The sequence below is a fragment of the Methylorubrum sp. SL192 genome (assembly GCF_026672325.1).
Classification (GTDB): Bacteria; Pseudomonadota; Alphaproteobacteria; order Rhizobiales; family Beijerinckiaceae; genus Methylobacterium; species Methylobacterium extorquens.
The window spans coordinates 1,861,855-1,919,525 of the sequence record NZ_JAPPQV010000003.1 but is presented as its reverse complement, the minus strand read 5'-3'; the positions used below and the strand labels follow the sequence as shown (position 1 = coordinate 1,919,525).

The following is a 57,671-nucleotide window of genomic DNA, read 5'->3' as shown; positions in this document are numbered from 1 at the left end:
AGCAGACGGGATTGCGTCTCCGCATCCTCCACCGCAGCCCGGCTGCCGGCCACGGCTTGCCCGTAGCCGTCAAGGAACGCTGCATCGATCATGCCGCGCCACGCGATCGCTGCATTGCGCGCCCGTTCCTCGCTGTCGCCGAAGCGGGCCGTGATCTCACGCACCACCGTTTCAGCGCCGTAGGCGAAGGAGCGGAGCATGCCCGCCACGTCGCGCATCGGCGTCGATTTGGCCCGGCGCTGCTCCACCGGACGCGAGGGCTCGCCCTCGAAATCGACGATGATGAGATCGCCCTCGGAGGCGAGCACCTGCCCGAGATGGTAATCGCCGTGGATGCGGGTCTTCGTGGCACCCCGCAGCGGGCCGGAGGCCAGATCGGTGATGAGCGCCTCGACCTCGCTACGGCGGGACGCGAGCGCCTCGCTAGCCGAGCCCGGCGACCAAGCAGTGATCGCGTCGAGCCCCTTGAACGCACGCGCGGCCTGATGGCGGGCATCATCCGCAAGCGAAGCGAGATCCGCCTCATCGAAGGGCTCGACCGCGAAGGCCGGATCGTCGGTGTCGATGGCGAAGGCCCGGTGCAGTTCGGCCGTGCGCTGGCCGAGCAGCTCCGCCCAGCGCAGATGCGCATTGAAGGCATCCTCCGGCGCCGGCGCCTCGCTCTCGGGTGCGAGCACCACGGTCTCGAAGTCGCGCCGCAGGCCTTCCAGCATCAGCGTCCAGGCGTCGCCCTGGTTGAGGACGAACTTCTGGAGCAGCGCCAGGGCGGTGCGGGTGCCGTCCGCAGCCACGTGCTCCACCACGCCGAGCAAAGCCGGCGTGTTGGCAAAATGGGCCTGCTCGGTGAGGAACCGGCCGATCTCGATCTCGGGATGCGTGCCGGGCTGGAGGCGGCGCAGCAGCTTGAGCATCATCCGCGCGCCGATGGCGATCGAGGTGTTGCTCTGCTCGGCCGAGAGGCGGCGCACGTCGGCGGCCTCGAACGGCACCTCCGGATCGTAGGCCGAGGTCGTCGAGAAGACCAGGCTCCCGCGCTCGGACGGGATCGTGACGCCGTCGCGCATCGCCTCGATCAGGGCCACGGCGAACGGCGCGGCGGCGGCTGCCTCGTAGAGCAGGCCGGTCCGGGGCCCGCGGCGCACACGGGCGACCGCATGGTCCAGCAGGGTCTCGTCCTCGCGGCCCTCCTCGACGGCCAGCGGCACGAAGTAGTCCTGGCGCTCGCCGTTGGCGAGGGTCACCGCCACCCGCGGCAGCAGGAACTTGCCTTCGCCGGAGCCGTCCTTGACGATGGCGCTGTCATCGACCTGCACCGACTTGATGCGCGTGCCCTTGGCGCCGAACCAGCGGCGCGAGGCGATGAAGGGCGGCGCCACCGTGCGCTCGAACGCGGTGCGCTCGCGGCCCTTGATCAGGGTCTCGATGCCGCCGGTGAGCACAAGGGTGAACAGTTCCGGGCTCTGCGGCTGCGGGCCGATCTCGCCGGTATTCGCGACCGAGAGGGCGAACCAGTAGAAACCGTAGGCCGGCAGGGTCAGCAAGTAGGGCAGTTCGCCGATTGCCGGGAAAGCCGTGCCGCCGGTCAGCTCGATCGGGATCGCGCCACGCAGGTCCGACAGGTCGAGCTGCACCGCCTGCGGGGCCCGCGAAAGGTTGGCGACGCAGAGGATGCGCTCGTTCTCATGCTCGCGAATCCAGGCGAGCACCTTGCGGTTCGCCGGATACAGGAACTGGATCGCGCCGCGCCCCAGCGCGACCGAGTTGTTGCGGATCGCGATCATGCGCCGCGTCCAGTTCAGCAGCGAGGTCTGCGCCTGGATCTGCGCCTCGACGTTGATCGCGTCGTAGCCGTAGATCGGGTCCTGGATCGAGGGCAGGAACAGCTTCTGCGGGGTGGCCCGCGAGAAGCCGCCGTTGCGGTCCGGCGACCACTGCATCGGCGTGCGCACACCGTCGCGGTCGCCGAGATAGATGTTGTCGCCCATGCCGATCTCGTCGCCGTAGTAGAGCACCGGCGTGCCGGGCATCGACAGGACGAGGGACTTCATCAGCTCGATCTTGCGCCGGTCGTTCTCCAGCAGCGGCGCGAGGCGGCGGCGGATGCCGAGATTGATGCGGGCGCGCCGCTCGGCGGCGTAGAACGACCAGAGGTAGTCGCGCTCTTCCGCCGTCACCATTTCGAGCGTCAGCTCGTCGTGATTCCGCAGGAAGATCGCCCACTGGCAGCCCTCGGGAATCTCGGGCGTCTGGCGCATGATGTCGGTGATCGGGTGCCGGTCCTCCCGGGCGATCGCCATGTACATCCGCGGCATCAGCGGGAAGTGGAAGGCCATGTGGCATTCGTCCCCGTCGCCGAAATACTGCGCCGTCTCCTCCGGCCACTGGTTGGCCTCGGCCAGCAGCATCCGGTCGGGATACTCGGCATCGAGCGCCGCACGGATCGCCTTGATGACGTCGTGGGTCTCGGAAAGGTTTTCGCAATTCGTGCCGTCGCGCTCGATCAGGTAGGGGATCGCGTCGAGCCGCAGCCCATCGACGCCCATGTCGAGCCAGTAGCGCATGACCTCGATCACGGCCTCCAGCACGGCCGGGTTGTCGAAGTTCAGGTCGGGCTGGTGGCTGTAGAAGCGGTGCCAGAAGTACTGCTTGGCGACCGGGTCCCAGGTCCAGTTCGACACCTCGGTGTCCAGGAAGATGATGCGCGTATCGGAATACTTCTCGTCGGTATCCGACCACACATAGAAATCGCGCTCAGGGCTTCCGGCAGGCGCCTCGCGGGCGCGCTGGAACCAGGGGTGCTGATCGCTGGTGTGGTTGATGACCAGCTCGGTGATGACGCGCAGCCCCCGCTCGTGGGCAGCAGCCACGAAGCGGCGGAAATCTTCCATCGTCCCGTAGGACGGGTTCACATCGCGGTAGTCGGCGATGTCGTAGCCGTCGTCGCGCAGCGGCGAGGGATAGAACGGCATCAGCCAGATCGCCGTGACCCCGAGGTCGCGGACATAATCGAGCTTCTGCGTCAGCCCCTCGAAATCGCCGATCCCGTCATTCGACGAGTCGAAGAACGACTTGACGTGGATCTGGTAGATGATGGCGTCACGGTACCACTGCGGATCGCTGCGATCGATCATCCCGTCGCTGCCTCACGTCACTTTCGAGAGCGGAACCGGGCCGTGTGGCACCGGGCTGCGAGCCTCCTCGGCCCGCTTCTTGGCGAGAACACGACGGTGACGCCGTATTCCGCCGGATCTAGAGCGCGCCGCACCGAAAGTGGAGGCCGGTTCGGTGTGGGGCGCGGGTCGTCAGGCGCGCCGAGGCCGAATCCGCCAGACGATTGCCGAGCGGTCGGCCGGATCGAGGGCGATTCGGTGGTTCTTGCCGTAGAGCTCGAACTTGTAGCCCAGCAGCAGATCCTCGACCTCGACCGCTGCATCGTCGGGCAGGCCGAGCAGATGCAGCGGCACCTCGTAGGTGCATTCCTGGCGGTTCTTCGGGTCGAGGTTGACCATCACGAACACGCAGTTGTCACGCTCCGGCGTCACCTTCGCGTAGGCGATGATGTTGTCGTTCCAGGCACCCGTGAAGTGGATGTTCCGGAAGTCCCACAGCGCCGGATTGTCCCGGCGCGCCTGATTGAGCTTGATGATGTGGTCGCGGATATTGCCGGGGCGATGATAGTCCCACGCCTTCAGCTCGTATTTTTCGGAGTCGAGATACTCTTCCTTACCCGGATAGGGCGCGGCCTCGCATAGTTCGAAGCCGTTATAGATGCCGTAGATAGAGGACAGCGTCGCAGCGAGAGTCGCACGCACGATGAAGCCCGGCCGCCCGCTTGTTTGCAAGTAGTAGGGATTGATATCCGGCGTATTCGCAAAAAAATTCGGACGGTAGTACTCGCCCATCTCGCCAGCCAGTTCCAGCGCGTACTCGGTCAGCTCCTGCTTCGTGTTGCGCCACGTGAAGTAGGTGTAGCTCTGCTGGTAGCCGGCCTTGGCGAGCTTCTTCATCATCTTCGGCCGTGTGAAGGCCTCGGCGAGGAAGATCGCGTCGGGATACTGCGTGTTCACCTCGCCCAGCATCCACTCCCAGAACGGGATCGGCTTGGTGTGCGGGTTGTCGACCCGGAAGATGCGCGCACCTTGGGCGCACCAGCCGAGGACGATGTCGCGCAGCTCGATCCAGAGCGAGGGCAGCGCCCCGCCGTAGAAGTGGACGTTCGAGATGTCCTCGTACTTCTTGGGCGGATTCTCGGCGAATTTGAGCGTGCCGTCGGGCCGCCACTCGAACCACTCTGGATGCTGCTTGATCCAGGGGTGGTCGGGCGAGCACTGGATCGCGAAGTCGATCGCGACCTCCATGCCGTGGGCGTGGCTCGCGGCAACGAGCTGGCGGAAATCCTCCAGCGTGCCGAGTTCGGGATGCACGGCCTCGTGCCCGCCCTCCTCGGAACCCACCGCGTAGACCGAGCCGACATCGCCCGGCTGCGCCTTCAGCGTGTTGTTCTTGCCCTTACGGTTCGTCTTCCCGATCGGATGGATCGGCGTGAAGTAGAGCACGTCGAAGCCGAGTTCGCGGATCTCGGGCAGGCGCCGGATCACGTCCGCGAAGGTGCCATGGCGGTTCGGATCGCCCGATTGCGAGCGCGGGAAGATCTCGTACCAAGCCGAGAACCGGGCTGCGAGCCGGTCGGCGATGACCGGGATGTTCACGGGATAGCGCGAGAGATTCACCCGCTCGGCGTTGCGCCGGACCAGCGACATGGTCTCCGGTGCCAGGATCTTCTCCAGGATCACCGGCGAGCCTTCCGGCTCGGCGGCGAGCGAGCGGATCAGCCCGTCGAGCCGCTGCTTGTCGGCCCCGCTCGCCAGATCCTCGGCGATCTGGATCAGCTCGACGCCCTCGATCGTCTCCAGCCGCACATCCACGCCGGCATCGCGCTTCTTCAGGGTGTCGCGCACCCAGGACGAGAAGCCGTCGCGCCACGCCTCGATCGTGAACTCGTAGCGGGCGTTGCGCTCGAGCGGGAAGTGACCGGCCCAGCGGTCGTTGTCCACGAACACCATCGGGTCGCGCCGCCACGTCTCCTCGCCGACGACGCGAGAGAGAATCGCCGCGTTGATGATCTCGTGACCGTCGGAAAAGATGTCGGCCTCGACGCGCACCTGCTCGCCGACGACGCGCTTCACCGGCGAGCGGCCGCCATCGATCTCCGGCGTCACCGCCTCGATGACGACGCGGCCCTTGCCCTGCGGCACGGTCGCGGGCGGCGGTGCGGCGACCTTCGCGCGCTCGGCCACGAGGATGCGCAACTCGCCCGGCAGCAGATCAATGCTGGCACCCGGATGGAAGGCGATCGGCTCGGCGTCGGGCGTGCGGTCGTCGAACGGGCCGAGTTGGCCGCCGGTGCGCTCGATGAGGCGGCCGGCATCGACCGGGACCGGAACGTCGCCGGGATTGAACAGGAGGAGCGTCGCCGAATGCGCCGAGGCCGGGTGGCCGGTATCGGTGCGGAACAGGGCGGTGAAAGGCGCATCGGGCGCCGAGAGCCGCATCTGCGCACCCTCGACATTGGCAGCCGGAATCGAAGCCTTCAGCGCGTTGATCGCCGTCACGTAACCGGAGATGTCGATCCCCGTATCGTGCTCGCGGGAACCCGGCGTGGTCTCGACGACGTGCAGCGCGCGGCGATACCCCCACTCGTAGCCGATCGGCATCAGCACGCCGGCCGAGAAGAAGGCGGAGAGGGCGTAGCGGGTCTTCAGCCGCTGGGCGACCGCCTCCGCCCCGCCGGGGATGTCGGCGGCGAGTCGGCTCATGTCGTGGTTCTCGGGGAAGGCGATGGAGGGCGCGACCACCCGCAGCCGCTCGTACTGCTCCAGAGCCCAGGGCGCCTTGAGGTTCCACCACGCGAAGGAATTGAACAGGTAGTCGAAGCCGGCGCCAGCCGTCGCCTGCGCCTCCTCGAAAGTGCAGCCCAGCGTCTCGGCAGCGAACAGCGTGTCGGCCTCGCGCTGCTTGGCGGCCTGGATCAGCGCGCGCCAGACATCCGGCGGCACCTTGTAGGCCGCGTCGCAGCGGAAGCCGCGCACGCCGAGCCGTTGCAGCCGGGCAATGTAGCCGTCGAAGATGCGGATCAGCTCACCCCGAGCATGCTCGGAATGGTAGTCGAGTTCGATCAGGTCGCCCCAGACCGTGCGCTTCGACGGATCGTCGGGATCGATCGCCGCCGGGCTCACCGGCTTACCCTCGGCGTCGCGCACGAACAGGTCCGGCCGGTCGTGGAACAGGCGGGCGTTGTCGGCGGTGTGATTGATGACGAGGTCGCTCATCACCGACACGCCGTGCGACTCGGCGGCCCGGCAGAACCGCGTGATCTGCTCGTCGTCCGACGTGCCGTCACCGTCGCGAAACCGCTCGTCGAGCGCGTCGAGATCGGCCACCGCATAGAGGCTGCGCGAGCCGCCGGTCTGGTGGAAGGGGTTGAGATAGACCCAATTGAAGCCGAGCTCGGCGATGCGTGGCAGTTCCGCTGCCCAAGCCGAGACCGTCCCGACGAGGAGCGGGAACAGGTTGTAGATGCGGGGCCCCTCCGCGCGGGGTGCGAAAGCGGCCGGAAGGGCCACCGTCTCCGAGCCGGTCCGGGTCGCGGGCGTCATCGCGGTGTTCGGTGCGTTCATGGATCGCCTCCGTCTTGTCGCTTCTCGCCAAGCGCGTTCTGATGGATCGAGGCCGTGGTCCGGCATTGACGAAACGCCGACCGACCAAGCTTGCTCACCGCCCGAGGGACGGTGAGCCGATGTTTCGTGCGGCCGCCTCAGGCAGCCCGCCGCAACACCAGATAGGGCAGTTTCGCGAAGTGCCGACCGAGGTCGAGCCCGTCGCCCTCCGCCGAGATCTCGCCGCCTCCGACCACGTCCACCCAACGGCTGCCGGCAGGCACCGGCAGGACGGTTCCGGCGAAGGCTTGGCTGGACCAACCTGATTCGGGCGTCATCCGTGCGACGAGCCTCGGCACGGCGACCAACAGATCGTCCTCACCCGAAGTGACGGCCGAGCGGGTAAACGCGATGACGTGATCCGCACGCGCGCCTTCGGCCGGGAGCGGACGATAATCCGCGTCGGCGTAGAAAGCCGGGCGCGCCGCCCGGTCGGCGAGCAACCGCGCCAACGTCGCCTGCTTCACGCGCCCGTCCTGCCAGGAACCGATCAACGCGTCCGGCGTGCCGCCGGCCTCCAGCGCCCGGGCCCGTTCCGCGTAATCGACAGGCCGACGGTTGTCGGGATCGACGAACGAGAAGTCCCAGAACTCGGTGCCCTGATACGTGTCCGGAATGCCGGGAAGGGTGCATTTGAGCACCGTGCGCCCGAGTCCCGCGATCATGCCAAGGAACGCGAGACGACGCACCAGCGGCCGGAGTCGCTCCAGGCAATCCGAGCCGGGCACGACCAGGGCCGCAAAGAGCGCGTGGACGGCGCTCTCGTAACCCTCGTCCACATTGACCCAGCTCGACCGGCGCTTGCTCTCGCGCAGAGCCTTCTCGGCATAGGCGTCGAGGCGCTTGCGGAAGTCTTCGATCGCGCCTGGGTCGTCACCGTCCAGAAGCTCGAGCGGCCACGCGCCGAGAATCGCCTGCAGGAACATCCACTGGTCGTTCGGGTCCGGTGCCGGCTCGCCTTCGACCTGCTTGATCAGCGGCTCGGAGGCGCGGCGCCACGTGTCCCAGGCGCGGGCCCATTCTTCCGGAAGCTCGGAAAGGGCGAGTTGGCGCGTGCGGGCATCCTCGCCGCGCTTGGTGTCGTGGGTGGCCGTGGTGATCATGGCGTTCGGCCAGTCGCGGGCGCGCGCCGCCTGAAGCGCGTGGAAGTGCTCCGCGTCGAGGCCGTACTCGCCGGGATCGCCGCCGACCTCGTTGAGGCCGAGCAGTTCGACGAAGCGATAGAACAACGTGTCTTCCAGGCTCTTGGCCATCACCGGGCCGGTGAGCTGCTGGAACCGGCGGCGGAAGCGCAGGACCACCTGCTGGTCCGGGTGACCAGCAGAGCCGAGATCGGTCCGGCCGAGCAGAGCATCGGCGGCGAAGTCGTGCACCGAACGATCCGGTAGCGCGCTCCAGCGCTTGGCTCTGCGCACGGCGCCCTCGATCAGGCGCACATCCTCGGCCTCGATTTCGGTCTCGTCGAGATCACCGGGCAGGTAGGAGCGATAGACGGGGAAGCGCGCCACGATCTCGATCAGCGCCCGACGGATCGCGTTGGTAGAGAAATCGCGGGTACGCCGGTCGGAATCGGCGATCTGCTTGAGGTCGCCGGTCATCACCTCGAGTTCCGAGGCGAAGCTGATCTCAAGAATCTCCGCCTTGGCCGCGCGGAATTGGAAGCCGTAGGGCGTGTCCATATCGGTGGCCCACCGATAGAACTTCTCGATGCGCGGCTTTAGGGCGCGATCGACCAGGATGCCGTCGAGCTGGTTCAGCACGTCGTAGCCGGTGGTGCCGGCAACGGGCCAGTCGCGCAGCTTCTCGCCCGGCTCCAGGATCTTCTCGACGACGATGTAGAAGCCGGGGCCGACCGCGGCCTGGAGCGCACGGGCGTAGCCCAGCGGATCGGCCAGCCCGTCGATGTGGTCGATGCGCAAGCCGTCGATCCGACCCTCGCCGATAAGGCGGAACAGCAGGTCGTGCGAGCGGACGAACACGTCCGACAGCTCGACGCGCAGGCCAGCCAGCGAGTTCACGTCGAAGAAGCGGCGGTAGTTGATGTCGCTCGACGCGATCCGCCAATGGGCGAGCCGGTAGGATTGCTGTTCGAGCAGCCGGTGCAGCGGCCCGAAGCTGTCGGGATAGTCGCGGTTGCCGTTGAGGAGATGCAGCGCCCGGTAGATCGAGGCGGCGATCTGCGGCGAGGCCCGCACGGTGCCCGCAAGCTGACGCTTCAGTTCTTCGGCGGCCTCCGGCATGGCGCGGCGGCGCTCGAGATTGGTCTCTTCACCCATGGCCCGCAGGCGCTCGGTGATCGCGAGGACCTCCGCCGACATGTCGTCGCCGATCTCGCCGAGCGCCGCGAGCGCCCGGTTGAGGATCGTCGGATATTGCAGCGGGCAGATCGGGAATTGATGCTCGTAGTGCCAGACGCTGAAGGCGCCGGCCGCCTCGTCGAATTTCAGCTCCAGCGTGCCCTTCTCAAGAGCCTCGCCGTAACGCTCGCCGAGGAAGGGGATGACGAGCTTGCCGTTGGCGCCGAGCCGCTCCCAATCGATGTCGAAGGCATTGGCCGCAGGCGAGAGTCCGCCCCATTCGAGCACCGAGAGCCACCACGGATTGTCGGCGCCACCCACACCCATGTGGTTGGGCACGATGTCGAGAAGCAGCTTCAGGCCATGGGCGTGGAGCGCGTCGGTGAAGCTGCGGAAACCCTCTTCGCCGCCGATCTCCGGATTGATCTGGGAGTGATCGACGATGTCGTAGCCGTGGGTCGAGCCCGGCCGTGCCCGCTGGAGCGGCGACGCGTAGACGTGGCTGATGCCGAGCTTCTGCAGATAAGGGACCGTCTTCTCCGCATCCGCGAAGGTGAAGCCTTCGTGGAACTGGAGGCGGTAGGTCGCCCGCGGCGGGGCCGAGGCGAGGCGTGCGGCGCCCGAGCGCGGACCGCGTTCTTCCGCCGACAGCGCGGCGGCGAGCTTGGCGAGCGGCCCGCCGGGGGCGGCGATGGCTTCGAGGTTGCGGTCGAGCTTGCGCCGCCAGTTCGGATAGCCCTCGGTCGAACCGGGCACGTTGGCCTGCGACAGCTCGCCGACGACGTCTTCGTACTGCACGGCGGTCAGGATCGATGGCGCGCGGGCGAGATAGCGGGCCGCTGCCTCGAGCGGTGCGTGTTCCGGCGGCTCGGAGCTCAACAGGAGCTGCTGGGCCGCCAGCGCCTCCGACAGGCGCCAACGCTCGGCGACGCGCTCGGTGCGTTCGGCCTCGGCGCGCTCGGCGTCGTAGAGGCCCAAAGATTGCCGGGTGTCGGTATCGACGCCGCGCCACCAGCCGACAAAGGTCGGCAGGTCATGGGTGGTGATCGCGGTCAGCGCATCCTTCGGATAGGCCTCGGGCGCCTTGAAGGCACCGCCCTGCTCCCGCTCGAAGGCCAGGATGCGGTAGCTGAGGATGCCGGACTGCATCAGCGCATCGGAGAAGCCCTCCGGTGCGGTGCCGAGATCCTCGGCGATGACGAGGCACTTGGCGCGGTGGCTCTCGAGCCGCAGCACGGCGAGCATCGGCTCGAATGGCATCGCGACATACGCACCCTCGCGGGCCGACCGCCCGAGCGGGATCAGGAACAGGCGCGCGAGCTGAAACGCGTGGTCGATGCGGATCGCGCCGGCATGGCGCATGTTCGCTCTCACCAGCGCCCGGAAGGCTTTCAGGCCGTCGCGCTCCATCTCCAGCGGATCGAAGGCCGGCAGGCCCCAATCCTGGCCCTTGGGGGCGAGCAGATCCGGCGGCGCGCCGATGGAGACGCCGTTGGCGAAGCGCTCGGGATGCGACCAGATCTCCGAGCCGCCCCGGTCCGCGCCGACTGCGAGATCGCGATAGAGGCCGAGCCGCATACCGGCGGCCAGCGCCATCTCGGAGGAGGCCTTGAGCTGGGTATCAGCGAGGTATTGCAGGAAGATGTGATAGCGGATGCGGTCCGCATGCGCCTCAGAGAAGGCCCGCACGGCGTCGGTACCGGCGCAGCGATACTCTTCCGGCCAATCGCCGAGCCAATGCGCGCCCTTGGTCCGGAAATGTTCGGAGAGCGCGTCGAAGGTAGCGTGTGACGTGAGGTTCTCGCCGCCTTCCTCGCGGAACGCCGCGAAGCCGGCATCCTTGCCGGCTCGAGCGTCGGAATCCTCCCAATAGGCTTCGAGGATGGGCGAGAGCACCTCCCAGACGCCGGCATGATCGACGAGGGAAATGTCGCGCAGCGTCTCGATGCGGGCGCGGTGGCTTTCCAAGATCTCGGCGGCGCGGCTCCCGGCGAAGCCCGGCAGCGCGCCCGGTTCGATGTAGAGGGTTTCGAGGAAGAGGCGCGAGGACGGCGAATAGGGGGAGATCTTCGCCCGGTCGGTGGGGAACAGGGCGTGGGCCGGGCTGAGCCCGAGGAACGAGGCGCCGCGCAAAGCCGCATCACGGGCGGCACGGCCGGCATCCGCGTAGGTGCCGATGCCGAGGTTGCTCGGCGAGCGCAGGCCGTAGAGCTGGGCCGCGAGACCCCAATCGCGGGCGCCGTCCTCGGCATAGGCACGCGGGCGCCAGCAGCGCTGCGGTGCGGCGACGATCCAGGCCTGAGCCCGGCTGTCGCCCACCGTCACGGTGAGTCGGTGATAGCCCGGCGTCAGCGGCGGCAGGTCGAACCCGGTGCCGTCTTCCGACGCGGTCAGGGTGGCCCGTCCCTCACGGGAGCGCTCGTGCTCATCCACCAGCCGCCACGCGACGGCGCCGGAGGTCACGCCCATCCGCACCGGCACGCGCACGCCGCGCCGTGCCTCGGCCGCCAGAAGCGGCGGGATCACGTTGGCGCGCACCGCCTCGACGGCGGCGAGGCTGCGGCGGATCGCATCGTCGTCCGCCGCAGCGAATCCGAGGGCTTCGAGCATGCCGCGGCGCACATCGAGCGGCGTATCGACCCGCTTCCCGAAAGCATCGGTGAAGCCGTCGGCGATGCCGACGAGGTCGGCGAGGCGTTCGAGATCACTCACGTTCGAGGCACTCACGTCAGAGAGATTCACTTGGTGCCACCGATCAGGAAGACGCCCGTCCAGGACGGCAGCTCCATCGCCTGTCGGACAGCTCCGCTCGACCAGATCACCTGGCCGCCATCGGCACTCGCCGAGAATTCCGCGTCACCGACATTCGCGATGAAGCGCAGCCAGCCGTCGGCGTAACGCCAGGTACAATCCACGACACCCGGCGCCGGGATCTTGGTGTCGGCCCCGAGGTAGCGGCTCTTGGTAAGGGGCACCACGCTCTGCCGGCGGATCTGGAGGATGTTGCGCGTATCGGCCCAGATGGCGCGATGCGGCTCGGTCTCGGCCTCGTCCCAATTGATCTTCGAATCCTCGAAGGTTCGCGCCTCCGTCGGATCGGGGATCACCGAGGTATCGTCGGCGAAGGCGGCAAAGCTCTTGAACTCGCGGCGGCGCCCCTCACGCACCGCCTTGTTCAATTCCTCGTCGGGCGCGAAATCCACGAAGAACAGGAAGGGCGCGGAGGCCGACCATTCCTCGCCCATCCAAAGCATCGGAATCTGCGGTGCGAGCAGCAGTCCGGCGCGGGCGAGCGCCAGCTTCTTGGGGTCGGCGAGATGGCTGAGGCGTTCGCCGAGCGCGCGGTTGCCGACCTGATCGTGGTTCTGGAGGAAGGTGACAAAGGCCGAGGGCGGCAGATGCGCCGAGGGCTCACCGCGCGGATGGTTGTCGAGGGTCGGGAAGGGCTCGCCCTGGTAGGCGAAACCCTCTGCAAGGCAGCGGGCCAGGTGCTCCACCGGCTTGTCGGCGAAGCTTTCGTAGTAGCCGGCATCCTCGCCGGTCAGAAGAACGTGCCAGCAATGGTGCAGGTCGTCCGCCCATTGCGCCGTGTGAAGCACAGGCGAAGCTCTGTCGTCGCGCTCCAGCCAGCGGGCCTGATTGGCCTCGTTTTCCAGGATCAGATGGACGTGCCGATCCGGTAAGGTCTTGCGGATCGTCTCGCCAAGTTCCGTCAGGAAATGCTTCTCGGAGTCGTCGAGGATCGCGTGCACCGCGTCGAAGCGGATGCCGTCGAAGTGGTACTCCTTCAGCCAGTAGAGCGCGTTCTCGATGAAGTAGTCGCGCACGACCGGGCCCGACTCCTTGCCGTCGAAATTGATTCCGGCGCCCCACGGCGTCTGGTGACGCTCGGTAAAGAAGGTCTTGGCGTAGGCGTGCAGGTAGTTTCCGGCCGGACCGAAGTGATTGTAGACACAATCGATCAGCATCATCAGGCCCTTGGAATGGGCGGTGTCGATCAGGCGCTTGAGGTCGTCCGGGCGGCCATAGGCCGAGTCCGGGGCGTAGGGCAGCACGCCGTCATAGCCCCAGTTGCGCGTTCCCTTGAAGTCGGCGAGCGGCAACAACTCGATCGCCGTGACGCCGAGATCGACCAGATCGTCGAGGCGCTTCTCCAGCCCGGCATAGGTCCCCTCGGGCGTCGCCGTGCCGACATGCACCTCGTAGACGATCGCCTCTTCCCAGGGCCGTCCCGTCCATTCCTGGTCGGACCACGCATAGGCGCCGGGGTCGATCACCTCGGAGGGTGCAGAAACGTCCTCTGGCTGGAAACGGGAGGCCGGGTCCGGCACCACGAGGTCGCCATCGATGCGGAAGCCGTAGCGCGCACCGGCCTTCACCCCCGGCAACGTCGTGCGGCGCCAGCCCTCGCCGACATCGGGGATCGGATGGTCCGTCCCGTCGACAACGAGGGTCACGTCCTTGGCGGTCGGTGCCCAGAGGGCGAACCGCACACCGTCCTCGGCAAACTCGCTGCCGAATCGCATCGTATGGGCACGCCGCATCAGGCCACCGGTCTCCGCTGGGAAAAGGAATCGATCGTCGTTCTGGCTGGCGGGCGTTTCCTGTGTCTCACAAGGCGCCCAGCCAACGCTTGTTCCCCCTCGTCGCAGTTATGGCGGGTTCGAGCGGCGACAACCGCCCGGTGTGACGGATTTGCTGCAGCGCACGCTCTTTGTTTTCCAACGCACAAAGGGCCCCCCGCCTGCCGGCGGGGGGCCCTTCACTGGAGCAGCGATCGGACGAGAAGCGGAACGATCAGGCTTCGATGGTCGGGCCACCGCCCTCGGAGCGGCGCTTGGCCATGAAGGCGTCGAACTGCTCGCGGTCTTTCGCCCGCTTCAGCTCCTCGACGAAGTCGGTAAAGGCGCGGCTCTCTTCCTGAAGCGCACGGCGACGTGCTTCCAGGCGCTCAAGTTCGGCCCGACGATACTCCTCGAAGGCCCAGTTGCCGGATGTGGCGCTGGTGCCGGAATACCCCTTCGCCGCCGCGAAAGCGCGGGCGAAGCGCGACCGGCCCTCACCGCCCGCGAAGTTGAAGCTGCCGCTGTTGGCGAACTCCTTCATCTGGCTGAAGGCGGGATAGCCCGCGATCTTCCAGGCGACGTAAGCGGCGGCGACCGGCCACCAATAGATGAACGCGACGACGATCGCGCCGATTTCGAGGGAACGCTTGGGAAAAGGACCGCTGCGGTGAGACGCGCCGCAGGACCAGGGAGAGGTGGAGGACGTGTTCACGGCTGAGGACTCCGGGGTGTGAATGTGAACAACATTTACATGCGGACCCGTCTCAGCCGTTTCAAGGGTGCGGCCTTCAAACAGCCGGCCATCGAGCGAGAGCGATCAGCCCGGATTTTGCCGGCCTCAGGCGTTGGCCCTGCTTCGGCGGCGCGAACGCCTTGCGCTAGCCTTTGTCCTTCGCCCGCCCGCCGGCGCCGTGGACGAGCGCGAGAACGCCGGCGCGCAGCAATTCGTACTTGTCCGGCCCGGGCTTCGGCAGCTGGCCGGCAGCCGATAGCGTGGCGATCCCGTGCGAGAGCGCCCAGACCTCAAGTGCGAGGAAGCGCGGGTCGACACCGTCGAAACCGTCGGGGAAGGTCGTGCGGAGGGCTTCGACCAGAAGGTCGAACGGATTCGGCCGCTCAGGGGCGGGCGCCGGAGCTGCCTGACCGCGCACTTCGAAGATCGCCGCGTAGTAGCCCGGCTCCTCCTCGGCAAAGGCGAGATAGGCTTCACCCATGCGGGTGAACCGCTCCAGCGGCGTGCCACGGCCCGCTAGCGCCCGCGCCAGTCGGTCGGCAAGGTCGGCGAAGCCGCGGCCCGCCACTTCCTCCAACAGCGCCTCGCGCCCGCGGAAATGGCGATAGAGCGCCGCGGGCGTCACCCCGACCAAGCGGGCGGCATCGACCAGCGTGAAGCCACCGATGCCCCGCTCGGCGATGAAGCGGCGCGCGGCCTCGATCAACGCCTCTTTGAGGTTGCCGTGATGGTAGCTGCGCCGGTCGCCCGGTCCCTCGCGCCAGGGTCGCACCCGTTCACCCTCCTTCGTGCAAACCGAATGCGTGCGGTTGCAACCGATGAAACACCGCATTGGTCCCGCGGCGCGAGCGCGGTGCGTCCGCCTCGGTGCCGCCCCGGCCTTTTCTCCCGAGACGGTCGATGAGTCGACCGTCTTTTCCACTCATCCGACTTGACGGCTCTGTGCGTTTGCAATGTTATAAAGTAACATTTTAAGCCTCGCCTTCGCGGATGAACCATGTCTGAGACCCCCTCTCGCCTCCCCGTTACCGTGCTGTCGGGCTTCCTCGGTGCCGGCAAGACGACTTTGCTCAATCACGTTCTCAACAATCGCGAGGGACGGCGCGTCGCGGTGATCGTCAACGATATGAGCGAGGTGAATATCGATGCCGACCTCGTCCGTGGCGGTGGGGCGGATCTGTCGCGCACGGACGAGCGGCTTGTGGAGATGACCAACGGCTGCATCTGCTGCACCCTACGCGATGACCTGCTGGCCGAGGTTCGCCGCCTCGCCGCCGAGGGCCGCTTCGACTACTTGCTGATCGAGGGCACGGGCATCGCCGAGCCATTACCGGTGGCGAGCACTTTCTCCTTCCGCGACGAGGCCGGCGAAGCGCTCAGCGACGTGGCGCGGCTCGACACGATGGTGACCGTGGTCGATGCGGTGAACCTCCTGAAGGATTACGGCTCGAACGACTTTCTGCGCCAGCGCGGCGAGACCGCGGGCGCCGACGACACCCGCACCCTGGTCGATCTGCTGGTGGAGCAGATCGAGTTTGCCGACGTCGTCGTAATCAACAAGGCGCGCGACGTCTCGCCGGATCATCTCGACCTCGTGCGCTCGGTGGTGCGGGGGCTCAACGCGGATGCGCGCATCGTCGAGGCGTCCCACGGCCAAGTGCCGCCGGACGCCATCCTCGATACCGGGCTATTCGACGAGGAGAAGGCGCAGGAGCACCCGCTCTGGTTCAAGGCGCTCTACGGCGCCCACGAGCATGTGCCGGAGACCGAGGAATACGGCATCAGTTCCTTCGTCTACCGGGCGCGCCGGCCGCTCGATCCGCAGAAATTCCAGCCGTTCGCCAACACGACCTGGCCGGGCCTGATCCGGGCGAAGGGTCATTTCTGGCTCGCGACCCGGCCGGAATGGGTCGGCGAATTTTCACTGGCCGGTGCCGTCGCGCATATTGGCGCGATGGGGTTCTGGTGGGCAGCGGTGCCGCACCAGCGCTGGCCCGACGAAAAGGTTTTCCGCGAGCGCCTTCACACGGTCTGGAGCGAGGTCTGGGGCGACCGCCGCCAGGAACTCGTCTTCATCGGCCGGGGCATGGACCGGGACGCGATCTCCGATGCGCTCGATGCCTGCCTCGTCGGTCCGGCGGAGGTTCGGCGCTTCGATGCGGAGGCCTATCGCGACCTGCACAATCCGTTCCCGGTCTGGCGCCGGGCCGCCTGAGCGGAGGCAGGCAGGATGGGCTTCATCAGCCTGAAGGATTGGCGTGCCCGCTCGGCCGGGCTGGCGCAGGCGGCCTCGCGCGCCAAGGCATTGCTTCACCCGGCCTTCGGCTTGAGCGAGGCGGATGCGCTGTCGGTCAACGAGATCGCCTGCCCCGATCCCGGCTGCCCGGATGTCGAGACGGTGGTTCTGGTGATGCGGGCCGGCGAGCCGACGCGGGCCTTGCGCTTCCGGGGCCCGCTCGATGACCTGGACGAGGCCGCCGCCCGCGTCTTAGCTTCGGAGGAAGCCGGGCTTCGCGCGCTTTGAAGCCGGCTTTCATCATTCCGTCTTGGTCGGTGTGGGAGTAGGCCAGGGGCCAAAACCGATTCCGCCCTGGACCGAGTCCGGACATGACTATCAAGCTACGACCGCTGGAGCGCGAAGACCTCCTCTTCGTGCATCAGCTCAACAACAATGACAGCATTATGCGCTACTGGTTCGAGGAGGCTTACGAGTCCTTCGCCGAGCTGGCGCAGCTCTACGAGCGCAATATCCACAATCAGACCGAGCGGCGCTTCATCATCGCGACGGAGCGTGGCGAGCCCGCGGGCATGGTGGAGTTGGTGGAGATCAACCATCTGCACCGCCGCTGCGAGTTCCAGATCGCGATCCACCCCGACCATCAGGGGAAGGGCTACGCCAAGCGCGCGACCCGCATCGCCATCGACTACGCGTTCAAGGTGCTCAACATCCACAAGCTCTACCTGCATGTGGACAAGGACAACAAACGCGCGGCCGGCATCTATGAGAGCTGCGGCTTCCGCCCCGAGGGCATTCTCAGGGACGAGTTCTTCGTGAACGGCCGCTACCGCGACGCGGTGCGCATGTGCCTGTTCCAGCCCCATTATCTGGCCGAGCGTGGCGCGGGCGACGTCGCCGAGCCGGTGCTCAAGACCTGACGCCCTCGAAACGAAAACGGGCCCCGAAGGGCCCGCTCCATCCGTCGCTCAGACGCGTCGTTCTTACCGGTACGGGTTGCCGTAGCGCGCCACGTAGGAGGTCGGGTCGATCGCGTCGACGGCCGAGAAATCGACATTGCGGATCGCCGTCGAGCGCGCGCCGATGAACGGGCCGTTGGTGATCGGATCGGGCAGCACACCACGACCGTAACGGTCGGTCGGGCCGTAGGGCGGCAAAAGTGCGTTCGAGGCAGCGATGAAAGCCGGGTTGGTCGCCGGGTTCGCCACCGAGCCGTTACCGGGCTCGACCACATTGCCGGCATCGAGCCAGGACCGCGGACGGATGCGGATCGGCAGCGGCTGGCTCACACGAACGTAGCCGGGGTTACCGTAGGGGCCCTGGGCCTCAGCACTGGTTCCGAAGCCGATCGCGGTGAGGGTCATGGCGCCCAACAGGGCGAGCTTGGAAAAGCGCATGGCGTACCTTGTCGTGTGAGAGCCTACGGTACGGGCCGTTCGTTAAGAATCCCGCTTGTTGCAGAGTAGACGTTCTGGCGTGGCCGTTGTTCCGCGAATATGGCCGCGCTTCATCATTTTCGCCGCGTTTTTGCCGTATTGTTTTTCGTCGACGCCTCGGCGACGGCGATCGAGCCGGTGCTGTCGCCCGGCAACGCGGCGGTCTCTTCGATCCGGCAGGCGCTTGCACCGGTGAGGGCATCGGCGCCGAGCGCCGCCGTCACACGGCCGGCCAGCGTGATCCGGTCGATGGCGCAGGCGACGGAGCGGGGTTCCGGCGCCTGCCCGAGAATGCCGCATAACCAGCCGTCGATCGCCACCGCCTTCAGGTCGAGGCTGCGAAAGCCGGTGCAACTGCGCTTGCCTGCCGCCGACAGCGTGGCCTCGACGGTCTCGAAGCTGCCGAGGGTGGTCGCGACGATGCCGCGCTCTCCGGTGCGGATGACGGAGAGGCCGCGCCCGTCGGCCGCCCGGCGCACCAGCGTCACGAACAGGCTGGCGCCCGGCTCGGCTCGGCCGCCCGCATCAGTGGCGGTGAGGAGGAGGTAGGGCGCCTCGATCATGTCGAACGCGCCCTGGCTCACGCTGTCCTCACGCTGTCCGTTGCCAGAATTCCACCGCGTCGGTCCCGGCTGGGGCGGCAACTCGGCCGCGTCGTCCCGCAACGTCAGCAGCGGCTCCGTCGCGGCCATCGCCCGGCGTGCGCCCTCGGCGGCCCGCGGAGGCTCGCTCCAAGACTGCGGCGGCTCGGGTGCCACGGCCCGATCGCGGGCGACCAGGGAGAGCCCGGCGATCAGGGCCGCACTGGCCGCAAGCTTAGCCGCCAGCCGCAGATGGCCGAGGGGACGGGGACGGGGACAGGGCAGATCCTGGAAATCGTCGGATCTGTCGAAGGCGTCGTCCGGATGGGGGAGCATGCGCAGGCCTTTATCGGGTCCGCGGGGCCGCAAAGGCCCTCGCCGTTGCCCGATCTCTGCCCCGGCGCCCGCCACCAGCGGGTTGAGGAAACACGGCCTGTCCTCGGATTCCTCGTCCGATGGTGAATGCCGGGTTGCCGCGCGGACCATCCTGTCACGTCTGCGCAGCCACGGCCGGCAGCTGCCCCTTGACAGGGGAGCACTCCGGGCATCTTGCTCCGGGTGCTTTGAGAGCCCACCTCGACGAACCGGGGCGGGTTCTTCAGCCTATGGAATCTTCCCGAACCTAGGCCCGAGCGGTGCGTCCGCCGGCTACGGGAAGAGGCGGTCCGGTGACATCCGGCCCGCGCAGCGGAGTTTGGTGAGATGGGTTACAAGGTCGCCGTCGTCGGAGCCACGGGCAATGTGGGCCGGGAGATTCTCGACATCCTGGCCGAGCGCGCCTTCCCGGCCGACGAGGTCGTGGCGCTGGCGTCCAGCCGGAGCCTGGGCCAGGAAGTCTCTTTCGGCGACAAGATTCTCAAGGTCAAAACGCTCGACACCTACGACTTCTCCGACACCGACATCTGCCTGATGTCGGCCGGCGGCGAGACGTCGAAGGAGTGGAGCCCGCGCATCGGCAGCCAAGGCTGCGTGGTGATCGATAACTCGTCGGCGTTTCGCTACGACGCCGACGTGCCGCTGATCGTGCCGGAGGTGAATGCCGACGCGGTGGTGGGCTTCTCCAAGCGCAACATCATCGCCAACCCGAACTGCTCGACCGCGCAGCTCGTCGTCGCGCTCAAGCCGCTGCACGAGGCGGCCACCATCAAGCGCGTCGTGGTCTCGACCTATCAGTCCGTTTCCGGCGCCGGGAAGGACGCGATGGACGAGCTGTTCAGCCAGACCCGCGCCGTCTTCACCGCCGGCGAGGTGGTCACGAAGAAGTTCACCAAGCGGATCGCCTTCAACGTCATCCCGCACATCGATGTGTTCATGGAGGATGGCTACACGAAGGAAGAGTGGAAGATGGTCGCCGAGACCAAGAAGATGCTCGATCCCAAGATCAAGCTCACGGCGACCGCGGTGCGGGTGCCGGTCTTCATCGGTCATGCCGAGTCGGTCAATGTCGAGTTCGAGCGTCCGATCTCGCCGGAGCAGGCGACTGAGATCCTGCGTGCGGCGCCGGGCGTGCTCGTGATCGATAAGCGCGAGAACGGCGGCTACATGACCCCGCACGAGGCGGCGGGTGAGGATGCGACCTACATCTCCCGCATCCGCGAGGACGCCACGGTCGAGAACGGCCTGAACTTCTGGTGCGTCTCGGACAACCTGCGCAAGGGCGCCGCCCTCAACGCGGTGCAGATCGCCGAGGTGCTGGTGAACCGCAAGCTGCTGAACAAGGCCAAGCAGGCCGCCTAGCCTTTCACGGCCCTGACCATCTCGAAACGCCGTCCCTGACCGGGGCGGCGTTTTCGTTTGGGCGATCGTCCGAAGCAGGAGCACGATCCACGACGTCGAGCGCGTCGTGTTCTAACATATGTAAGAAAAAATCGGATGTTAAAGGCGGCCCATACCCGCTTCCGACCTCTGCCAAATGGCCAATCGTCCGAAAAAGCGCCCGAGGTGTCTCTCATTGCGGGAGGTCGTTCTCTTCGTCCTGCTGATCGCTTGGATCGCGGCGGTTCTGGCCACCGAGCACGGGCCGATGAAGCTGGCGCCGCCCCTGGTCCCCTACGGCACCACCGATCAGCCGTCCCGCGCCACCGCCTCCAGCGCGGCAATGTCGCCGCCGCCGATCAGGGGTAGGTGAGCCGTGATCCGCTCGATCGGCCAATCCCACCACGCCACCGCCTGCAGTCGCGCGGCGTCCTCTTCCGAGAAGCGGCGGCGGACAACCTTTGCGGGGTTGCCGGCCATGATCGCATAGGGCGGGACGTCCGCCGCCACCACCGAATGCGCCGCGACCACCGCCCCGTCGCCGATCGTGATGCCCGGCATCACGGTGCTGCGATACCCGAGCCAGACATCGTTGCCGATGCGCGTGTCACCGCGATTCGGGAAGTTCAGCTCGCCCTCGAAGCGGCTGATCCAGTCGCCGCCGAAGATCGGGAAGGGGTAGGTCGAGAGCCCGTCGAGGCGGTGGTTGCCGCCATTCATCAAGAAGCGCGTGCCCGCGGCGATGGCGCAGAACTTCCCGATCACCAGTTGGTCGCCGATAAAGGGGAAGTGGTAGAGGATCGCGTCGAGAAAGGCCTGTGGGCCGGCCGGATCGTCGTAATACGTGTAGGCGCCGACCTCGACATTCTCCGGCAGGTCGAGGTTGCGGATGAAGGTCACGCGGCTGTGCCCGGCCATCGGGTGCAGAGCATCCGGATCCGGTCCGATCCTCGGTGGCTGCATGCTCCCTCCCCTCTCGCGTGCGGACGAGGCGGTGTTTGCAGCCGGAGATGGCCGGATCGCGGCGCGGGGGGCCGGGGATCGCGCTTCGAAACGCTTGAATTCGCCACGCAGCGGGGTTAAGTCACGGCTCAACATTTCTGGTGCAGTCGATAGGCTGCTTGCGGGAGTGGGCCCCCCGGGGTCCGCTCTTTTTTATTTTCGCGGCACCTCCAGCGCTGGATTTGCCAAGCTCAACCCCGATCGAGACCTTCGGAAAATCACAGCATGGCGGAGCCTACCGAGAAACGTCTTGTCAGCGAGACCGGCGTCGCCGCGCGCGTCGCCCAGATCGTCGAGGGACCGATCGAGGGCCTCGGCTTCCGGCTGGTCCGGGTGAAGATCTCGAACACCAACGGCCGCACCGTGCAGATCATGGCCGAACGGCCCGACGGCACGATGGGCGTCGACGAGTGCGAAGCGGTGAGCCGCGCGATCTCGCCGATCCTCGATCTCGAGGACCCGGTCGGTGACGCCTACTATCTCGAAGTCTCGTCGCCCGGCATCGACCGGCCCCTGGTGCGCGTGTCCGATTTCGAGCGCTGGGCCGGTTACGAGGCGAAGGTCGAGCTTGCCGTGCCGATGGACGGGCGCAAGCGCTTCCGCGGCATCATCGGGGTTCCGAGCGCGGACGGCACCACGGTGCCGATCGATCTGCCCGACGTGAAGCCGGGCCTTCCAAGCCGCATCGATGTGCCGCTGCGTGATCTCGGCGAGGCGCATCTTGTTCTGACGGACGAGCTGATTCGCGAATCGCTCCGCCGTGGCTCCGCCCCGCCGCAGGAGGGCGAAGAGGGCGACGAGGAAGAGGGCGCGGAAGCCGAGCACGAGGCGCCGCAGGTCCGCTTCATCCCGCAGCCGAAGCGGCCCAAGCCCAAGCTGGACAAGAAATCCGACAAGCCGGTGAAGGCGAAGAAGCCCAAGCCCGGCGGCGGCATCGTCACGAAAGCCGCCCGCCTCAAGAACCGCGACACGCTTCACTGATTCCGCGGCATCGCTTCGAGCGGCCGGTGCCGGCGCCGTCGCGATGCAAGAAGACCTTGAGAATAAGTCCGCTCTCGCAGCGGAAGACACGACCGAAGGAAGGACCAGACCCCATGGCTGTCGTCAGCGCCAATCGGCTCGAACTCCTGCAGATCGCCGAGGCGGTCGCCCGCGAGAAGGTGATCGACCGCCAGATCGTCATCGAGGCGATGGAAGAGGCGATCGCGAAGGCGGCCCGCTCCCGCTACGGCGCCGAGACCGACGTTCACGCCGAGATCGACACGAAGAGCGGCGCGCTGCGCCTGTCCCGCCACCTCCTCGTGGTCGATCAGGTCGAGAACGATGCCCGTGAGATCACCCTCGATCAGGCCCGCCGCTACAACCCCGGCGCCCTCATTGGCGACGTGATCTCCGATACCCTGCCGCCGTTCGATTTCGGCCGCGTCGCGGCGCAGTCGGCCAAGCAGGTCATCGTGCAGAAGGTGCGCGACGCCGAGCGCGCCCGCCAGTACGACGAGTACAAGGACCGGATCGGCGAGATCCTCAACGGTGTGGTCAAGCGCGTCGAGTACGGCAACGTCATCGTCGATCTCGGCCGCGGCGAGGGCATCGTCCGCCGCGACGAGATGATCCCGCGCGAGACCTTCCGCCCCGGCGACCGCATCCGCGCCTACCTGTTCGACGTGCGCTCCGAGGTGCGCGGGCCGCAGATCTTCCTGTCGCGCTCGCACCCGCAATTCATGGCCAAGCTGTTCGGCCAGGAAGTGCCGGAGATCTACGACGGCATTGTCGAGGTGAAGGCGGTCGCCCGCGATCCCGGCTCGCGCGCCAAGATCGCCGTCATCTCCCGCGATTCGTCGATCGACCCGGTCGGCGCCTGCGTCGGTATGCGCGGCTCCCGCGTCCAGGCGGTGGTCGGCGAGCTTCAGGGCGAGAAGATCGACATCATCCCGTGGTCGGAAGATCAGGCGACCTTCATCGTCAACGCACTGCAGCCGGCCGAGGTCGTGAAGGTGGTGCTCGATGAGGAGGCCGACCGCATCGAGGTGGTGGTGCCCGACGACCAGCTCTCGCTGGCGATCGGCCGCCGCGGCCAGAACGTGCGGCTGGCCTCGCAGCTCACCGGCTGGGACATCGACATCCTGACCGAGGCCGAGGAATCCGAGCGGCGCCAGAAGGAGTTCGCGGAGCGCACTCAAGCGTTCATGGAAGCGCTCGACGTGGACGAGACGGTCGGCCAGTTGCTGGCCGCCGAAGGCTTCCGCAACGTCGAGGAAATCGCCTTCGTCGATGTCGCCGAGCTCTCCAACATCCAGGGTCTCGACGAGGAGACCGGTGCCGAGATCCAGGCCCGCGCCCAGGATTATCTCGCCCGCATCGAGCAGGAGCAGGACGACCGCCGCCGCGAACTCGGCGTCGAGGACGAACTGCGCGAGATCGACGGCATCACCACCGCGATGATGGTGGCGCTGGGCGAGAACGAGGTGAAGTCCGTCGAAGACCTCGCCGGGTGCGCCACCGACGATCTCGTCGGCTACACCGAAGGCCGCGGCCCCGAGGCCGTGCGCCATGCCGGCTATCTCGACGGCTTCGAACTGTCGCGGGCCGAGGCCGAGGCGCTGATCATGGCCGCCCGTCTGAAGGCCGGCTGGATCGACGCGCTACCGGAGCCGGAGGGTGAGGCCTCCGAGGGCGACGCCCAGGACGGCGAGGCGACCGAGGAAGCGACGGCCGAGCCGCAGCAGGCTTGAGCCGGAGGCGCGGGGACACATACGGAGACACGGTGCAGGATATGATCGCGCAGGGGGGCACGGACGGCGAATCGGCCGAGACCGGCCCGGATCTCGACCGTGGCCCCGGCCGCGGCCGGGAGCCTGTGCGCACCTGCATCGTCACCCGTAAGGCTCAGTCGCCCTCGGCGATGATCCGCTTCGTGCTGGGGCCCGACGCCACGGTGGTGCCGGATCTGCGCGCACGCCTGCCGGGTCGCGGCGCTTGGGTGACCGCCACCCGCGCGACGATCGAAGCTGCGGTCAAGCGCCGTGCCTTCAACCGCGCCTTCAAGTCCAACGAGGCGAAGGTCCCGCACGATCTCGCCGATCAGGTCGCCGAGGGTCTTCGCACCGATCTGCGTCAGGCCTTGGCCATGGCCAACAAAGCCGGTTGCGTCGTGACCGGCTTTGGCAAGGTCGAGTCGGCGATTCTCGGAGCGGTCGGCGTCGCGGCGGTGATTCACGCCAGCGATGCCGCTCCGGACGGCCGGCGCAAGCTCGCAGCTGCCTTGCGGCGGCGCTACGGCGATGCCATATCGGTTATTCCCGTTGTCGATGACCTGTCCAACACCGAATTGGACATGGCATTGGGCCGGGATCATGTGATACACGCTGCCCTTATCGCGGGAGCCGGCACTACCGGCTATCTCGCGCGTTGGCGTCGGTTCCGCACCTTCGAGGGTATGGCGTCGGCGTCTGAAGAGGACGCCCCGCTTGCTGCTGGCGCGACCGCCTTCGATTCGCACGACGACGAATTGACATGACACTCGGCCGGGCATGCCCGCCGCCGGCCGATGGGACGATGGAAACCCTCAGGGTTCAGACTGAATGAGCGATACGAACAATCCGGGTGACAAGACGCAGACCAGAGCCCCCTCGAAGCCGTTGACGGTCAAGCGTCCGGTCGAGCAGGGAACGGTCCGTCAGAGCTTCTCCCACGGGCGGTCGAAGTCCGTCGTGGTCGAGACGGTGAAGCGGCGTACGATCGGCGCCGCGCCCGGAGCGGTCGCGCCCCGTGAGCCCGTCACCGCGCCTCCGCCGCGTCCTGCCTCCGTGGCGCCCGCGCCGACGCCGGCCGCGCGTCCGGCTGGCCGAAGCGCCTCTGGCGTCGTGCTGCGCACCCTGAGCGAGCAGGAGCGGGATGCCCGCGCTGCCGCCCTGGCCGATGCACAGCGTCGCGAGGCCGAGGCCCGCGCCCGTGCCGAGGCCGAGATCCAGGCCCGCCGCGACCGTGAGGAAGCCGAGCGCCGCGAGCGTGAGGCTGCCGAGGCACGCCGCCGCGAAGAGGATGAGCGGCGCCGTCAGGAAGACGAACTCCGCCGCAAGGCCGCCGAAGATTCGCGTCGCCGCGCCGAGGAAGAGGCTGCGCGCGTTGCCGCCCTGCCCGCCGCCGAGGCCCCGCCCGCTGCTGCCGCTCCCGCGGCATCGGAGCCGGTTGCGGCTGCTGCACCGGCCCCGGCCGCAGCCCCGGTTGCGCGTCCGGCCCCCGCGGCCACCGCACGTCCCGCTGCCGCTCCGTCGGCCGCGCGTCCGAGTGGTGCGGCCCAGCGTCCGGCCGCGTCCGGCGCCCGCCCCGGTGTCCGTCCGGCACCGTCGGCTGCCCGTCCGGCTGCGCCGCAGCCGCCGGCCGAGCCGCGCCGTACCATCACGGCGGATATCAAAAAGCCGCGCGACCTGAACTTCATGGCGCGCCCGGCCCCGGCGCCGGAGCCCGAGAAGGCGCCGACCCCCACGACCGCCGCCCGCCCCGCGGGTGCGGGCGCCGCTGCGCGTCCCGCCGGTCGTCCCGGCGCCGCCGCGGCCGAGGAGGAGTCGGATACCAAGCGGGTGATTCGTCGCCCCGGTATGCCGCTCAAGATCATTACGCCGCCCAAGACGCCGAAGTCGCCGGGCGGTGACCGTAACCGTGGCCGCCTCACCATCGCCAACGCAACTGCGGGCGAGGAAGAGCGCACTCGTTCCGTGGCCTCCTTCCGCCGCCGCCAGCAGCGGATGAGCGGGCATCGGCACGAGGAGCCCAAGGAGAAAATCGTCCGCGACGTGACAATTCCAGAGACGATCACCATCCAAGAACTCGCCAACCGCATGTCCGAACGTGCGGTGGACGTCATCCGTCTGCTGATGAAGCAGGGCCAGATCCACAAGATCACCGACGTGATCGACTCGGATACGGCTCAGCTCATCGCCGAGGAGATGGGCCACACGGTCCGCCGCGTCGCCGAGTCAGACGTCGAGGAAGGTCTGACCTCGGACGAGCCGGATCTGGAGGAGGATCTGGATCCGCGTCCGCCGGTCGTCACGATCATGGGTCACGTCGATCACGGCAAGACCTCGCTGCTCGACGCGATCCGTGCGGCCAACGTGGTCGAGGGTGAGGCCGGTGGCATCACCCAGCATATCGGTGCCTACCAGGTGGCGGCGCCCTCGGGCGATCTCGTGACCTTCATCGACACCCCCGGCCACGCGGCCTTCACGTCCATGCGCGCCCGTGGCGCCAAGGTGACGGACATCGTCGTGATCGTGGTGGCGGCTGATGACGGCGTGATGCCCCAGACCGTCGAGGCGATTCAGCACGCCAAGGCGGCGGGCGTCCCGATGATCATCGCCATCAACAAGATCGACAAGCCCGATGCGAACCCGCAGCGGGTGCGCACCGAGCTGCTGCAGCACGACATCCAAGTGGAGTCGATGGGCGGTGAGACCCTCGAGTTCGAAGTCTCCGCCAAGACCGGCGAGGGTCTGCCCGAGCTTCTCGAGGGCCTTCAGCTCCAGGCCGAGATCCTGAACCTGCGCGCCAACGAGAAGCGCGATGGCGAAGGCACCGTGATCGAGGCTCAGCTCGACCGTGGTCGCGGCCCCGTCGCCACCGTGCTCGTGCAGCGCGGCACGCTGTTCACCGGTGACATCGTCGTCGCTGGCGCCGAATGGGGCCGCATCCGCGCCCTCATCGACGATACCGGAAAGCACGTACCCTATGCCGGCCCTTCGGTCCCGGTCGAGGTGCTCGGCTTCAACGGTACGCCGGACGCCGGCGACCGCGTGATCGTGGTGCCGAACGAGGCCCGCGCCCGCGAGGTCACCGAGTACCGCGCCCGCATCAAGCGCGAGCGCCTGAACGCCCGCACCGGCGGTGCCAACCGCTCGCTCGTCGACATGATGCGCGAGGCCAAGGAAGGCGCGAACCGCAAGGAACTGCCGATCATCATCAAGGGTGACGTGCAGGGTTCGGTCGAGGCCATCAACGGCGCTCTCACGGCGCTAGGCAACGACGAGGTCGGCGTTCGCATCCTGCTCTCAGGCGTGGGCGGCATCACCGAGTCGGACATCACGCTCGCCAACGCCTCGAAGGCGGTGGTGATCGGCTTCAACGTGCGCGCCCACAAGGAAGCACGCAACGCGGCCGAGCGCGACGGCACCGAGATCCGCTACTACAGCATCATCTACGACCTCGTGGACGACATCAAAGCCACGCTGTCGGGCATGCTGCCGCCGACGCTTCGCGAGGAGCGTCTCGGCGAGGCGCAGATCCTGCAGATCTTCGACGTGTCGAAGGTCGGCAAGATCGCCGGTTGCCGGGTCATGGAGGGTGTGGTCCAGCGCGGCGCCCATGTCCGCCTGTTGCGCAACGACGTGGTGATCCACGAGGGCAAGCTGTCCCAGCTCAAGCGCCTCAAGGACGACGCCAAGGAAGTCACTGCCGGCTACGAGTGCGGTATGTCCTTCCAGAACTACCAGGACATGCGCGTGGGCGATTTCATCGAGTGCTTCAACGTCGAGGAAATCAAGCGCACGCTCTGAGCGGCCCTCCCCTACCGCTCTTCCTTACGGGGCCGCGGCGAAAGCTGCGGCCCCCTTTGTTTCCAGGCACCCGCCTGATGGTTCAGCGACGTCGATCAGCCGATGGCCCAAAAGCAGACTCCCTCCGGTCCCACGCAGCGTCAGCAGCGCGTGGCCGAACTCATCCGCCACGCTCTGGCCGAAGTGCTGCAGCGTGGTGACATTCAGGACCCGGTGCTCGGCTCGCATGTCGTCACCGTTCCCGAGGTTCGGATGTCGCCGGACCTCAAATTGGCGACCGCATACGTCATGCCGCTCGGCGGCCAAGACGAGGCCCCGGTGATCGCCGCGCTCGAGCGCCACAAGAAGATACTCCGCCAGGAAGTGGCCCGGCGGGTGAACCTAAAATTCGCGCCCGACTTGCGTTTCCGGCGCGACGAGACCTTCGACGAGGCGGCCCGGATCGACCAGCTCCTGCGGAGCGAGAAGGTCCAGCGGGATCTGGAAAGTGCGCCTCGCGAGGACGACGAGGGCGAACCGGATTCGTCCTCGCGCGATTGATCTCCATCCGGGCGGCTGCCGTTGCTCCGCCCCTTCGCCCAACGGGCCGCCTGATGGCCCCTTGATGGGCTGAGCCGCTCAAGAGCCTCGTCCTGGATGTCCATTCCAGGCCGATGCTCTCCGCTTTTGTTTTTTCATCGTCGTTTGCCGAGAGCCGGTGGCCACCTTTCGGGACGATGCTCTAGAGAACCCGTCGATCGAGGACAGGATGCAAGACGACATTTCTCCCGAACGCGCCGGTGAAGCGCCGCAGGAGCCGAGGGGCGATCTGCGCCGGGACGGACCGCCGCGGGGTGGACGCCGCCCTCAGCGCGGCCGTCCGCGCCATGACCGGCCGAAGAAAAACGACGTGAGCGGCTGGGTGGTGCTCGACAAGGGCGTCGGCATCACCTCGACCCAAGCCGTGGCGGTGGTGAAGCGCCTGTTCAATGCCAAGAAGGCGGGCCATGCCGGCACGCTCGATCCGCTGGCATCGGGCATCCTGCCGATCGCGCTCGGCGAGGCAACGAAGACGGTGCCGTTCGTCATGGATGGCCGCAAGGCCTACCGCTTCGAGGTGACCTGGGGTGTCGAGACCGACACCGATGATGCCGAAGGTCGTCCGGTCGAGACCTCCGACGTCCGCCCGACCCTCGAGGCGCTCGAGGCGGCTCTGCCCGCCTTCGTCGGCGAGATCGAACAGGTGCCGCCGCGCTACTCCGCCATCAAGATTCAGGGCGAGCGCGCCTACGACCTCGCCCGTGACGGCGAGGTGGTGGAACTGGTGGCCCGCTCGGTGCGCATCGACCACCTCTCGGTGATCGAGCACCACGGCGACCGCACCGTGATTGCAGCGGAATGCGGCAAGGGCACCTACGTTCGTGCGCTGGCCCGCGATCTCGGCCGGGTGCTCGGCTGCTACGGTCACGTCTCGGCCCTGCGGCGCACCCGCGTGGGCCCCTTCGAGGAGGCGGCCGCCTGCAGCGTCGCCACCCTCGAAGAGAGCACCGAGATGCATCTCCACGCGGTGGAAACGGCTCTGGATGAGGTTCCCTCGGTGGCGGTCAGCCGCGACATGGGGCTTCGCCTGATGCGCGGTCAGCCGGTGATTCTGCGCGGGCAGGACGCGCCGATCGGCGGCAAGGCCTACGCGACCTGCGGCGGCGTGCTCGTCGCCGTCGGCGATGTCGAGCGCGGCGAACTGGTGCCGCATCGCGTGTTTCACCTCGGCGGAACGGCGGCACCGAGAAACTGAAGGATCGGTTCTCTCGCGCGGTCGATCGAGTGATTCACATCAAAAGAAGTGTTCACAGCCACTTCATCGAACGCAATCGAGAATAGCCGGCTCAATCTAACCTTCGAGCAAAAACGCTCTCCATAGAAGCCCGTCGATTCTACGGATCGGCGGGCTTTTTCATGCGCGTATCGCTCGGCTTCAAGCTGGCAATGGCCGTCGGGCTCCTCGGCCTCGTCGGAGCGGGCATCTCGGCCTTCGCGCTGCGGCAGGCATCGCAGGAACAGGCCCGCGCCGCCCTCACCGAATCGTTCTGGAATGCCGGGCTTCAGGCCCGAGGTCTGGCCCAATCCATCGAACACGCCGTCTGAACAAGGGTGAAAGCCACCATGCAGGCGCTCGCCGGCGATCGGCTCGACGAGACGGTGCCGTTCGGCGCGGCGTTGCCAGCCATCGAGGAATCGCCGTGGACCGACGTTCCGTCGCCTGGAAAATGAAACCGGTAGGATCGGGCTGTGAGGACTGAACAGAGGGATACGATTGTCAGGTCTCTCTTGAAACTAGCCATTCTCGATTGGTCAGATTTTTGCTTTTTCAGGAGATGATTTGCATAGTGTGATATGCCGACTTGGCGAGGTGTTGGAGATGCGTTTCGCTTCAATCCAGGCACTCAGGGCTACGGCCGCGCTGCTTGTTGCAGCTCACCACTTATCGGACCACCGTTTCGTAACCGGCGCCGCTGGCGTTGATATATTCTTCGTCGTTTCCGGATTTGTTATGGGACGTGTAGATACCAAAGTTCCCCCGGGCCAATTCATTTTGAAACGTGCGATACGTATCGTACCGCTTTATTGGGCAACAACTCTTGTGCTCTGCGCAGGCGCGCTAGCAGGACTGTTCGCCCGCTTCAGCTTCGATGGGGCCACCCTGACGAAATCCCTACTTTTCGTGCCCTACTACAACGCCGAAGGTCAGATCTGGCCGTTGGCGATCTCGGGTTGGACGCTCAATGCTGAGATGCTGTTCTACGTCCTGTTCGCCGCTGGTCTCTGGATCGGCGCGCCTCGCACCTTCTGCGCGGCAGCCCTGGCCGGGCTCGTGATCGCGGGCGCGATTTTCGCGCCCGAGAACGCCCCGCTGCGGTTTTGGACCTCGGCGATCATGCTCGAATTCATTGCAGGCCTTGCCCTTGCCGGGCCGATCCGTCTCGCCGGTCTCGGACGCGGGCTGAGCCTCGTTGCCGTCGGCGCGACCTGCCTCGTCGCGGCCGAGCTCGCTTGGCACTACACGGAAGCCCTACGGCCGCTCGTATGGGGCGGCCCGGCCTTCCTCATCGTTTGCGGCGCGCTGGCGATCGAGCGGGCTGGGCGCTGGCCCCGGCGCGCCCTCGCCGCCCTGGAGCGGATCGGAGATGCCTCCTATTCACTCTACCTCACCCATGGGTTCGTGATCGCGCTCGTGCATCGCAAGGTCGGCACGACCATCGCCGCCAACGCGATGGCTGTGCCGGCCTGCCTCGTGCTGGCGTTCCTGACCTATTACGGCTTCGAGCGTCCCGTCGGGCGCATGCTCAACCGGCTCGCTCGACCGCACCCGAGAAGCGCGCTCGAATTGGCGGCAACCTCCACGCATTGAGGCAGCGTGAGAGGTCGGCCCGCAACGGCAGACGCGCACCGATCGCAGCGATCCAGCAGGCGGCGGGCGGCACGAGCGGTGCCATCGGCGAGAACGGGCAAACGATCGCCCAGCTCAGCCTCATCGCCGCTGAAGTCGCCGCGGCGGCCGAGCAGCAGGGACAGGCCAGCCACGAGATCGCATGTGCCATTGCCGGGGCCGCAGCGGATGCCCGCACGGTGTCGCGGAGCATTGCGGGGATCCGCGCCGCGGCCGCCTCCAATGAGGAGCGTTCCGACGAGGTGTGCTCCGGTGCCGAGCGAGTCGGGCACGGCAGCGCCGCGCTGCAGGTCGCGATCGGGACGTTCCTGAAGCGGGTCCATGCCGCTTGAGGCTTCCGCTCCGTCGCGACCCTGCATGATGCGCGATCAAAGAACTTGCCGCTCTCAGGCCGGCAGCCCGGTCTCGATGATCCGCGCCCAGAGCGAGGCGCCGTAGGGGATGGCGGCGTCGTTGAAGTCGTATTCCGGGTGGTGGAGGCCGGCGGAGGGGCCATTGCCTATGAAGATGTAGGCGCCGGGCCGGTGGGCCAGCATGTAGGAGAAATCCTCGGCCGCCATCATCGGCGCCACGTCCCGCTCGACACGATCCTCACCGACGACCTGCGCTGCGACATCGGCCATGAAGTCGGTTTCGGCCGGGTGGTTCTCGGTCGCCGGATAGCCACTGGCAAAATCGACGTTCGCCCGCGCGCCGAAAGCGATGGCAACATTCTCCGCAATCGCCGCGAGCCGTTCGCGCATCAGGTCGCGCACGGCCGGCGTCAGGGCCCGCATCGTGCCGCGCAGCTCCGCCATCTGCGGAAGCACGTTGAACGCCTCGCCGGCTTCGACTGCGCAGACGGAGACCACCGCCGAATCGAGCGGATCGATGTTGCGGGCGACGATGGATTGCAGGGCGACGACGATGTGGCTGCCGACCAGCACCGTATCGACCGCCGCCTGCGGCAGGGCCGCGTGCCCGCCCCTCCCCTCGATCCAAATCGTAAAGCGGTCGGTGGAGGCCATGATCGGGCCGGGACGGATCGCGAAGGTGCCGAGCGGTTGGCCAGGGACGTTGTGCAGGCCGTAGACCGACTCGACGCCGAAGCGCTCCATCATCCCGTCCTGCACCATCGCCTCGCCGCCGCCGCCGCCCTCCTCGGCCGGCTGGAAGATCAGCACCGCGCGGCCGTCGAAGTCGCGGGTCTCGGCGAGGTACTTCGCGGCGCCGAGCAGCATGGCGGTGTGCCCGTCATGGCCGCAGGCGTGCATCTTGCCCGGCGCGATCGAGCGGTAGGGAAGGTCGCGGATCTCCTGGATCGGCAAGGCGTCCATGTCGGCGCGCAGACCGATCGCGCGGTTGGAGCCGTGCGCCCGCCCCCGGATCACCCCGACGACGCCGGTGCGGCCGATGCCGGTAACGACCTCATCGCAGCCGAAGGCGCGCAGCTTGTCCGCCACGAAACCGGCGGTGCGGTGAACGTCGTACTGAAGCTCCGGATGGGCATGGAGATCGTGCCGCCAGGCGGTGATCTCCTCCGAGAGATCGGCGATGCGGTCGATGACGGGCATGGATCCAACCTTTCCGGAAGGCCCCAGCAAGCAGAAGGCCAACACCGGGTCAACGGCCAAGCCTCGGGGCGAACGCCCGATAAGCGATCACCCCTGCTTTCTTCCTCGCCGCAATCGTGCCGCGCCCGTCTCCGCGGGCTCAGGCGCCTCTCCTCCCGCCAGATCGTCGAGGATCGGGCAGTCCGGTCGGTCGTCGCCGCAGCAGCGTTCGGCCAGATGTTCGAGGGTGCGGGCCATCGCCTCCAACTCGCCGATGCGGCGGCGCAGGTCGGCGACATGGCTAAGCGCCACGGCCTTGACCGCGCCGCTGGCGCGGGAGCGGTCGTGCCAGAGGGCCAGCAGGTCGGCGATCTCGCGCATCGAGAAACCGAGGTCGCGGGCGCGGCGGACGAAGCGGAGCGCGTGCAGGTCGGTATCGCTGTACACGCGATAGCCGGCGGCCGTCCGTCCCGCGGGGCCGAGCAGCCCCGTCTCCTCGTAGTAGCGAATCATCTTGGCCGAGACGCCGGTCGCGCGGGCCGCTTCGCCGATGGTGACGGAGGGCGCGCTCATGCGGTGCCCCCCGCCCGCTTGAGGCGCAGCGCGTTGCCGACGACGAAGACGCTTGAGAGCGCCATCGCCCCGGCCGCCAGGACCGGCGAGAGCTGCGGGCCGCCGACAATCGTCAGCACGCCGGCGGCGACGGGGATCAGCGCCGCGTTGTAGGCAAACGCCCAGAACAGGTTCTGGCGGATGTTCGCGAGCGTCGCACGCGACAAAATCACGGCCTCGACCAGCCCGGTGAGCGCACCGGACATCAGCACGACGTCGGCGCTCTCCACCGCGATGTCGGTGCCGGTACCGATGGCGATGCCGATATCGGCCTCGGCCAGAGCGGGCGCGTCGTTGATGCCGTCGCCGACGAAGGCGACTGGGCCGTGGGCCTCGCGCAAGCGGCGCAGGGCCGCGACCTTGCCCTCGGGCAGCACCTCGGCCTCGATTTCAATGATGCCGAGCGACCGGGCAACCGCCTCGGCGGTGGCGCGCGCATCCCCCGTCAGCATCGCCACGGTGAGGCCGCGGGCGCGCAGGGCATCGAGGGCCGCCCGCGCCTCCGGCTTGATCGGATCGGCCACGGCGACGAGCGCCGCGAGCCGGCCGTCCACAGCGGCGAAGATCGGGCTCTTCCCCTCCTGAGCGAGACGGGCCGCCTCGCTTTCGAGCGCAGCGGTCGTCACGCCGAGCCGTTCCATGTAGCGGCGGTTGCCGAGCGCCACCGCCCGCCCCTCGATCCGGGCCGAGACGCCGTGGCCCGGCACCGCCTCGAACGCTTCGGCCTCGGGCAGTGCCCCGGCCTCCCGCGCCGCCGCGGCGATGGCGCGGGCGACCGGATGCTCGGAGCGCGCCTCGACGGCGCCTGCCAGCGCCAGCACACTCTCACGGGAGACGCCGGGGGCGGTGACGAGATCGGTCAGGTGCGGACGGCCCTCGGTCAGCGTGCCGGTCTTGTCGAGGGCGATGACGCGCGCGTCCCGCAGCGCCTGCAGCGCGGCGCCCTGACGGAACAGCACGCCCCGTTCCGCCGCCCGGCCGGTACCGACCATGATCGAGACCGGCGTCGCCAGCCCCATGGCGCAGGGGCAGGCGATGATGAGCACGGAGATTCCCGCGACCAAGGCATGTCCAAGCGCCGGCGAAGGACCGAGGACGAGCCAAGCGAGGAAGGTCAGCACGGCGATGGCGATGACGGCGGGCACGAACCACAGGGTGACCCGGTCCACCAGCGCCTGGATCGGCAGCTTACCGCCTTGCGCCTCCTCGACCATCCGCACGATCCGCGCCAGCGCAGTATCGGCACCGGTGCGGTCCACCGTGAAGTCGAAGCTGCCGGTGGTGTTGAGGGTGCCGCCGACGACGCGGGCGCCCCTGCCCTTCTCCACCGGCACCGACTCGCCGGTGATCATGCTCTCATCGACGAAGGAGGCGCCCGATGCAACGAGGCCGTCCGCCGGTACGCGCTCGCCGGGCCGCACGCGCACCCGATCACCGATCTTGAGGTCGGCCGCCGGCACCTCACGCTCGGTCGCGCCCTCCACCCGCCGCGCCGTCTTGGGCGAGAGATCGATCAACCGCGCGATCGCCGCGCCGGCCCGGCCCTTGGCGCGGGCCTCCAGGGTACGCCCGAGCAGGATCAGCGTGACGATGAGGACGCTCGCCTCGAAGTAGAGATGCGCCGACCCATCCGGCAGCCACCACGGCGCGGCGGTCGAGACCAGGGAGAAGAGGAAGGCCGCGCCGGCACCGAGGGCGACGAGGGCGTTCATGTCGGGATGGCCGCGCAGCAGGTTCGGCACACCGATCCGGAAGAAGCGCCGGCCGGGCCCGGCCAGCACCAGGGTCGCGAGCACCGCCTGCATCCAGGCGAAGCCGCCTGCGCCGAGCAAGCCCGTCACCGCATGGTGGAAGCCCGGCAGCAGATGGCTCCCCATGTCGAGGACCACGACGGGGGCCGACAGAACGGCGGCGACGATCAGGTCGCGGCGGAGTGCGGCCGCCTCCCGCTCCTGCCGATCCGCGTGTGAGGCGTCCGCTGCGGCACCGAGCGCACGCGCCTCGTAGCCGGCCTGCCGCACGGCCGCCTCGACATCGCTCAGGGAGACGGTGCCGGCGGCGTGGTGCAATTCCGCCCGGCCGGTGGCGAGGTTCACGCTCGCCGAGACAGCACCGGGAAGCGCCATGAGGGCGCGCTCCACGCGTCCGACACAGGAGGCGCAGCTCATCCCCTCGACGGAGACGGCGGTGACGGATTCCGGCACGTCGTAGCCGGCTTCGCGGATTGCCTCGACCGCCCGCGAGGGTGGTAGGCCATCCGGCAGGGTAAGGCTGGCGCGGCCGGTGGCGAGATTGACAGCGACATTAGTCACGCCGGGCAGCGCGCGGAGCGACCGCTCGACGCGTCCGACGCAGGAGGCGCAGCTCATGCCCTCGACCGGCAGGGTCAGGCGGGACGGCCGCTCGGCCTCAACGGGCGCGGGCGGCGTGGTGTGGGATTCAAGGATCGTTTCCATGCCACCTCAGATGGGCCTTCCCATCATGGGAAGGTCAAGGGGCGGGGCGTTCGAGGCTTTCAGGCCAGGGAAAGCACCTTTGCCCCCGCATCTTTCGGCACGTGTCGCGCGTCGTTCGATGTCCGCGCTGGCGCGACGGCATCGACCGACTCTTCCCGGCAAACGGGGCCGACCGCCCACCGTTCCCCCGGGGTCATCCGCTAATCCCGTGCGGGCACCTCGTCCGGCATCGGTCCCACGGTATCGGGCCGATGCTCCGGCAGGCTCACGCGCACCGTGGTGCCATGCCCTGGCTCGCTCTCGATGATGAGCTTGCCCCGGTGGCGATTGAGCGTGTGCTTCACGATGGCGAGCCCGAGACCGGTTCCGCCCTGCTGGCGGCTCGACGCCGTATCGACGCGGTAGAAGCGCTCGGTCAGCCGCGGGATATGCTCGGCTGCGATGCCCGGCCCCTCGTCACGCACCCTGAGCTCGATCCGGGCCCCGCGCCCGTCCACCCCCTCGACGCGATGGAGCGACACGACGACCACGCCGCCGCCGCCACCATACTTCATCGCGTTCTCGACGAGATTCTCGATGACGCGCAGCAGCTCGTCGCGATCCCCGAGCACCGGGAGCGGGATATCAGGCCGCTCGACGCTCAACGCGATGCCGCGCTTCAGGGCGAGCGGCGCCTGCATGTCGACCATCTGGCGGGCGATGCGGCCGAGATCGACCGTCCGGGTCGGCACGACGTGCTCATGCAGTTCGATGCGCGAGAGCGAGAGCAGGTCGTCGATCAGCCCGGTCATGCGCTGGGCCTGAGTGCGCATGATGCCGAGGAACTGCTCGCGGGCGCGGGCATCGTCGCGGGCGGGGCCCTGAAGGGTTTCGATGAAGCCAAGAAGAGCGGCGAGCGGCGTGCGCAGTTCGTGGCTGGCATTGGCGACGAAATCGACCCGCATTGCCTCGAGGCGGCGCGCCTCGGTGAGATCGCGCAGGAACAGCACGACGTTGGCCTCGCCGCCGCCGGGCATGTCGGACATCGGCAGGGCGCCGATCTGCACCTCGAAGGCGCGCTCGGTCGGCACGCGGGTCGCATACTCGGTCCGCACGGCCGATCCGGTGCGCAGCACTTCCTCGATCCCATCGAGCACGTCGGGCGCGCGCAGGGAGAAGGAGAGCGGATGGCGGAGCTTCAGCCCCGGCAGGAGCCGCCGGGCGGCCGGGTTGGCCTCCATCACCACCACCCGGCGATCGACCAGGATGACGGGATCGGGAATGTTCGCCAGCAGCGCCTCGGCGATGGTGTGGCGGCGCGGCGGTCCGACCTCGGATTGCTGGAGAACCGGCCCCTGCACGCGGCGCCCGATGAGCCCGCCGATGAAAAGGGCAAGGCTGGCGGAGACGATCAGGGCGGCATCGACCGTGCCGCCGATCGCTTCGGCGAAAACAATCACGGCCACGGCCAGGGTGACGCCGAGCCAGAGAGGGCGGGCCGGGTTACTCAACATGCCGGGCTAGAGAACCGGCCGGATCACGGGTCGTTCGCGGCCGCCCGGCGCCGCAGACGCTGCATCCCCTCGTAGATGCCGAGCATCACCAAGGCGAGGGCGAAGGGAACGAGGTAGTAGCAGACCCGGAACAGCAGCAGCGAGCCGAGCACCGACTCGCGCGGCAGGTAGGACAGGGCGAGCAAGATCGTGGCTTCGAACACGCCGATGCCGCCCGGCGCGTTGGAGGCGATGCCGAGCATGGCGGCAAGAACGTAGATCGCCAGGAAGGTCGTGAACGGGAGGTTCAGGCCCTCGGGCATCAGCATGTAGAGCACGGCGGCCGCGGCGCAGACATCGCCGATGCCGACCACCATCTGGCTGAACGACACCGTGGCGCCCGGCAGTTCGAGGTGCCAGTGGCGCACCTTGATGTAGCGCCGCTTCACCGAGACCCAGGCGAGATAGCCGAGCACGAGCCCGAGCGTGCCGAAGCCGAGGATCTGATTGAGGCGCGCGGTGGTGTTGACGCCGATGCTCTTGAAAGTGAGGCTCGCGAGCTGGCCTGCCTCGATGATGAGGCTGAAGCCGAGCACGACGCCCATGCCGAGCCAGAAGGTGAAGCCGGCGATCACCGTCAGCGCGGCGATCTTGGCCGCCGACAACCCGCGCTTCGAGTAGATCCAGTAGCGGATCGTCGCCGCGGTGATGAGCGGAAAGCCGAGGGTGAAGCTCACGGCGTAGCTCGTGAAGGAGGCGAGCGCCGTGATGCGGTAGGGCAGCTTGATCCGGAGTTGGCGCAGGGCGAGCGCGTCGTAGCAGGTCAGGAACAGGTAGCTGACCGCCACGAACAGGAAGGCTTCGGTAAGCTGTGTTGCGGCGACCGCAGTGAAGGCCGCCTGCAGCTCGGCCCAACTGATCTCTGCCGAGAGCTTCCACAGAACGCCAAGTGAGGCGACGATGAGGATAAGGCTGGCGATCGTGCCGATCCAGGCATAGCGCCCGCGCTTCGACGCCTTCTTCGATCCGGCATCAGCCTCGCGGTCCGCGTCGGCCGGCTCGGCCTCCGTGACCATCCTGTGCTTCCCGGCAGGTTTCATGTGAGAACGGTATCCGCCTCCGCTGGTCGACCGCAGGGTGTATTCGGCGCGGGTCGTCCCGAGCGGTATCGATCCCGAACCGCCCCCGCGGCATTTAGGGGCTTCGACGGGCAAAGGCCAGCGAAGGGCCACCGGCACGGGGATGCCCTGCACCGGGAATGCGGCCGAAATCACAGTATCCTGACCGTCACGGCGTCGCAGCGAGATGGGCGGCCGCCTCTGCCAGACCCGCCAGGATGCGCTCGCGCACGGCGGGCGCGGTGCAGACATAGGTCGGGCTCGGATGGGGTATCGGCACCACCGGCAGTTCCGGTCGCAGGGCGGAGAGCGGCGCCGACGCCTCGCGCGCAAAGCGCCCGGCCGGCACGACGACCGCGAGCCGCGGCAAGAGCGCTAGCAGCGGCGCGAAGTATGGCGCGGCGGCGTTCGCTTCCGCTCGGCGGGGCGCACGGTTGAGGGCGCCGGGCGCGTGGATCACCCAGGGCACGGCGTTCCAGATCAGCGTGTCGCGCCGGGCGATCCCGGCCTCGGCCAGGAAGCGGAACAGGTTGGCGGCGGTGCCGGTCGGATTATCGCGGGAAACGAAGCCGGTGCGGCCAATCGAGGGGCCCGGCGTCTCGAGCAGCAGGAGCAGCCGCGCCGCCACACCGCCATCGAGCGGATCAGGATCGGGGACCGCCGCGCCCCGCTCGGCGGAAATCATGCGGGCGAAGGCGCGCAGCGGCCGGACATGCGGCGCGTCGGCCATCGCTCGGCGCGCCTCGAGAAGGGCGGGATCGCGCAGGCTCTTCGGCGCGTCAGGCGAAGCCGGCATCGCGCAGACCCGGCGGCACCCGGCCCTGCAAGCGGAAGCGTTCGACGCCGTTCTCGGCGGAAAGACGCGTGCGCAATCCGTCCGGCCCGCCGAACTGGAAGCCGATCTGCGACGCGTAGGCGGCGCAGGCTTCCGCCTTGCGGTGCTCGGCTTCCGAATCGAGGCGCACGACCTGTTCGGGCCAATGCTCGAAGATCGCCCGCAGCGGCTCTTTCGGTTCGGTGCTCCGCACCGTGTAGGGGAAGTCACGCCACCACAGCACCGGCAGGGGCGGCTGCGCGGCGCGGAAGGCGCGCACGACCTGCACGTGATCGACATGGCCGCCGACGGCCTGCGGCGCGAGGATCAGGTCCGGCCCGGTATCAGCCACCAGCCGCTCGAACGCGTCGGCGAGGTTGGCACCGATCCGGTCGTCGGGGCGAAGTTCGGCGAACAATTCCGGCGCCGATGCGTAGCCGCGATGCGGCGCCTCCCGGAACGGCAGGTGGACCGGCTCTTCGATGCCGAGCGCACGGGCCGCCGCGCGATCCTCCTCGCGGCGCAGGGCCATGTAATCGACCTCCGGCCCCAGCCCCTTATCGAGCTGGCACGCGAGGGCGAAGCCGCGCGGGTCCCGCACCGATGCCGTGAAGATCGTCGCCATGACGACCTGCCAGCCCTGCGCGGCGAGCCGCGCCAGCGTGCCGCCGGCCGAGAAAACCGCATCGTCGAGATGCGGCGAGATGGCGAGTGCGGTACGCGTCACAGCAGGTGCGGCTCCTTGCGGAAGCGGCAGTCGGCGTCGATCGGCAGCGTGTCAGGGACATCCGTGTGCGGGCGCTCCCCGGCGACCTGCGCATAGACGTCCATGATCTGCCGGCCGACGGCGGTCCAGGAATAGACCCGGCGGCACTCCTCCAATCCTGCCTCGGCGAGACGCTGGCGCAGATCGTCGTCCTCCACCACCCGCCGAAGGGCGGCGGTGAGCGCCCGCACATCGCCGGGATTTACCAGCAGCCCGTTCTCTTCGTCCCGCAGGCAATCCGAGACGCCGACGGAGTGGGTCGAGACCACCGCGAGCCCGGCGGCCATGGCCTCCAGAATCGTGTTCGAGAAGCCCTCCGCATAGGTCGGCGAAACGAAGACGTCGGCCTCGCGGTAGAGGTCCGGCACGGTGTCGTAGTCGGCGTAACCGGTGAAGCGGACCTGGGCCGAGGTGAAGCCGATGGCGTCCGCTTTCGCGCGGGCGGACTCGACATCCGGTCCGATGCCGGAGATCGTCGCATCGAACGGCATTCCGGCCTCCCAAAGCCGCTCCAGCGCATCGAGGAAGTCGAGCACGCCTTTCCGGCGGTCGACCCGGCCGTGGTAGAGCAGCCGCACCGGCTCCTCGTCCTCACGCTCGGCCTGGAAGCGTTCTCCTGGGGTGAAGCGGGCGGTGTCGACGGCGCCGGGGACGATGGTGAAGCGAGTGGGATCGGAGCCGAGCCGGTCGCACACCTCCTTCAGGAAGGATTGCCCGCCGATCAGCAGGGCGTTGGCATGGGCCAGCACCTCGACCATCGCGCGGCGATGCGTCTCGCAGCAGGAGCCGACCCAGTGGCCGTCACCGCCCTGGATCGAGACGACCGTCGGCACGCCGAGCCGCTTGCCCGCCAGCAACACCGCCAAGCCGGTCGGGTAGCCGTATTGCGCGTGCAGCACGTCGAACGGCTTCTTGGCGTGCTCGGCGCAGATCGTCGCGACGATCGTATCGATGTCGCGCTCGAAATCCCCGCCCTCCTGCTCGCCCTTCTGTTCGAGGCCGATGACATGGACGCCGGGCACGGCGGGCGGCGGGCCGCCGCCATAGACGCGCGTGCCGAATTCGTCGCCGCGATATTGCGAGATCATCGTTACGTCGTGGCCGGCCCCCGCCACCTCGCGCAGGAGGTTCTGCGCATAGACGCTCATGCCGGAGATCGCCGGGAAGTAGCGACGGCTGACGAAACAGATTCTCATGACGTGGGCAGCCCGGGCATCGCGGCTTCGCGCGGCGTGGTGTCCGGCATCGGAAGACCGGGGCCGGGACGGCGGCAGGTGCGGAGATAGTCGAGGGATTGGCCGACCATCACGTCGGCGCGGTGCGACTCGCGCGAAAGCTCTACGCAGACGAGTTTCCTGAAACCGATCGCGTCGAGCGCGTCGAGAACGGCGGGGACATCCATGTCGCCCTCGCCGAAGGGCAGGTGGATGTGCTCGCCCCGCTTCATGTCCTCGATCGCCACGGTGCCGAGGCGGGGGGCGAATTCGTGCACGGCCGCAGCCGGATTGCGCTCTCCCGTGACGAGGCAGTGACCGGTATCGAGGGCGAGCGACAGGCCCGGCAGGTCGATCGCGGCAAAGTCGTCGAGCGTCTCGATCAGCATGCCGGGCTCGGGTTCGAGGGCTGCGACGACGCCCTTCTCGGCGGCGAAGTCGGAGACCTCGCGCAGACCCTCGATCAGCCATCCCCGCGCCTCGCCGTGGTCGACGCCCGGCTTCGGCACGCCGGCCCAGAAGGAGACGGCTTCGGAGTTCAGGATCTTTCCGATCTCGATCGCCCGCTTGAGGAAGCCGACGCGCCGCGCACGGCCCGAAGCGTCGGCGGTGACGAGGGTCGGCTCGTGCTTGGCGGTCGGGTCGAGCAGGAAGCGGGCGCCGGTCTCGATCACCGAACCGAGTTCGAGCCGGTTCAGGAGGCTGGCGATGCGGTCGGCCTCGATCACCCAATTCTCGGCGAAGGGGTCGAGATGGTGGATGTCGAGGGTGAGTGCGACGCCGTCATAGCCCGCATCCTTGATGAGGCGGATCGCGTCCTCGATGCGGTGGTTGGCGGTGCCGTTGGTGTTGTAGGCGAAGCGCAGGCTCATGCAGGCCTCCGCTCGGCCCGGCGGCCCTGGCGTTCGTAGCGGAACGGCGCGTGGTGCGATTCCGGCTCGCGGTAGAGCGGATAATGCGAGCCGACGATCTGCTCGGCCAAGGCCACGTTGAAGAGCGGCTGGCCGCCGAGGCGCTCGATCGCCTCCGGCGTCAGGCGGACGGGCAGCAGCGTGTCGGTCGGCGTGCCGAAGCGGATCAGAGGGTGATCGCGCTCGATCAGCTTCTTCGCGTTGCGCTCGCCGATCCGGTAGTAGCTCATGGTCTCGACTTCGAGCCCCGGCACGATCGCCTTGACCACGCCGATCCCGCCGCCGGGCGGCGTGCAATCGACGTAGAGCACATCGAAGCCTGCCTCCTCCAGGCGGTCGCGAGCGATCTTTCCGCGGGCGTGACCGTCCGGGGCCGGTGTCGTCGGCAGGTTGGAAAACGCCTTGGTGCTGCGCTCGGAATAGACCGTGTTGCTCAGAACCCCACGCAGCTCGGCCGACGAGAGGTCGAGCCAAGCGAGCATGGCCTGAAGCGCGCGGCTCTCCTCCAGATCGAGGCTCGGCAGTGCCTTCTGGATGAAGGATTCGACATAGCCGGGCGGAGCCACCGTGTCGGCGAGCGCCAGCGGCCCGTGGCCGAAGGTCTTCCGAACGCGCGCCGCCTGAAATTCGAGAAGCGCCTTGCGCAGGGCCCGCTCGCGGTCCGGATCGCAGGCCTCGCCGCAGGCCGAGAGCGCGATCGGCGCGGGCGTGCGGGCCGGGTCCACATCGTAGCCGACGACGTAGAGGTTGGTGAGACCGAACTGATCGGTGGCGAATTTCGGCAGCGCCCGGATGCCGAGGCTCTCCAGCCGATCGAGCATGCCGCGCGTCTCCGGGCCGATCCCGTCGAGATCGAGCATCACGCCCTGGTCGAGGGCCCGGAACAGCAGGCCGTTGCCGTCGCGCTGGAGCAGTTCGAGCAGACCGTGGCCGAGCGCAAAGTTCACGTCCGGCCCGGCGCCGAGGCCGTTGGTGATGAGGTTGGTGAAGGGCTGATAGCCCTCACGCAGCTCGAAGTAGTCGGTCGCGGCGATATCGAGCGGCATCCACACCGACTCCCCGGTGCGGGCGCGGACCGCTTTGGTCCAGTCGAGCGGGGTATCCCGGCCGACGGACGAACCAGCGGGCAAGCACAGCGTCAGCGGATCGGCGACGGAGGATTCGCCGTAGACGCGCACGAGGTCGGCGTAGGACACGGCCGCCTGGTTGTCGCCCTTGCGCGGCAGCAGGGCGACGGACGGCATCAGGTTCTCGGCGATCTCGGCCACCGCGCCGATCAGCGCTTCGTCGTCGGTCGCCCCGTAGCCGATGCCCGAGGGCATGGCGCCGACATAGAACGGGTCATCGAGAAAGAGCGCCACGAACCAGACCGGGATGCCGGTGCGGTCGAGCCCGGCGAGGTTGAAGCCGACGACCCGGCCCTCGGGCAGCACATCGAGATAGGCCTTCACGACATCGGGCAGCCGCGCGGGCAGCCCCTCGATCTTGCGCGGAGAGCCGCGGTGATAGGGGCGCGGCGCCGCCAGATTCGGGTGGTGAGCGCGGTCGTCCCGGTCGAGGGCGTCGGTCGCTGTCATGTCCGTTCCATCAGCAGCGGCTGACCGTCCTGTCTCCAACCCCGAACCTCATCCTGAGGTGCCGCGAAGCGGCCTCGAAGGATCCTCCAGGGATCGCGTGGGATCTGGACGATCCTTCGAGGCTGCGCTTCGCTCCGCACCTCAGGATGAGGGCGTGGGTGGGATCGTACGGTCTGCTCCTAACAATCGTCGTCAGGCCGCGTCGCGGCCGGCCGGTTTGCCTGCCGCCGCGTAGGCGCGGGCGATCAGGCGCATGGTGTGCAGGTCGCGCTCGGCGTCCCAGGCGGCGCGCTCGTCCCGTTCGCGCAGGGCGCGGCCGAAGGCGCGCACCTGTTCGAGGAAGGGCGAGGCCGTCTTGTCGAAGGCGATGTCTTCGACCCGGCCATCCGCACCGTTGGTGAAGGTGACGCTGCCGCCCGCGGTCTGGCCCATCGTGTCGGTCGCGGTCAGCATCCCGCTCGTGCCGACCACCTCCAGCCGACGGCGCGGCAGGGCGTCGGGGCAATTGTAGGCGACGTTGAGCTGGGCAAGCGCCCCCGAACCGGTGCGGCCGATCAGAAGGGCGCCGTCATCGACGGCGTAGTCCTGCGCGCGGGCCTGGGTCATGGCCGCGATCTCGTCGATTGGCTCGCCGAGCAGGAAATCCACGAGGTCGATCCCGTGGGGCGCGAGGTCGATCAGCGCGCCGCCGCCCGCCTGGGCTGGATCGATGCGCCAGTTGTCCTGGCCCCGGAACGACGCCCAGGCCCGATCGAGCCAGCAGGCATAGACGATGCGCACTGCCGTCACCGTGCCGAGCCGGCCCGCGCGGATGAGGTCGCGCATGGCACGGTGGCCGGGATGGTGGCGCTGGTCGAAGGCGGTGCCGTAGAACGCGCCGGACTTGCGCACCGCCGCGGCCATCGCTTCCGCATCGGCGAGAGAGGCGGCCATCGGCTTCTCGCACAGCACCGCCTTGCCGGCGGCACAGAGCGCTTCGACCGCGCCGCGATGGAGATGGTTCGGGGTGGCGACGTAGACCGCCTCGACCTCGGGCTCGGCGATCAGCCCGGCGAGCTCGGCATGCGCCCGCGCACCCTCGGCTTCCGCCGCCGCGCGCGACGCCGCGCCGGGATCGGCGACGGCGATCAGGCGATGCCCCGCGGCGCGAATGCCGGGCGCCATGTAATCGCGGGCGACCCAGCCATAGCCGACGATGCCCCAGCCGACGCTTCCCACCATCACCAGCGCTCCGGCAGATCGACGTATTCGCGGCGGCGCACCCGCGCCGCGTCCGACGTGTTGGGCTTGCCGTTCCAGTCGATGGCCTCCGGGCCATCCGAATGCAGCGGATAAGTCGCCTGCGAGGCGTATTCGGCCTCGTAGCGCTCCGATGGCCAGCGAATGGCGAAGCCACCGTCCTCGGGCACGTAGAGCGGATTGAGGTGAAGCGCCGCGTCCGCCGGCGGCAGCGTGATGCCGTCGACGATCGCCCGCGGCGCCGGCCGCATCCCGGGCCCGGCCACCACCGAGAACGCCTCGCAGCTCCGAAGGTCGCGCGGCTCGCGGGGCTGCGGTGCGCGGGCCTCGACCAGGGCGCGCGTCAGTTCGGCATCGTCGTAGACCAGCCCGTCCGGGAACAGCTCCTCGATTTCGGCCGCCGAGATCGCCTTGCCGGCCGAGAAGCCGGGCTGCCCGCTGTTGTGGATGTGGCTGAGCGCGAGCCAGCCCTCTTCCCCGGCGGTCTGCCGCAGGCAGGACAGGATGCCGGGCTTGTCGTCGAGGAAGTAGAAGGCGTCGTTGCAGATCACGAGATCGACCGGCGCCTCGGGAATCGGCCAATGCGGCGACGACGCGTCGAAACAGACGAGCTGCGCCTTTTCGCCGACCACCCAGTGCCGGGCCACCCAGAGCTTGGCGAAGACCACGTCCGCACCCGCGACCTTCACGCCCCGGCGCTTCAATTCGCGCAGGTAATGGCCGATGCCGCAGGCAAGCTCGAACGCGCAGACCGGGTCGTTCCAGTGCGCCTCCAGCAGGCTCAGGCCCGCCAGGAAGGTCGGGTCGGTCCAGCGGTTGACGAAGTAATCGCCGACCCGGCCCCAGCCGAGCCAGTCCACGGCTTGGCGCAGGGTGGCGCTCGCGCGCTCCCGCACCAGCCGGCGCAACGCGTCCGGGTCGGCCGGCGGACCGGTCCACCAATCGTCCTGATCGGCCAGCAGGAGGACGAGCGCGTCCTCTCGCCGATCGGCGTCGAGATGATCGAGCGCCGCCGCGACGAGGCTGTCGCGGCCGGTGCGAAGATAGGGAATGCCGTCGATGACCGGCCAGCGGGCTCCGGTTTCGGCGTCGCGCAGGGCATGCGCGCCGTCGGCCTTGAGCCTGTGGCCGGTCTCCGGCGAAAGGAGATCGAAGGGGATCATGAGCCTGGATTCTGCCGGACAGCGCGGGACGTCACGGGATGCGCATATCGGTCAGAACGCGATCCTGGAAAGCCTTGACCGGCCCGGCATGGACCAGTTCCATCTCGCCGAGCACCGTATCCATCGTCAGCGAAGCGGCCCGGAGGTGCTGGGCGATCTGCAGGACGCGGTCGATGGAATCGGCAGCGTGGAAGGCGCGGCCCTCCGCCGTGGCATCGTCCGGCAGGACGAGGCGGGCGGCGCGGACCGTCTCCCGCAGCGGCGGCTCCAGTTCCTCAAGGGCCCATTCCGAACACCGCCCGACGATCGGCCAGAGATGGTCACCGAGCAGCATCTCGCCGGTAAATCCGGCATCCGGCATCGCCGCGTTGTGGAAGTGGTGCGCCATCGCCGCCAGGAACACGGTCGTCGGATCGGCCCGGTAGAACGGGCTGAGCAGCACGCCGTAGACCGCCACGACGAGGCAGTGCTCGGCGTGGTTCTCGGGCGGTTCGAGCAGGATGCGCGGCTTGCCGGGGCAGGTCACCCCTGCTCGGGGCTGCTGCGCTAAGGCGCCGACGAAGCCCGGCACGGGCCCGGCCGGCAGAGCGGCGGGCTCGCGTAGGCAAGCCCGAAGGCGATCCCGCAACGCGGGATCGACCGATTCCGAAACTGCATCGAGCCCCGCGACCAGTACGGCGGAGGCCTGCGCCTCATCGAGCCCGGCGGCCGAGAGGAACGCCGCGTCGAGGTCGCAGAGCCGCGCGGCGGCCAGCGCCTTGGCCGTGATGTCGAGGGCGACGGTCTCCGGCGGGGCGCCGCCGGTGAGCGCCGACCACCCTTGAGCGAACAGACGCTCGGCGATCGAGCCCGCGCGTGCCGCGGAGCGGACGCGCTTGAGATCGCCGAGTTCGACCAGCAGTTCCCGCACCGCGACGGGGGCTGCCGGCCCGGTTTGCGAAAAACCCGTCACGGGCGCGGGGCCTTACTGTTGCGCGCCGAGCCAGTCGAACAGCATGCGCTGCTGCTTGCCGAAATCGTGCTCCGGACCGTGGCCGTTCTTCACCATCGGCGCCTTGAAGAAGGTCGAGAGCTGCTCCTGCACGCCGCCGTCACCGCGGGACTTGGCAAGATCCAGCACGCGGGCGATTTCGATCACCAGCGGTGCCGCCAGGATCGAGTCCTTGCAGAGGAAGTTGACCTTGATCTGCATGCGCTGGCCCATGAAGCCGGTGACGTCGATGTTGTCCCAGGCTTCCTTGTCGTCGCCGCGCGGGCGGTAATAGTGGATGTGCACGAGGTGGTCTTCGACCGGGTAGCCGAGGATCGAATCGAGCACCGTGCCCTTGGTGTTAAGCTTCGATTGCAGCGAGTTCGGATCGTTGAGGGCCAAGCCGTCGCGATTGCCGAGGATGTTGGTCGAGAACCAGCCATCGACGTGAAGCTGGCGGGCCTTCAGGGCCGGCGCCAGCACCGTCTTCATCATGGTCTGGCCGGTCTTGCCGTCCTTGCCGGCGACCGGGACGTTCAGCTCGCGGGCGAGTTCCATCAGGGCCGGCACGTCGGCGGCGATGGAGGGGGTGAAGTTCGCGTAAGGGACGCCGCTCTTGATCGCCGCATAGGCGTAGAGCATCGCCGGAGAGATCGACTCGTCGCTCGAATCGAGCCCCTTCTCGAAGGCTTCGGCCGAGTTGAGAACCGGGACGGAGAGATCGGGCCAGCGCTCGGTCGAGGCGAGGTTGATCACCACGACGTCGTCGAGGTTGCTCTCCTTGCGGAAGCGGTTGAGGTCGTTGGCGATGACCGAGACGGTCTCGCGATGGTCCTTGGCGACGATGCGGTTGCCGCCGTCGATGTTCTTGCAGAACTTGGCCGAACCGACCGCCGGCCAGGGCGTAATGCCCTTGAGCGCCTGGGCGCCATTCTCGATATCCTCGCGGCTCAGCACGCCGTGGCCGGTGGCAGCCGAAGCGAGGTCGTCGCCGTTCAGATCCCAACCGCCGAAGACGAGATCCTTATAGTCGGCCATCCCGGCGACGGAGACACCCGCGAGCGGAAGGCCATCCAGACGGTTCGAACCCGATTTAATGGTTTCGATGCCGGCGATGGCTGTCGTCGCGACTGCACCGCCCATGCCAACGAACGCCACTCCGACGCGTCGACCGGTCTGAATGCCCATGGGAACTCGATCTTTCTGTTGTGGTGGCGCTGACGCCTTAGGATGAGCCCTAACGGGAGGCCGCGCGGCCCATGACAACTGTGACCAACCCGGTCCGTTCCGGTGCCGACCCTGCCATCTTTGCCGCAGGTCCAGTTTCGCCGGGACTGCATCGTTTGGTTAAAATATCGTAAACACAATGGCTTAACGCTGGATTAACGGGATCACGTTTGGATCACGGGGTGGTCCCATTGTGGTCACACCCGGCGGCGAAACCTCCGCCGGTCAAACGAAGCCCGGCACAAAAGAACGCCGAGGCACCAACAAGGAAGACCGATGGGGGTTTACCCGGAGCCGGCGCGCTGCGCCGACGACGTAAGCCGACACGTGCCTTGCGGGTCGAATGCCGGCAACGGTGCTGCTTCGCAGCCGTCGCGCGTTCGTTCGCCGCTCGTGCGCAGCCTTGCCGCCTTGACCGCCAGCGTGACCCTGCTGCTGGCCGGGCCGCAGGCCGTGTCCGCCTACGAGAACGCACATGTCGCGATTTCGATCCCGATGATGGTGCGGGCCGATCTCCGCCCGGCCGGGGCCGAGGCGGAATGGGGCGGCACCGCGCTGCTTGGCCAGGCTGGCGGACTGACCGCCTCGATCGACCGCATGCAGGCGTCGCTGGCCAATCCCCGTTCGGACACCGACGACGAGATCCTCCGCTTCGGCGAGATGAGCGTGTCGCGCCCGCTGGTGGAGACGATCCTGAAGGCCTCCGAGGTGACCGGCGTCGATCCCGTCTACATGATGGCGCTCGCCGACAAGGAATCGAGCTTCGATACCAACGTGAAGTCCTCCGCCTCCTCGGCGCAGGGTCTGTTCCAGTTCGTCACCGGCACCTGGCTAGAGATGATCCGCCAGTACGGCGCCAAGCACGGGATGGCCGATGACGCCGCCGCGGTGAAGGGCCATGGCGCCGGCATCACCATCGCCGACGCGGCGACCCGCAAGCGGGTGCTCGACCTGCGCAACGACCCCTACGTCTCCGGCCTGATGGCCGGCGAGTTGATCAAGCGGGATCGCAGCCGGATCGAGGCGCGGATCGGCCGCGAGTTGAAGACCACCGAACTCTATCTCGCGCATTTCCTCGGCACCGCGAGCGCCGGCAAGTTCCTGTCGCTCAGCGCCGAGGATCCGGACAAGGTCGCCAAGGCCGCCTTCGGCCGGGCTGCGCGGGCCAACCGCGCCATTTTCACCGCCAAGGACGGAGGCAAGCGCCGCAGCCTCACCGTGGCCGAAGTGCACGAGAAGCTCGACGGCATGATCGACCGACGCCTGAGCCAGTATCAGGCCATCGCCGACCTCGCGCAGCAGCAGGCCGAGGAGCCGGCCGCACCGATCCTCGACGCCCGCCTGCGTCTCAGTGAAGACGTGGTGCCGTCGCTGGCGATCCGCTCGGTTCAGTAAAGACTGCGCTCAACCCCACAGCTCGGGCTCCGGCGGATAGACCGTGCTGCCCTCGTAGCGCAGGGCCGGCGTCCGGTCCTGGGCGAGCAGCAGCGGCCCGTCGAGATCGACGTAAGCCGCGTGGTGGGCGAGCAGCAGGGCCGGTGCCATGGCGAGCGACGAGCCGACCATGCAGCCGACCATGATCTCGAAGCCGCGCGCCCGCGCCTCGTGGGCGAGCTTCAGCGCTTCCGTAAGGCCGCCCGCCTTGTCGAGCTTGATGTTGATTGCATCGTAGCGCTTGGCCAGGGCATCAAGACCGGCGCGGTCGTGCAGGCTCTCGTCGGCGCAGATCGGAATCGTGCGGTCGATCTCGGCGAGCAAGCCGTCCTCGCCCGCCGGCAGCGGTTGCTCGATCAGGCCGACGCCCGCCGCCGCGCAGGCCGCGAGGTTGTCGCGAATCGTCTCGGGCCGCCACGCCTCGTTGGCATCGACGATGAGGCGCGAATCCGGCGCGCCGCGGCGCACGGCGGCGATCCGCTCGGGGTCGCCCTCGCCGCCGAGCTTCACCTTCAACAGCGGCCGGTGCGCCGCCCCGCGGGCCGCTTCCTCCATCGCATCCGGATCACCGAGGCTCAGCGTGTAGGCGGTGGTGACCGGTCCCGGTGCGGCGACCCCCGCAAGCTCGTAGGCGGGCCTGCCGGTGCGCTTCGCTTCGAGATCCCACAGCGCACAGTCGAGGGCATTGCGGGCGGCACCCGGCTTCATCCGCCCGGCAAGGTCGAACCGCCCTCCCCCGTCGGCGATCCATGCCGCCTGCTCGTCGAGGAAGGCGGCGACATTCTCGACCGTCTCGCCATAACGGGCATAGGGCACGCACTCGCCCCGGCCGCGAAACGAACCGTCCTCCACGGTCGCGACGACGACGACCGCCTCGGTGCGGCTGCCGCGGGAGATCGTGAACGATCCGGCGATGGGGAAGCGCTCGACGGCAACGGTCAGACGCGGCATCGGCTCTTCTCCCTCAGGCCGGAAACTCGGCGGCGATCCGATCCACGATCCCCTCGACGCCGAAGCGCACGGGATCGGTGGCCGGCAGGCCGTGGACGGATTCCGCTTCGCTCAGCAGCGCGCGCGCCTGCGCCTCGGGCAGGGCCTGCGTGTTCACGGCAATGCCGACCGGGCGGATGCCCGGATTGGTGAGCGAGCCGCAGCGGATGGTCAGGTCGATGACCTCCTGGATCGTCGGCAGGCTCGCCTCGACGCCGCGCATGCGGGTGCGGGTCGGCTCGTGGCAGATCACGAAGGCATCGGCCTGCGCGCCGTGCAGCAGGCCGAGGCTGACGCCGGCGAAAGAGGGGTGGAACAGCGAGCCCTGCCCCTCGATCAGATCCCAGTGATTCGGCTCGGCCGCCGGGGAGACCCACTCGACGGCACCGGAGATGAAATCGGCCACGACCGCGTCGATGGCCACGCCCCGGCCGGAAATGAACACGCCGGTCTGGCCGGTGGCACGGAAATCGGCATCGAAGCCGCGCTCGCGCATGCCACGTTCCAGGGCGAGTGCGGTGTACTTCTTACCCACGGAGCAATCGGTGCCGACGGTGAGCAGGCGCCGGCCCGGCCGCTTGGTGCCCTTGCCGGTGGGGAAAGTCTCAGTGGTGTGGCGGACGTCGTGCAGGGCGCGCCCATTGCGCTTGGCTGCCTCGGCGATCTGCGGGATCGAGCCGAGCCGCACATGCAGCCCGCTTGCCACGTCGAGCCCGGCATCCAATGCCGCCACGATCTCCGCCACCCAGTGGTCGGGCAGCACGCCGCCGGCATTGACGACGCCGACGACCATGGTCTTGCAGCCCTTGGCGACGGCCTCCTCCAGAGTCAGATCGGGGATGCCGAGATCGGCGGCACAGCCCTCCATCCGGAACTGGCCGACGCACCATTCGGGGCGCCAGTCATTGATGCCGTAGGCGGTCTTTGCGGCGAGCCGGTCCGGCACGTCTCCGAGAAACATCAGATAGGGCGTGGCGATCTGCATAGGCGATGGTCCCGTCCGGAGCGAAGCTCCGCCTGAGAACGCGTCTATGCGTGATCCGTGCCCGATGCGCGAGGGATGACCTCGGCATTGCTGTAACCCCGCTTCGATCCCTCATGCTGAGGTGCCGAGTGCAAGCGCGGCCTCGAAGCACGCCGCGGCGGTTCTGCCTTCGCTGGGAGCCGCGCGCCGGGCCTGGATCAACCTTGCGCCGTGCTTCGAGACCCGTTGCGCGGGCGCCTCAGCATCAGGCGCGGGGTGGAAGCCAGAACCGGCGCGATACAAGAATGCCCTACGGCTCGATTCGTCTCACCGCCCCCTTGGCGGCACTGGTGGCGAGCATCGCGTAGGCGCGGAGCGCCGTGCTGACCTTGCGCTTACGGGGCGTGGCCGGACGCCAGCCCTCCGCGTCGCGGGCGGCGCGGCGCTCGGCCAGCACGGCCTCGTCCACGGCGAGGTGGATGCGTCGGTTCGGGATGTCGATCTCGATCCGGTCACCCTGCTCGACGAGGCCGATCAGGCCGCCCTCGGCGGCTTCCGGCGAGACGTGGCCGATGGAGAGGCCCGAGGAGCCGCCGGAGAATCGGCCGTCGGTGACCAGGGCGCAGGCTTTGCCGAGGCCCTTCGATTTCAGGTAGCTGGTGGGATAGAGCATCTCCTGCATGCCGGGGCCGCCGCGCGGGCCCTCGTAGCGGATCAGCACCACCTCGCCGGCCTTCACCCGGCCATTGAGGATGGCATCCACCGACGCATCCTGGCTCTCGAAGACGTGGGCGGTCCCGGTGAAGGTCAGGATCGAAGCATCGACGCCGGCCGTCTTCACGATGCAGCCGTCTTCCGCGAGGTTGCCGTAGAGCACGGCCAGCCCGCCATCCTTCGAGTAGGCGTGCTCGGCCGCGCGGATGACGCCGGCCTCGCGGTCGAGGTCGAGTTCGTCCCAGCGCGAGGCCTGGCTGAAGGCCACCTGGGTTGGCACGCCGCCGGGCGCGGCGCGGAAGAAGGTCTGGACCGACTCGCTTTGGGTCTTCTTGACGTCCCAGCGGTCGAGCGCCGCGCCGAGCGTGCCGGAGCCGACATTGCCGACGGTCCGGTCGATCAGACCGGCGCGGTCAAGTTCGCCGAGGATCCCCATGATGCCGCCGGCCCGGTGCACGTCCTCCATGTGGACGTTGGGGACGGCCGGGGCGACCTTGCACAGAACCGGCACGCGGCGCGACAGCCGGTCGATGTCAGCCATGGTGAAGGGCACCTCGCCCTCGTGGGCCGCGGCGAGCAGGTGCAGCACCGTGTTGGTCGAACCGCCCATGGCGATGTCGAGGGTCATCGCGTTCTCGAAGGCGGCCATCGTCGCGATCGAGCGCGGCAGGACGCTGGCATCGTCCTGCTCGTAGTGGCGGCGCGCCAGATCGACGATGAGGTGGCCGGCCTCGACGAACAGGCGCTTGCGGTCGGCGTGGGTCGCGAGCGTCGAGCCGTTGCCGGGCAGCGAGAGCCCCAGGGCCTCGGTGAGGCAGTTCATGGAATTGGCCGTAAACATGCCGGAGCACGAACCGCAGGTCGGGCAGGCCGAGCGCTCGATGACGGCGACGTCCTCGTCCGAGACCCGGTCGTCGGCCGCGGCCACCATCGCATCGACGAGGTCGAACTTGCGGGTGACGCCGTTCATCACGACCTTACCCGCCTCCATCGGCCCGCCGGAGACGAACACCGCCGGGATGTTGAGGCGCAGCGCCGCCATCAGCATGCCGGGGGTGATCTTGTCGCAATTCGAGATGCAGACCATGGCGTCGGCGCAATGCGCGTTGACCATGTACTCGACGCTGTCGGCGATCAGCTCGCGCGACGGCAGCGAGTAGAGCATCCCGTCATGGCCCATGGCGATGCCGTCATCGACCGCGATGGTGTTGAATTCCTTGGCCACACCGCCCGCCTGCTCGATCTCGCGGGCCACCAGCTGGCCGAGATCCTTCAGGTGGACGTGGCCCGGCACGAACTGCGTGAACGAGTTCACCACCGCGATGATCGGCTTGCCGAAATCCGAATCCTTCATGCCGGTGGCGCGCCACAAGCCGCGGGCGCCGGCCATGTTGCGGCCATGGGTGGTGGTGCGGGAGCGATAGGCGGGCATTTTTGCTGATCGACTTTTCGAGCCGGATCGGCCGCAAGGCCGATCCTCCAAAACGCATCCTCATCCTGAGGTGCGGAGCGAAGCGGAGCCTCGAAGGAGGCCTCCAGAAGTCTCGCGATCCCTGGAGCCCTCCTTCGAGGCCCGCCAAGGCGGGCACCTCAGGATGAGGGGATTGGGTGGGACGAGCGTTGGCTAGACCACCGCAGCGTGCTGCGCGTGCAGCCGTACGGAGGCCGCCGAGAGTTTGTTGAGCGCCGAGAGATACGCCTTGGCCGAGGCCACCAGCGTGTCCGGGTCGGCACCGCGCGCCGTGACCGAGCGCTCTCCGGCCTTCAGCCGGACCGAGACTTCGGCCTGGGCGTCGGTGCCCTCGGTCACGGCGTGGACCTGATAGAGTTCCAGCACCGCGTCGTGCGGGACGATCTCGTGGATCGCGTTGAAGACCGCGTCCACCGGGCCGTTGCCGTCGGCCTCCGCGGTGAAGACGCGGCCGTCCATCTCGATCTTCATCGTCGCGCGCTGCGGGCCCCGCGTGCCGGCGATCACCGACAGGGAGACGAGCTTGATTCGGTCGTGGGCGGTGGCGCGCTTCTCGTCCACCAGCGCCTCGATATCCTCGTCGTAGACGTGCTTCTTGCGGTCGGCCAAGGCCTTGAAGCGCTCGAACACGTCCTGGAACTGGTTGTCGGACAGCGAGATGCCGAGCTCGCCGAGCTTCGACTTGAACGCCGCCCGGCCCGAATGCTTGCCCATCACCAGCGAGGTCTTGGCGAGCCCGACCGAGGCCGGGGTCATGATCTCGTAGGTCTCGGAATGCTTGAGCATGCCGTCCTGATGGATGCCGCTCTCGTGGGCGAAGGCGTTCCGGCCGACGATGGCCTTGTTGTACTGCACGGGGAAATTCGCGGCGTGGCTGACGAGCTTCGAGGCGCGGGTCAGCATCGTCGAGTCGATGCCGGTGTCGTAGGGCATCACGTCGGCGCGGGTGCGGATCGCCATGACGATCTCTTCGAGCGCCGCGTTGCCGGCGCGCTCGCCGATACCGTTGACCGTGCACTCGATCTGCCGGGCGCCGCCCTCCAGGCCGGCGAGCGAGTTCGCCACCGCCAGCCCGAGATCGTTGTGGCAATGCACGGAGAAGATCGCCTTGTCGGCGTTCGGTACACGCTCGCGGACTTGGCGGAACATCGCGCCGTATTCCTGCGGCGTGGCGTAGCCCACGGTGTCGGGCAGGTTGATGGTGGTGGCGCCCGAGCGGATCGCCGCCTCGACGCAGCGGCAGAGATAGTCGATGTCGGTCCGGGTCGCGTCCATGGCCGACCATTCCACGTCCTCGACGAGGTCGCGGGCCTGGGCCACGGTCTTGAGGATGATCTCGATCACCTCGTCCTGCGTCTTGCGCATCTGGTGGGCGAGGTGGATCGCCGAGGTCGAGACGAAGGTATGGATGCGGCCGCGCTCGGCGTGCCGCACCGCCTCGCCCGCCCGGGCGATGTCGGCGGGAATCGCGCGGGCGAGGCCCGCCACGGTCGCCCGCTTGGTGCGCCGCGCGATCTCGGAGACCGCCTCGAAGTCACCGTTGGAGGCGATGGGGAAGCCTGCCTCGATGATGTCGACGCCCATCCCGTCGAGCAGTTCGGCCACCGCCAACTTCTCGTCGAGCGTCATGGTGGCGCCGGGACATTGCTCGCCGTCGCGCAACGTCGTGTCGAAGATGACGACGCGGTCCTTCGCGCTCTGAGTGGTGTTCGCCATGGGTCTTCGTTCCTCGCAGCCGGCGCGCTCGACACGTTGGGAGCGGCGCCGGAAAAGCCTGTCTTCCGGTCGATGGGCGGCATCCCCTGAGAGCCCAGGCGATCGCGCCCAGACGGCCCTCAGGGGCGGCTAAGAAGCAGGCCTACGAGAATGAGCGCGCACGACGAAGCGGCCGCGAGAGCGGCGCCATCGTTCGTCTGCGCAGGGCGGCCAGGGGCCACGCTCGATTCTCCTCAAGAGGCTGACTCGCCGGAAGACCGTTACGAGACCAGGGTGGCGGTATGTACCGATTGGCGGGGATCGTGACAAGCACATGGCTGTGCCGCGTCTCTCCGATGATTGACCCGCTCACTTGCGGGAGGCACAAACCGCCGGCCAAGCTTGGCTGCAGCGAACCTCGTCTCGCAACCGGAGAGACCCGTCGTGCCCGCGCCGCTTCCCCGTGCCGTCTCCATTCTCTTCCTCGGCTGCGCCTTGAGTGCCTGCCAGTCGAGCGCACCGCCTCCGGTCGCGGCCGTGGCCGCCGCACCGGTTGTCACCGTCCTGCCGACCGGCACCGGTTGCGGCCCGACCATCGCCCGGACCCAGGCCATCGTCGCGGGCGACGTGAAGACCGGCGATCTCTCAGCGGCGGTCGGCACGCGCTTCAGCGCCGATCTCGACAAGGCGGCGGGCGCCTGCGCCGCCGGCCGCGAGGGCGAGGCGATGAGCCTGCTCGCGGCGGCCAAGGCGCGCTACGGCTACCGGTAAAAGCCGGGCTTTCAGGCCGGGAAGACGCTCGCAAGATAGGCCTGCACGAAGCCCGGCATCCGGGCGGCGTCGATGTCGGAGCGCGAACGGGCGATGATGCTGTGGGCGAGTTCCGGCTCGTCCTCGTGGCCGCGATGCGACTCGATGCGAGCCTTCAGCGTCTCGGCCGCGCAGTCGAAGCGGACCGGGCGCAGGAAGGCGAGCTGGCCGTCGCCACGCAAAAGCACCCAGTTCTCCTCCGCCCCCTCGGGGAGCGTCAGGCCGGTCTCCTCAAAAAGTTCGCGCGCGGCGCTGCCGGCGAGATCGACCGTGCCGTCGTCGCGCAGGTCACCGGGATCGGGCGTGCCGCAGGGGAAGTAGATCTGGCCGGCATTGGCGGTCTGGGCGCCCATCACGCCGAGCAGAACCGCCCCGTCTCGGCTGTGCGGGACGATCGCCGCGAAGGCATTGGCCACCAGTGCGTCGGGCACGCCCGCATCGCGGAAGGCGAGGAAGCGCGAATAGCGCACCTCGAACAGGCTCGCCTCGCAAGTGCCGTCCGCCAGGACGCAACCGCTGGCGAGGTAGACCGGCCCATCGAACAGGCCCGGCGTCTCCGCTAGGCGGCGCTCCCAGTTGCGGTCGATCGCCTCGGCGTTGTCCCGCGCCCAGGCCCAATCGTGCTCGACGCGCCGCGCGGAGATCCGCTCCAGCGGCGTGAGGCTGAAACCGGGTGCGGCGTCGCGCGCGATCTCAATCGACACGCAGCACGCCCTCGCTCACCACCACGGCCTGTCCGCCGATCTCGACGGAGCGCAGGGTGCCCTCGGCGATGACGACCTGAAGGTCGATCGTGCTCGGCCGCCCCATGGCGACACCCTGGCGGATCACCACGTCGTGGGTGCCCTCGCCCAGCGGCTCGAACTGCATCAGCACGCCGGCGAAGGCCGCCGCGGCGCTGCCCGTCGCCGGGTCTTCCGCAACGCCGAGATGGGGCGCGAACATCCGTGCCTGGTAGCTTTGCCCGAGGCCCTCCGCGTCGAGGGCGTAGAGGTAGAGCGCGTCCGGCTCGGCATGGCGGAACAGGCGCTCGAACCGGGCGGCATCGAGCCGGGCCTGCGCCAGCGCCTCGCCGGAGGCGAGCGGCACGAAGGTGAAGGCGGGGCCGGCGCCGTGCCGGCTCGGCTGATGGCGGTTGAAGCCGAGATCGCCGGGCTTCAGTCCCAAAGCCGTGGCCAGGGCTTCGTTGGCCGGGGCCTCGCCGAGATAGGTTGGCAGAACCG

General features: G+C 68.3%; 44 protein-coding genes (2 of these 44 only partly in view). 15 read left to right on the top strand and 29 right to left on the bottom strand.

Annotated features, from left to right (window positions below; all coding sequences use genetic code 11):
• The 6 genes from treS to OVA30_RS09730 form a co-directional block, all read right to left on the bottom strand.
• Nucleotides 1-3,131: the 5' portion of a maltose alpha-D-glucosyltransferase gene (treS, locus tag OVA30_RS09755; protein WP_268175315.1), read on the bottom strand. Its footprint begins 136 nt before the window's first position; only the first 3,131 of its 3,267 coding nucleotides appear in the window; its start codon is at nt 3,129-3,131; the stop codon falls past the left edge of the window.
• Nucleotides 3,132-3,302: 171 nt separating this feature from the next.
• Nucleotides 3,303-6,677: a maltotransferase domain-containing protein gene (locus OVA30_RS09750; RefSeq protein ID WP_268175314.1), complete on the bottom strand. Its 3,375-nt coding sequence runs from the start codon at nt 6,675-6,677 to the stop codon at nt 3,303-3,305.
• 137 nt (nt 6,678-6,814) lie between these two features.
• Nucleotides 6,815-11,755: a malto-oligosyltrehalose synthase gene (locus tag OVA30_RS09745; protein ID WP_268175313.1), complete on the bottom strand. Its 4,941-nt coding sequence runs from the start codon at nt 11,753-11,755 to the stop codon at nt 6,815-6,817.
• On the bottom strand, nt 11,752-13,557 hold the full coding sequence (gene treZ, locus OVA30_RS09740) for a malto-oligosyltrehalose trehalohydrolase (protein ID WP_268175312.1): 1,806 nt from the start codon (nt 13,555-13,557) through the stop codon (nt 11,752-11,754). The genes OVA30_RS09745 and treZ overlap by 4 nt, the downstream gene beginning before the upstream one ends.
• A 253-nt stretch (nt 13,558-13,810) precedes the next feature.
• Nucleotides 13,811-14,290 (bottom strand): DUF2852 domain-containing protein, encoded by a 480-nt coding sequence (locus OVA30_RS09735; protein WP_056504315.1) that lies wholly within the window; start codon nt 14,288-14,290, stop codon nt 13,811-13,813.
• A gap of 166 nt (nt 14,291-14,456) precedes the next feature.
• Entirely contained in the window at nt 14,457-15,083 is a 627-nt protein-coding gene (locus OVA30_RS09730) for a TetR/AcrR family transcriptional regulator (RefSeq protein ID WP_015823047.1), read from the bottom strand.
• A 225-nt stretch (nt 15,084-15,308) separates the two neighbouring features.
• Here OVA30_RS09730 and zigA point away from each other — a divergent pair, with 225 nt between their 5' ends.
• The 3 genes from zigA to speG all read left to right on the top strand — a co-directional run bounded on the left by zigA (nt 15,309) and on the right by speG (nt 17,467).
• The gene (zigA, locus tag OVA30_RS09725) at nt 15,309-16,526 is read left to right on the top strand and encodes a zinc metallochaperone GTPase ZigA (RefSeq protein ID WP_268175311.1); all 1,218 of its coding nucleotides are present in this window, start codon (nt 15,309-15,311) and stop codon (nt 16,524-16,526) included.
• Nucleotides 16,527-16,541: 15 nt separating this feature from the next.
• Nucleotides 16,542-16,835: a hypothetical protein gene (locus tag OVA30_RS09720; RefSeq protein ID WP_015823045.1), complete on the top strand. Its 294-nt coding sequence runs from the start codon at nt 16,542-16,544 to the stop codon at nt 16,833-16,835.
• 83 nt (nt 16,836-16,918) lie between these two features.
• A complete protein-coding gene (speG, locus tag OVA30_RS09715) occupies nt 16,919-17,467 on the top strand; it encodes a spermidine N1-acetyltransferase (RefSeq protein ID WP_012254078.1) in 549 nt (182 codons plus the stop codon).
• A 63-nt stretch (nt 17,468-17,530) separates the two neighbouring features.
• Here the strand turns inward: speG and OVA30_RS09710 are convergent, their stop codons facing one another.
• Both OVA30_RS09710 and OVA30_RS09705 read right to left on the bottom strand, forming a co-directional pair.
• Nucleotides 17,531-17,944, bottom strand: coding sequence for a hypothetical protein (locus OVA30_RS09710; protein ID WP_003598945.1), 414 nt, complete (start codon nt 17,942-17,944; stop codon nt 17,531-17,533).
• A 113-nt stretch (nt 17,945-18,057) separates the two neighbouring features.
• Nucleotides 18,058-18,900 (bottom strand): hypothetical protein, encoded by an 843-nt coding sequence (locus OVA30_RS09705; protein ID WP_268175310.1) that lies wholly within the window; start codon nt 18,898-18,900, stop codon nt 18,058-18,060.
• A 366-nt stretch (nt 18,901-19,266) separates the two neighbouring features.
• Here OVA30_RS09705 and OVA30_RS09700 point away from each other — a divergent pair, with 366 nt between their 5' ends.
• On the top strand, nt 19,267-20,301 hold the full coding sequence (locus OVA30_RS09700; RefSeq protein WP_268175309.1) for an aspartate-semialdehyde dehydrogenase: 1,035 nt from the start codon (nt 19,267-19,269) through the stop codon (nt 20,299-20,301).
• Between the two features lie 327 nt (nt 20,302-20,628).
• On the opposite strand, the gene OVA30_RS09695 is transcribed toward OVA30_RS09700, so the two are convergent.
• Nucleotides 20,629-21,282, bottom strand: a complete 654-nt coding sequence (locus OVA30_RS09695) for a CatB-related O-acetyltransferase (RefSeq protein WP_268175308.1) — start codon at nt 21,280-21,282, stop codon at nt 20,629-20,631.
• Between the two features lie 264 nt (nt 21,283-21,546).
• On the opposite strand from OVA30_RS09695, the gene rimP reads away from it, so the two are divergent.
• The 9 genes from rimP (at nt 21,547) to OVA30_RS09650 (ending at nt 31,631) form a co-directional block, all read left to right on the top strand.
• Nucleotides 21,547-22,302, top strand: coding sequence for a ribosome maturation factor RimP (rimP, locus tag OVA30_RS09690; protein WP_268175307.1), 756 nt, complete (start codon nt 21,547-21,549; stop codon nt 22,300-22,302).
• A gap of 113 nt (nt 22,303-22,415) precedes the next feature.
• On the top strand, nt 22,416-24,053 hold the full coding sequence (gene nusA, locus OVA30_RS09685) for a transcription termination factor NusA (RefSeq protein ID WP_268175306.1): 1,638 nt from the start codon (nt 22,416-22,418) through the stop codon (nt 24,051-24,053).
• A 41-nt stretch (nt 24,054-24,094) separates the two neighbouring features.
• Nucleotides 24,095-24,838 carry an RNA-binding protein gene (locus OVA30_RS09680; protein ID WP_268177479.1) on the top strand — a complete coding sequence of 248 codons (744 nt, stop codon included), beginning with the start codon at nt 24,095-24,097 and terminating at the stop codon, nt 24,836-24,838.
• Between the two features lie 64 nt (nt 24,839-24,902).
• Complete coding sequence (gene infB / locus OVA30_RS09675) at nt 24,903-27,872, top strand: translation initiation factor IF-2 (protein WP_209688542.1); 2,970 nt, start codon at nt 24,903-24,905, stop codon at nt 27,870-27,872.
• Between the two features lie 102 nt (nt 27,873-27,974).
• Nucleotides 27,975-28,412 (top strand): 30S ribosome-binding factor RbfA, encoded by a 438-nt coding sequence (rbfA, locus tag OVA30_RS09670; RefSeq protein WP_003605149.1) that lies wholly within the window; start codon nt 27,975-27,977, stop codon nt 28,410-28,412.
• A 208-nt stretch (nt 28,413-28,620) separates the two neighbouring features.
• On the top strand, nt 28,621-29,646 hold the full coding sequence (gene truB / locus OVA30_RS09665) for a tRNA pseudouridine(55) synthase TruB (protein WP_182567352.1): 1,026 nt from the start codon (nt 28,621-28,623) through the stop codon (nt 29,644-29,646).
• Between the two features lie 161 nt (nt 29,647-29,807).
• Nucleotides 29,808-29,996, top strand: a complete 189-nt coding sequence (locus tag OVA30_RS09660) for a hypothetical protein (protein ID WP_268175305.1) — start codon at nt 29,808-29,810, stop codon at nt 29,994-29,996.
• Between the two features lie 274 nt (nt 29,997-30,270).
• Nucleotides 30,271-31,260: an acyltransferase family protein gene (locus OVA30_RS09655; RefSeq protein ID WP_268175304.1), complete on the top strand. Its 990-nt coding sequence runs from the start codon at nt 30,271-30,273 to the stop codon at nt 31,258-31,260.
• A complete protein-coding gene (locus tag OVA30_RS09650) occupies nt 31,257-31,631 on the top strand; it encodes a chemotaxis protein (RefSeq protein ID WP_268175303.1) in 375 nt (124 codons plus the stop codon). Before OVA30_RS09655 ends, OVA30_RS09650 begins: the two co-directional genes overlap by 4 nt.
• Nucleotides 31,632-31,685: 54 nt before the next feature.
• Here the strand turns inward: OVA30_RS09650 and OVA30_RS09645 are convergent, their stop codons facing one another.
• From OVA30_RS09645 to OVA30_RS09580, 14 genes are all read right to left on the bottom strand, one after another.
• Entirely contained in the window at nt 31,686-32,852 is a 1,167-nt protein-coding gene (locus OVA30_RS09645) for a M20 aminoacylase family protein (protein ID WP_147018575.1), read from the bottom strand.
• Nucleotides 32,853-32,939: 87 nt separating this feature from the next.
• On the bottom strand, nt 32,940-33,404 hold the full coding sequence (gene cueR, locus OVA30_RS09640; RefSeq protein ID WP_268175302.1) for a Cu(I)-responsive transcriptional regulator: 465 nt from the start codon (nt 33,402-33,404) through the stop codon (nt 32,940-32,942).
• A complete protein-coding gene (locus OVA30_RS09635) occupies nt 33,401-35,899 on the bottom strand; it encodes a heavy metal translocating P-type ATPase (protein WP_268175301.1) in 2,499 nt (832 codons plus the stop codon). Before OVA30_RS09635 ends, cueR begins: the two co-directional genes overlap by 4 nt.
• 200 nt (nt 35,900-36,099) lie before the next feature.
• Nucleotides 36,100-37,392, bottom strand: coding sequence for an ATP-binding protein (locus OVA30_RS09630; protein WP_268175300.1), 1,293 nt, complete (start codon nt 37,390-37,392; stop codon nt 36,100-36,102).
• 23 nt (nt 37,393-37,415) lie between these two features.
• Nucleotides 37,416-38,447, bottom strand: a complete 1,032-nt coding sequence (locus OVA30_RS09625; protein WP_012254063.1) for a lysylphosphatidylglycerol synthase domain-containing protein — start codon at nt 38,445-38,447, stop codon at nt 37,416-37,418.
• A 211-nt stretch (nt 38,448-38,658) separates the two neighbouring features.
• Nucleotides 38,659-39,285: a uracil-DNA glycosylase gene (locus OVA30_RS09620; protein WP_268175299.1), complete on the bottom strand. Its 627-nt coding sequence runs from the start codon at nt 39,283-39,285 to the stop codon at nt 38,659-38,661.
• The gene (locus OVA30_RS09615; RefSeq protein ID WP_265221897.1) at nt 39,269-40,030 is read right to left on the bottom strand and encodes a PIG-L deacetylase family protein; all 762 of its coding nucleotides are present in this window, start codon (nt 40,028-40,030) and stop codon (nt 39,269-39,271) included. The genes OVA30_RS09620 and OVA30_RS09615 overlap by 17 nt, the downstream gene beginning before the upstream one ends.
• Nucleotides 40,027-41,265: a glycosyltransferase family 4 protein gene (locus OVA30_RS09610; protein ID WP_268175298.1), complete on the bottom strand. Its 1,239-nt coding sequence runs from the start codon at nt 41,263-41,265 to the stop codon at nt 40,027-40,029. Before OVA30_RS09610 ends, OVA30_RS09615 begins: the two co-directional genes overlap by 4 nt.
• Entirely contained in the window at nt 41,262-42,155 is an 894-nt protein-coding gene (locus OVA30_RS09605; protein WP_268175297.1) for a sugar phosphate isomerase/epimerase family protein, read from the bottom strand. Before OVA30_RS09605 ends, OVA30_RS09610 begins: the two co-directional genes overlap by 4 nt.
• Nucleotides 42,152-43,771, bottom strand: a complete 1,620-nt coding sequence (locus OVA30_RS09600; RefSeq protein ID WP_268175296.1) for a YcaO-like family protein — start codon at nt 43,769-43,771, stop codon at nt 42,152-42,154. Before OVA30_RS09600 ends, OVA30_RS09605 begins: the two co-directional genes overlap by 4 nt.
• A gap of 192 nt (nt 43,772-43,963) precedes the next feature.
• Nucleotides 43,964-44,992, bottom strand: coding sequence for a Gfo/Idh/MocA family protein (locus OVA30_RS09595; protein ID WP_268175295.1), 1,029 nt, complete (start codon nt 44,990-44,992; stop codon nt 43,964-43,966).
• A complete protein-coding gene (locus tag OVA30_RS09590; protein WP_268175294.1) occupies nt 44,992-46,173 on the bottom strand; it encodes a class I SAM-dependent methyltransferase in 1,182 nt (393 codons plus the stop codon). The genes OVA30_RS09595 and OVA30_RS09590 overlap by 1 nt, the downstream gene beginning before the upstream one ends.
• A gap of 31 nt (nt 46,174-46,204) precedes the next feature.
• The gene (locus OVA30_RS09585) at nt 46,205-47,125 is read right to left on the bottom strand and encodes a hypothetical protein (RefSeq protein WP_268175293.1); all 921 of its coding nucleotides are present in this window, start codon (nt 47,123-47,125) and stop codon (nt 46,205-46,207) included.
• A 12-nt stretch (nt 47,126-47,137) separates the two neighbouring features.
• Nucleotides 47,138-48,331 (bottom strand): inositol-3-phosphate synthase, encoded by a 1,194-nt coding sequence (locus OVA30_RS09580; RefSeq protein ID WP_003597802.1) that lies wholly within the window; start codon nt 48,329-48,331, stop codon nt 47,138-47,140.
• Nucleotides 48,332-48,646: 315 nt separating this feature from the next.
• On the opposite strand from OVA30_RS09580, the gene OVA30_RS09575 reads away from it, so the two are divergent.
• Nucleotides 48,647-49,765: a transglycosylase SLT domain-containing protein gene (locus OVA30_RS09575; RefSeq protein WP_326493611.1), complete on the top strand. Its 1,119-nt coding sequence runs from the start codon at nt 48,647-48,649 to the stop codon at nt 49,763-49,765.
• A gap of 9 nt (nt 49,766-49,774) precedes the next feature.
• Here the strand turns inward: OVA30_RS09575 and dgcA are convergent, their stop codons facing one another.
• From dgcA to OVA30_RS09555, 4 genes are all read right to left on the bottom strand, one after another.
• Nucleotides 49,775-50,755, bottom strand: coding sequence for an N-acetyl-D-Glu racemase DgcA (dgcA, locus tag OVA30_RS09570; protein WP_268175292.1), 981 nt, complete (start codon nt 50,753-50,755; stop codon nt 49,775-49,777).
• Nucleotides 50,756-50,768: 13 nt separating this feature from the next.
• On the bottom strand, nt 50,769-51,779 hold the full coding sequence (gene dgcN, locus OVA30_RS09565; RefSeq protein WP_265221905.1) for an N-acetyltransferase DgcN: 1,011 nt from the start codon (nt 51,777-51,779) through the stop codon (nt 50,769-50,771).
• 289 nt (nt 51,780-52,068) lie between these two features.
• Nucleotides 52,069-53,904: a dihydroxy-acid dehydratase gene (gene ilvD / locus OVA30_RS09560; RefSeq protein ID WP_268175291.1), complete on the bottom strand. Its 1,836-nt coding sequence runs from the start codon at nt 53,902-53,904 to the stop codon at nt 52,069-52,071.
• Nucleotides 53,905-54,096: 192 nt separating this feature from the next.
• Nucleotides 54,097-55,659: a 2-isopropylmalate synthase gene (locus OVA30_RS09555; RefSeq protein ID WP_015951168.1), complete on the bottom strand. Its 1,563-nt coding sequence runs from the start codon at nt 55,657-55,659 to the stop codon at nt 54,097-54,099.
• 423 nt (nt 55,660-56,082) lie between these two features.
• On the opposite strand from OVA30_RS09555, the gene OVA30_RS09550 reads away from it, so the two are divergent.
• Nucleotides 56,083-56,409, top strand: a complete 327-nt coding sequence (locus tag OVA30_RS09550) for a hypothetical protein (RefSeq protein WP_268175290.1) — start codon at nt 56,083-56,085, stop codon at nt 56,407-56,409.
• Nucleotides 56,410-56,420: 11 nt separating this feature from the next.
• Here OVA30_RS09550 and OVA30_RS09545 read toward each other — a convergent pair whose 3' ends face one another.
• On the bottom strand, nt 56,421-57,152 hold the full coding sequence (locus OVA30_RS09545; RefSeq protein ID WP_268175289.1) for an NUDIX hydrolase: 732 nt from the start codon (nt 57,150-57,152) through the stop codon (nt 56,421-56,423).
• Nucleotides 57,142-57,671, bottom strand: partial view of a PhzF family phenazine biosynthesis protein gene (locus OVA30_RS09540; RefSeq protein WP_268175288.1) — the 3' portion only. 400 nt of this gene lie beyond the right edge of the window; the window shows 530 of its 930 coding nt (coding positions 401-930); its start codon lies off the right edge, out of view — the gene reads right to left on this strand; it ends in the stop codon at nt 57,142-57,144. Before OVA30_RS09540 ends, OVA30_RS09545 begins: the two co-directional genes overlap by 11 nt.

Excerpts from the sequence above, each read along its gene's own strand:
- OVA30_RS09710 (WP_003598945.1), bottom strand. The coding sequence starts at position 17,944 with ATGCGCTTTTCCAAGCTCGCCCTGTTGGGCGCCATGACCCTCACCGCG.
- infB (WP_209688542.1), top strand. The coding sequence starts at position 24,903 with ATGAGCGATACGAACAATCCGGGTGACAAGACGCAGACCAGAGCCCCC.
- OVA30_RS09580 (WP_003597802.1), bottom strand. The coding sequence starts at position 48,331 with ATGGGCATTCAGACCGGTCGACGCGTCGGAGTGGCGTTCGTTGGCATG.
- ilvD (WP_268175291.1), bottom strand. The coding sequence starts at position 53,904 with ATGCCCGCCTATCGCTCCCGCACCACCACCCATGGCCGCAACATGGCC.
- nusA (WP_268175306.1), top strand. The coding sequence starts at position 22,416 with ATGGCTGTCGTCAGCGCCAATCGGCTCGAACTCCTGCAGATCGCCGAG.
- cueR (WP_268175302.1), bottom strand. The coding sequence starts at position 33,404 with ATGAGCGCGCCCTCCGTCACCATCGGCGAAGCGGCCCGCGCGACCGGC.
- OVA30_RS09645 (WP_147018575.1), bottom strand. The coding sequence starts at position 32,852 with ATGCCCGTCATCGACCGCATCGCCGATCTCTCGGAGGAGATCACCGCC.
- OVA30_RS09600 (WP_268175296.1), bottom strand. The coding sequence starts at position 43,771 with ATGACAGCGACCGACGCCCTCGACCGGGACGACCGCGCTCACCACCCG.
- OVA30_RS09605 (WP_268175297.1), bottom strand. The coding sequence starts at position 42,155 with ATGAGCCTGCGCTTCGCCTACAACACCAACGGCACCGCCAACCACCGC.
- OVA30_RS09575 (WP_326493611.1), top strand. The coding sequence starts at position 48,647 with ATGGGGGTTTACCCGGAGCCGGCGCGCTGCGCCGACGACGTAAGCCGA.
- OVA30_RS09705 (WP_268175310.1), bottom strand. The coding sequence starts at position 18,900 with ATGCTCCCCCATCCGGACGACGCCTTCGACAGATCCGACGATTTCCAG.
- OVA30_RS09680 (WP_268177479.1), top strand. The coding sequence starts at position 24,095 with ATGATCGCGCAGGGGGGCACGGACGGCGAATCGGCCGAGACCGGCCCG.
- dgcN (WP_265221905.1), bottom strand. The coding sequence starts at position 51,779 with ATGCAGATCGCCACGCCCTATCTGATGTTTCTCGGAGACGTGCCGGAC.
- OVA30_RS09660 (WP_268175305.1), top strand. The coding sequence starts at position 29,808 with ATGCGCGTATCGCTCGGCTTCAAGCTGGCAATGGCCGTCGGGCTCCTC.
- OVA30_RS09630 (WP_268175300.1), bottom strand. The coding sequence starts at position 37,392 with ATGTTGAGTAACCCGGCCCGCCCTCTCTGGCTCGGCGTCACCCTGGCC.
- OVA30_RS09750 (WP_268175314.1), bottom strand. The coding sequence starts at position 6,677 with ATGAACGCACCGAACACCGCGATGACGCCCGCGACCCGGACCGGCTCG.
- OVA30_RS09635 (WP_268175301.1), bottom strand. The coding sequence starts at position 35,899 with ATGGAAACGATCCTTGAATCCCACACCACGCCGCCCGCGCCCGTTGAG.
- rbfA (WP_003605149.1), top strand. The coding sequence starts at position 27,975 with ATGGCCCAAAAGCAGACTCCCTCCGGTCCCACGCAGCGTCAGCAGCGC.
- OVA30_RS09695 (WP_268175308.1), bottom strand. The coding sequence starts at position 21,282 with ATGCAGCCACCGAGGATCGGACCGGATCCGGATGCTCTGCACCCGATG.
- OVA30_RS09555 (WP_015951168.1), bottom strand. The coding sequence starts at position 55,659 with ATGGCGAACACCACTCAGAGCGCGAAGGACCGCGTCGTCATCTTCGAC.
- truB (WP_182567352.1), top strand. The coding sequence starts at position 28,621 with ATGCAAGACGACATTTCTCCCGAACGCGCCGGTGAAGCGCCGCAGGAG.
- OVA30_RS09590 (WP_268175294.1), bottom strand. The coding sequence starts at position 46,173 with ATGATCCCCTTCGATCTCCTTTCGCCGGAGACCGGCCACAGGCTCAAG.
- dgcA (WP_268175292.1), bottom strand. The coding sequence starts at position 50,755 with ATGCCGCGTCTGACCGTTGCCGTCGAGCGCTTCCCCATCGCCGGATCG.
- rimP (WP_268175307.1), top strand. The coding sequence starts at position 21,547 with ATGGCGGAGCCTACCGAGAAACGTCTTGTCAGCGAGACCGGCGTCGCC.
- OVA30_RS09610 (WP_268175298.1), bottom strand. The coding sequence starts at position 41,265 with ATGAGAATCTGTTTCGTCAGCCGTCGCTACTTCCCGGCGATCTCCGGC.
- OVA30_RS09720 (WP_015823045.1), top strand. The coding sequence starts at position 16,542 with ATGGGCTTCATCAGCCTGAAGGATTGGCGTGCCCGCTCGGCCGGGCTG.
- OVA30_RS09700 (WP_268175309.1), top strand. The coding sequence starts at position 19,267 with ATGGGTTACAAGGTCGCCGTCGTCGGAGCCACGGGCAATGTGGGCCGG.
- OVA30_RS09655 (WP_268175304.1), top strand. The coding sequence starts at position 30,271 with ATGCGTTTCGCTTCAATCCAGGCACTCAGGGCTACGGCCGCGCTGCTT.
- speG (WP_012254078.1), top strand. The coding sequence starts at position 16,919 with ATGACTATCAAGCTACGACCGCTGGAGCGCGAAGACCTCCTCTTCGTG.
- OVA30_RS09620 (WP_268175299.1), bottom strand. The coding sequence starts at position 39,285 with ATGCCGGCTTCGCCTGACGCGCCGAAGAGCCTGCGCGATCCCGCCCTT.
- OVA30_RS09595 (WP_268175295.1), bottom strand. The coding sequence starts at position 44,992 with ATGGTGGGAAGCGTCGGCTGGGGCATCGTCGGCTATGGCTGGGTCGCC.
- treZ (WP_268175312.1), bottom strand. The coding sequence starts at position 13,557 with ATGCGGCGTGCCCATACGATGCGATTCGGCAGCGAGTTTGCCGAGGAC.
- zigA (WP_268175311.1), top strand. The coding sequence starts at position 15,309 with ATGTCTGAGACCCCCTCTCGCCTCCCCGTTACCGTGCTGTCGGGCTTC.
- OVA30_RS09625 (WP_012254063.1), bottom strand. The coding sequence starts at position 38,447 with ATGGTCACGGAGGCCGAGCCGGCCGACGCGGACCGCGAGGCTGATGCC.